This window comes from Polaribacter sp. IC073, assembly GCF_007997075.1.
Classification (GTDB): Bacteria; Bacteroidota; Bacteroidia; order Flavobacteriales; family Flavobacteriaceae; genus Polaribacter.
Map to the genome: position 1 here is coordinate 173,015 of NZ_VORS01000004.1, position 57,671 is coordinate 230,685.

At 31.3% G+C, this 57,671-nt stretch carries 50 protein-coding genes and 1 pseudogene (2 of these 51 running past the window's edge); 10 read left to right on the top strand and 41 right to left on the bottom strand.

The annotated features are described in order from the left end of the window. Both holA and ES045_RS07740 read left to right on the top strand, forming a co-directional pair. Window positions 1-776, top strand: partial view of a DNA polymerase III subunit delta gene (gene holA / locus ES045_RS07735; RefSeq protein ID WP_147114979.1) — the 3' portion only. Its footprint begins 226 nt before the window's first position; the window shows 776 of its 1,002 coding nt (coding positions 227-1,002); its start codon lies beyond the left edge, outside the window; it ends in the stop codon at window positions 774-776. Window positions 777-1,275: 499 nt separating this feature from the next. Beyond that, window positions 1,276-1,860, top strand: a pseudogene (locus ES045_RS07740) (SOUL family heme-binding protein). A gap of 323 nt (window positions 1,861-2,183) precedes the next feature. Here ES045_RS07740 and ES045_RS07745 read toward each other — a convergent pair. From ES045_RS07745 to ES045_RS07795, 11 genes are all read right to left on the bottom strand, one after another. Next, the gene (locus ES045_RS07745; RefSeq protein WP_223267205.1) at window positions 2,184-3,443 is read right to left on the bottom strand and encodes a DUF3570 domain-containing protein; all 1,260 of its coding nucleotides are present in this window, start codon (window positions 3,441-3,443) and stop codon (window positions 2,184-2,186) included. Window positions 3,444-3,578: 135 nt separating this feature from the next. Then, a complete protein-coding gene (locus ES045_RS07750; RefSeq protein ID WP_147114982.1) occupies window positions 3,579-3,791 on the bottom strand; it encodes a DUF4266 domain-containing protein in 213 nt (70 codons plus the stop codon). Beyond that, window positions 3,788-4,768 (bottom strand): FAD:protein FMN transferase, encoded by a 981-nt coding sequence (locus tag ES045_RS07755; RefSeq protein WP_223267206.1) that lies wholly within the window; start codon window positions 4,766-4,768, stop codon window positions 3,788-3,790. The genes ES045_RS07750 and ES045_RS07755 overlap by 4 nt, the downstream gene beginning before the upstream one ends. A 1-nt stretch (window position 4,769) precedes the next feature. Continuing rightward, on the bottom strand, window positions 4,770-5,210 hold the full coding sequence (locus ES045_RS07760) for a thioredoxin family protein (RefSeq protein ID WP_147114985.1): 441 nt from the start codon (window positions 5,208-5,210) through the stop codon (window positions 4,770-4,772). A 383-nt stretch (window positions 5,211-5,593) separates the two neighbouring features. After that, complete coding sequence (locus ES045_RS07765) at window positions 5,594-7,366, bottom strand: AMP-dependent synthetase/ligase (RefSeq protein ID WP_147114988.1); 1,773 nt, start codon at window positions 7,364-7,366, stop codon at window positions 5,594-5,596. A 358-nt stretch (window positions 7,367-7,724) separates the two neighbouring features. Next, window positions 7,725-8,519, bottom strand: a complete 795-nt coding sequence (locus ES045_RS07770) for a pentapeptide repeat-containing protein (protein WP_147114991.1) — start codon at window positions 8,517-8,519, stop codon at window positions 7,725-7,727. A gap of 535 nt (window positions 8,520-9,054) precedes the next feature. Continuing rightward, window positions 9,055-9,882 carry a helix-turn-helix domain-containing protein gene (locus ES045_RS07775; protein ID WP_147114994.1) on the bottom strand — a complete coding sequence of 276 codons (828 nt, stop codon included), beginning with the start codon at window positions 9,880-9,882 and terminating at the stop codon, window positions 9,055-9,057. Window positions 9,883-9,949: 67 nt separating this feature from the next. Further along, window positions 9,950-13,639 carry a phosphoribosylformylglycinamidine synthase gene (purL, locus tag ES045_RS07780; RefSeq protein WP_147114998.1) on the bottom strand — a complete coding sequence of 1,230 codons (3,690 nt, stop codon included), beginning with the start codon at window positions 13,637-13,639 and terminating at the stop codon, window positions 9,950-9,952. Window positions 13,640-13,803: 164 nt separating this feature from the next. Beyond that, entirely contained in the window at window positions 13,804-15,867 is a 2,064-nt protein-coding gene (locus ES045_RS07785) for an endonuclease (RefSeq protein ID WP_147115001.1), read from the bottom strand. 42 nt (window positions 15,868-15,909) lie between these two features. After that, on the bottom strand, window positions 15,910-18,126 hold the full coding sequence (locus ES045_RS07790) for an endonuclease (protein WP_147115003.1): 2,217 nt from the start codon (window positions 18,124-18,126) through the stop codon (window positions 15,910-15,912). Between the two features lie 77 nt (window positions 18,127-18,203). After that, complete coding sequence (locus ES045_RS07795; RefSeq protein WP_147115005.1) at window positions 18,204-19,415, bottom strand: RsmB/NOP family class I SAM-dependent RNA methyltransferase; 1,212 nt, start codon at window positions 19,413-19,415, stop codon at window positions 18,204-18,206. A gap of 1,421 nt (window positions 19,416-20,836) precedes the next feature. On the opposite strand from ES045_RS07795, the gene ES045_RS07800 reads away from it, so the two are divergent. Next, window positions 20,837-21,214, top strand: a complete 378-nt coding sequence (locus tag ES045_RS07800; protein WP_189663047.1) for a DUF11 domain-containing protein — start codon at window positions 20,837-20,839, stop codon at window positions 21,212-21,214. Window positions 21,215-21,276: 62 nt separating this feature from the next. After that, window positions 21,277-23,373: an ATP-dependent DNA helicase RecG gene (recG, locus tag ES045_RS07805; RefSeq protein WP_147115010.1), complete on the top strand. Its 2,097-nt coding sequence runs from the start codon at window positions 21,277-21,279 to the stop codon at window positions 23,371-23,373. 15 nt (window positions 23,374-23,388) lie between these two features. On the opposite strand, the gene ES045_RS07810 is transcribed toward recG, so the two are convergent. From ES045_RS07810 to ES045_RS07850, 10 genes are all read right to left on the bottom strand, one after another. Beyond that, a complete protein-coding gene (locus ES045_RS07810; RefSeq protein WP_147115013.1) occupies window positions 23,389-24,177 on the bottom strand; it encodes an anti-sigma factor domain-containing protein in 789 nt (262 codons plus the stop codon). Between the two features lie 4 nt (window positions 24,178-24,181). Next, window positions 24,182-24,715, bottom strand: a complete 534-nt coding sequence (locus ES045_RS07815; protein ID WP_147115016.1) for an RNA polymerase sigma factor — start codon at window positions 24,713-24,715, stop codon at window positions 24,182-24,184. A gap of 809 nt (window positions 24,716-25,524) precedes the next feature. Beyond that, the gene (locus ES045_RS16615) at window positions 25,525-26,016 is read right to left on the bottom strand and encodes a hypothetical protein (RefSeq protein WP_223267207.1); all 492 of its coding nucleotides are present in this window, start codon (window positions 26,014-26,016) and stop codon (window positions 25,525-25,527) included. Window positions 26,017-26,291: 275 nt separating this feature from the next. Next, window positions 26,292-26,579 (bottom strand): hypothetical protein, encoded by a 288-nt coding sequence (locus ES045_RS16620; RefSeq protein ID WP_223267208.1) that lies wholly within the window; start codon window positions 26,577-26,579, stop codon window positions 26,292-26,294. Window positions 26,580-26,680: 101 nt separating this feature from the next. After that, the gene (locus ES045_RS07825) at window positions 26,681-27,766 is read right to left on the bottom strand and encodes an exonuclease domain-containing protein (RefSeq protein WP_147115019.1); all 1,086 of its coding nucleotides are present in this window, start codon (window positions 27,764-27,766) and stop codon (window positions 26,681-26,683) included. A gap of 30 nt (window positions 27,767-27,796) precedes the next feature. Then, the gene (locus ES045_RS07830) at window positions 27,797-28,462 is read right to left on the bottom strand and encodes a YggS family pyridoxal phosphate-dependent enzyme (RefSeq protein ID WP_147115022.1); all 666 of its coding nucleotides are present in this window, start codon (window positions 28,460-28,462) and stop codon (window positions 27,797-27,799) included. 53 nt (window positions 28,463-28,515) lie between these two features. Then, window positions 28,516-29,754: a DUF1015 domain-containing protein gene (locus tag ES045_RS07835; protein ID WP_147115025.1), complete on the bottom strand. Its 1,239-nt coding sequence runs from the start codon at window positions 29,752-29,754 to the stop codon at window positions 28,516-28,518. A 3-nt stretch (window positions 29,755-29,757) separates the two neighbouring features. Beyond that, window positions 29,758-30,708 (bottom strand): D-2-hydroxyacid dehydrogenase, encoded by a 951-nt coding sequence (locus ES045_RS07840; RefSeq protein WP_147115394.1) that lies wholly within the window; start codon window positions 30,706-30,708, stop codon window positions 29,758-29,760. Window positions 30,709-30,779: 71 nt separating this feature from the next. Next, window positions 30,780-31,844, bottom strand: coding sequence for a 3-phosphoserine/phosphohydroxythreonine transaminase (gene serC, locus ES045_RS07845; RefSeq protein WP_147115028.1), 1,065 nt, complete (start codon window positions 31,842-31,844; stop codon window positions 30,780-30,782). A gap of 107 nt (window positions 31,845-31,951) precedes the next feature. Beyond that, entirely contained in the window at window positions 31,952-33,013 is a 1,062-nt protein-coding gene (locus tag ES045_RS07850) for an acyl-CoA reductase (protein ID WP_147115031.1), read from the bottom strand. A 69-nt stretch (window positions 33,014-33,082) separates the two neighbouring features. Between ES045_RS07850 and ES045_RS07855 the strand changes: the two genes are divergently transcribed. From ES045_RS07855 to ychF, 3 genes are all read left to right on the top strand, one after another. Beyond that, on the top strand, window positions 33,083-33,433 hold the full coding sequence (locus ES045_RS07855) for a 4Fe-4S dicluster domain-containing protein (protein ID WP_147115034.1): 351 nt from the start codon (window positions 33,083-33,085) through the stop codon (window positions 33,431-33,433). An 86-nt stretch (window positions 33,434-33,519) separates the two neighbouring features. After that, window positions 33,520-34,047 carry a hypothetical protein gene (locus ES045_RS07860; RefSeq protein WP_147115037.1) on the top strand — a complete coding sequence of 176 codons (528 nt, stop codon included), beginning with the start codon at window positions 33,520-33,522 and terminating at the stop codon, window positions 34,045-34,047. 52 nt (window positions 34,048-34,099) lie between these two features. Beyond that, window positions 34,100-35,191: a redox-regulated ATPase YchF gene (ychF, locus tag ES045_RS07865; RefSeq protein ID WP_147115039.1), complete on the top strand. Its 1,092-nt coding sequence runs from the start codon at window positions 34,100-34,102 to the stop codon at window positions 35,189-35,191. A 192-nt stretch (window positions 35,192-35,383) separates the two neighbouring features. Here the strand turns inward: ychF and ES045_RS07870 are convergent, their stop codons facing one another. The 12 genes from ES045_RS07870 to gcvT form a co-directional block, all read right to left on the bottom strand. Then, window positions 35,384-36,406, bottom strand: coding sequence for a TQO small subunit DoxD (locus ES045_RS07870; RefSeq protein WP_147115042.1), 1,023 nt, complete (start codon window positions 36,404-36,406; stop codon window positions 35,384-35,386). 10 nt (window positions 36,407-36,416) lie between these two features. Further along, window positions 36,417-36,839, bottom strand: coding sequence for a DsrE family protein (locus tag ES045_RS07875; RefSeq protein ID WP_147115045.1), 423 nt, complete (start codon window positions 36,837-36,839; stop codon window positions 36,417-36,419). After that, window positions 36,836-37,246, bottom strand: a complete 411-nt coding sequence (locus ES045_RS07880) for a DoxX family protein (RefSeq protein ID WP_147115048.1) — start codon at window positions 37,244-37,246, stop codon at window positions 36,836-36,838. The genes ES045_RS07875 and ES045_RS07880 overlap by 4 nt, the downstream gene beginning before the upstream one ends. Before the next feature lie 72 nt (window positions 37,247-37,318). Continuing rightward, window positions 37,319-37,684: a hypothetical protein gene (locus tag ES045_RS07885; protein ID WP_147115051.1), complete on the bottom strand. Its 366-nt coding sequence runs from the start codon at window positions 37,682-37,684 to the stop codon at window positions 37,319-37,321. Between the two features lie 132 nt (window positions 37,685-37,816). Next, the gene (locus ES045_RS07890) at window positions 37,817-38,875 is read right to left on the bottom strand and encodes an endonuclease/exonuclease/phosphatase family protein (RefSeq protein ID WP_189663048.1); all 1,059 of its coding nucleotides are present in this window, start codon (window positions 38,873-38,875) and stop codon (window positions 37,817-37,819) included. A gap of 172 nt (window positions 38,876-39,047) precedes the next feature. Further along, window positions 39,048-39,833, bottom strand: coding sequence for a hypothetical protein (locus ES045_RS07895; protein WP_147115057.1), 786 nt, complete (start codon window positions 39,831-39,833; stop codon window positions 39,048-39,050). Window positions 39,834-40,044: 211 nt separating this feature from the next. Further along, window positions 40,045-40,911: a YkgJ family cysteine cluster protein gene (locus ES045_RS07900; RefSeq protein WP_147115060.1), complete on the bottom strand. Its 867-nt coding sequence runs from the start codon at window positions 40,909-40,911 to the stop codon at window positions 40,045-40,047. 104 nt (window positions 40,912-41,015) lie between these two features. Further along, window positions 41,016-42,032, bottom strand: coding sequence for a Gfo/Idh/MocA family oxidoreductase (locus ES045_RS07905; RefSeq protein WP_147115063.1), 1,017 nt, complete (start codon window positions 42,030-42,032; stop codon window positions 41,016-41,018). 194 nt (window positions 42,033-42,226) lie between these two features. Continuing rightward, entirely contained in the window at window positions 42,227-43,225 is a 999-nt protein-coding gene (locus tag ES045_RS07910) for a metal-dependent hydrolase (RefSeq protein WP_147115066.1), read from the bottom strand. A gap of 31 nt (window positions 43,226-43,256) precedes the next feature. Further along, window positions 43,257-44,375: an SDR family oxidoreductase gene (locus ES045_RS07915; protein ID WP_147115069.1), complete on the bottom strand. Its 1,119-nt coding sequence runs from the start codon at window positions 44,373-44,375 to the stop codon at window positions 43,257-43,259. A gap of 150 nt (window positions 44,376-44,525) precedes the next feature. Then, window positions 44,526-45,248 carry a YqjF family protein gene (locus tag ES045_RS07920; RefSeq protein WP_147115072.1) on the bottom strand — a complete coding sequence of 241 codons (723 nt, stop codon included), beginning with the start codon at window positions 45,246-45,248 and terminating at the stop codon, window positions 44,526-44,528. 134 nt (window positions 45,249-45,382) lie between these two features. Next, window positions 45,383-46,468 carry a glycine cleavage system aminomethyltransferase GcvT gene (gcvT, locus tag ES045_RS07925; protein WP_147115075.1) on the bottom strand — a complete coding sequence of 362 codons (1,086 nt, stop codon included), beginning with the start codon at window positions 46,466-46,468 and terminating at the stop codon, window positions 45,383-45,385. Between the two features lie 132 nt (window positions 46,469-46,600). On the opposite strand from gcvT, the gene ES045_RS07930 reads away from it, so the two are divergent. Genes ES045_RS07930 through ES045_RS07940 form a run of 3 tightly spaced genes read left to right on the top strand, consistent with a single transcriptional unit; the run spans window position 46,601 to window position 49,115 of the window. Then, window positions 46,601-48,229, top strand: coding sequence for an aminopeptidase P N-terminal domain-containing protein (locus ES045_RS07930; RefSeq protein WP_147115080.1), 1,629 nt, complete (start codon window positions 46,601-46,603; stop codon window positions 48,227-48,229). Then, window positions 48,229-48,894: an NAD(P)H-binding protein gene (locus tag ES045_RS07935; RefSeq protein ID WP_147115085.1), complete on the top strand. Its 666-nt coding sequence runs from the start codon at window positions 48,229-48,231 to the stop codon at window positions 48,892-48,894. The genes ES045_RS07930 and ES045_RS07935 overlap by 1 nt, the downstream gene beginning before the upstream one ends. After that, window positions 48,894-49,115, top strand: coding sequence for a VF530 family DNA-binding protein (locus tag ES045_RS07940; protein WP_100945031.1), 222 nt, complete (start codon window positions 48,894-48,896; stop codon window positions 49,113-49,115). The genes ES045_RS07935 and ES045_RS07940 overlap by 1 nt, the downstream gene beginning before the upstream one ends. A gap of 193 nt (window positions 49,116-49,308) precedes the next feature. On the opposite strand, the gene ES045_RS07945 is transcribed toward ES045_RS07940, so the two are convergent. The 8 genes from ES045_RS07945 to lysA form a co-directional block, all read right to left on the bottom strand. Then, window positions 49,309-50,235, bottom strand: a complete 927-nt coding sequence (locus tag ES045_RS07945) for a sterol desaturase family protein (protein ID WP_147115090.1) — start codon at window positions 50,233-50,235, stop codon at window positions 49,309-49,311. A 358-nt stretch (window positions 50,236-50,593) separates the two neighbouring features. Further along, window positions 50,594-52,927 carry a type IA DNA topoisomerase gene (locus tag ES045_RS07950; RefSeq protein WP_147115095.1) on the bottom strand — a complete coding sequence of 778 codons (2,334 nt, stop codon included), beginning with the start codon at window positions 52,925-52,927 and terminating at the stop codon, window positions 50,594-50,596. A 45-nt stretch (window positions 52,928-52,972) separates the two neighbouring features. After that, a complete protein-coding gene (locus ES045_RS16840; RefSeq protein WP_147115100.1) occupies window positions 52,973-53,275 on the bottom strand; it encodes a type II toxin-antitoxin system RelE/ParE family toxin in 303 nt (100 codons plus the stop codon). Next, window positions 53,275-53,643: a hypothetical protein gene (locus ES045_RS07960; RefSeq protein WP_147115103.1), complete on the bottom strand. Its 369-nt coding sequence runs from the start codon at window positions 53,641-53,643 to the stop codon at window positions 53,275-53,277. The genes ES045_RS16840 and ES045_RS07960 overlap by 1 nt, the downstream gene beginning before the upstream one ends. A gap of 198 nt (window positions 53,644-53,841) precedes the next feature. After that, complete coding sequence (locus ES045_RS16365; protein ID WP_189663049.1) at window positions 53,842-53,988, bottom strand: hypothetical protein; 147 nt, start codon at window positions 53,986-53,988, stop codon at window positions 53,842-53,844. Window positions 53,989-54,008: 20 nt separating this feature from the next. Beyond that, window positions 54,009-56,132, bottom strand: coding sequence for a Tex family protein (locus tag ES045_RS07965; protein ID WP_147115108.1), 2,124 nt, complete (start codon window positions 56,130-56,132; stop codon window positions 54,009-54,011). 83 nt (window positions 56,133-56,215) lie between these two features. Beyond that, on the bottom strand, window positions 56,216-56,728 hold the full coding sequence (locus ES045_RS07970; protein WP_147115111.1) for a GNAT family N-acetyltransferase: 513 nt from the start codon (window positions 56,726-56,728) through the stop codon (window positions 56,216-56,218). An 83-nt stretch (window positions 56,729-56,811) separates the two neighbouring features. Then, window positions 56,812-57,671: the 3' portion of a diaminopimelate decarboxylase gene (lysA, locus tag ES045_RS07975; RefSeq protein WP_147115114.1), read on the bottom strand. It continues 385 nt past the right edge of the window; only the last 860 of its 1,245 coding nucleotides appear in the window; the start codon falls outside the window, past its right edge; it ends in the stop codon at window positions 56,812-56,814.

The window sequence follows — 57,671 nt, forward strand, 5'->3', positions numbered from 1 at the left end:
AAAGACAAGTTTTAATTGTTAAAGAAGCGCAAGATTTAAGCAGAAATATAGAGAAGTTGGTTTCTTATGCAGAGAATCCGCAGCCTTCAACTGTTTTAGTTTTAAACTATAAGTACAAGAAATTAGACAAACGTAAGAAGTTGCACAAAGCAATTGCAAAGACGGGCTTTATTTTTGAAAGTAAAAAATTATATGAAAACCAGGTTTCAGATTGGATTCGTAGAATTTTAAGTGGAAAAAAATATCAAATTGAACCAAAAGCATCTTTAATGCTGGTAGAGTTTTTAGGAACCGATTTAAGTAAAATTTCTAATGAATTAGATAAGTTAATGTTGGTTTTGCCAAAAGACACTATTATTAATGACAAGCACATAGAAGAGAATATTGGTATCTCTAAAGACTTTAATAATTTCGAATTGCGAAAAGCAGTAGGAGAGAAGGACATTGTAAAAGCAAATAGAATTATTAATTATTTTGCTGAAAATCCTAAAAATAATCCGTTGATTATGACAATTTCTTTATTGAACGGCTATTTTACGCAACTTCTAATGTTTCATGGTTTAAAAGACAAATCTAAAAGTTCTGTAGCGAAGAGTTTAGGTGTAAATCCGTATTTTGTAGATGAATATTTTTTGGCGTCAAGAAATTATCCAATGCGTAAAGTGGCGCAGGTAATTGCTTTTTTAAGAGAGGCAGACATCAAAAGCAAAGGTGTTGGAGCAAACCAATCTAGCGAAGATATTTTAAAGGAATTGTTATTTAAGATTTTGCATTAAAAATCGAATTAGAAATGTAAAATATTTTTGACAAAGAGATTACAAGTAAAGTAATTAATAGAGGTAAAGAACTAACTGCAGCAACACAACCAAATTGGAGCAAAGTGTTTGTAGAACAAATTCTTGCGAGCAGGTGTATACAGACAAACATCCAAAACCTAACCTGTTAGCAAAATTTATGCAGACAACAATGGTGAAAAAGTTTGTTGTTTCAGCAAAACCATAGGCCATAAACAGAAGAACTGTTCGTATTTTTTAATAGTTGAAGAAAAATATGTTGAAAGTGAAAAGACAAGATAAATCAACTTTTTAAAACAAACGCAGAAACTGGAAGGAACTTACTTTGATAACAAAGAAGCTCATTATTTTGGAAAATTAACAACAAATCAATGGAATAATTTTTAGGTCATTATTTAATTCAATTTGGCCTTTAGTCTTTTTAGAAGTATTTTAAAACCTTATTTTCATTGCTATATATAACTTAATAAAACATAAAAACATGAAGATTTTTTTAATTATTTTAGGTGTTATTTTTTTTATTTTTATAGGAATTCAAATTTACTTTTACCAAAGTAGTCACAATATTGAAGGATACAAGTACACTGTTTTAAAAACCTATAATAATTTTGAAGTTAGAAAATATGAAGCAAGTTTATTTACTTCTGTAAAATTAGATACAGACGATTATAAACAAGCAGCTAGCAAGGGTTTTTCTATATTAGGAGGCTATATTTTTGGTAAAAACTAGAAGAAGGAATCTATTTCTATGACGTCTCCTGTGGCCATGTCTTTAGAAAAAAAGATGACAGTTATGTTTTTAGTGCCACAAAAATTCACTAAAGAAAGCTTGCCAAAACCAGAAAATTCTGATATTCAGTTTATAGAAGTTCCAGAAATGAAAATGGCAGCAATTACTTTTGGTGGTTGGGCAAATGATGAAAAAATAGAAAAGTATAAATTAGAATTAATAGCTCTATTAGATGAAAATAATATAAAATATACGAACAAGTTTTCTGTATTAGGTTACAATGCTCCTTTTGAAGTTTTGTTTCGTAGAAATGAAATTATTGTAGTGTTGGAGTAGTTTTTTTTAAGATTAGGTGCTCTTTTTTTAGGACTAAAGTTATCATACATAAACCCAGCAATAAAATATTAAAGTTTTACACAAGAAGACTCAATTTAACTGTGAATTTCTTAAAGTCTAGTTTTCGCTATTTCCCTAAAGACTCATAAAAATAGAAAAACCAAACCTTTTTCTATTGTTGGCGATGTTAATTACAAACGTGTGGGTATAAATAAATCGTTTTATAGAGTAATTTTTAGGTTGCCTCAAAAAATAAATATAGGATAAAAGAAGTCTTGCTCAATATAAAAAAAGAGCAAGGCTTTACTCGAGTTTTAAAACCATTAATCCATCACAAACTTAAAACCAGCGGTAATAATGCTAGAACTAAAAGAAGTATCCCTATCATATTTATAAAATTTTAAATCAATGCTTTTTAAACCAAGTTCCCAAATGTGTGCTTTCGTAAAAATATCTGTGTAAGAAAGCCCAAAACCAAATTGATTAGCTGCGTATTTAGATAGATCATAGTCAGAGGTGTAAAAAGGATCTGTAGAGAGCGCACTTTCATAAGGTTTAAAATAATCTGCTGCAGTTTGGTTGTAATATCGATATGACGGATATAATGTAAACCTATTACCAATTTTTATTGGCACTTCAATACTTGCTGTGTGCGAAGTGATGCCCCAGTCATCGTAATAGTAGCGATAGAAGGCTCTAAGAGTAACTATTTCATTTAAATACCAATTTAAACGACCACCTGCAGCGACTTTAAATCTTGAATCTGGTAAACGTTCAATATCATCCGCTAGTTGAAAATTATCAATAAATGAATCTGCGATATCACTAAAATAGACCCTTTGAAAAGGAGTCGATAATAAGCCATCTTGTTTTACGAAGTCTAAAGCTACTGAACTCTGCAGTTTTTTATGCAGTATTTGGGAAAAACCAAAACCTAAGGAATACGAGTTTCTACCAGTGCCATTTAAAGGAACAAAAGCAGGAGCGTAATTTGTATTGCCGGTTATTGTATAATTATTGATGTTAAAACTATCTTTACCTCCATTAGCACTTCTCAATTCTATAGGGTAAAGTAACTTCCAAGAGTCTATATATACATTACCCTGTACACTTACTTCTGTGTTTTTTTCGTTAAAAAGCTTGGTATAACTTCCGCCAACACCTAAAGAAAAATAATCATATTCAGAAGAAATGGCAATTTTTGTAGACCAAATATCATTTCTATCATCAGAGCTATGCGTATAACTTCCCGTTATATTTGTCCAAAGGTCACTACTAGAAGCACCAGAAGAAGCTTGAAAAGGATCTGCTTTACCATCATCAAAAGGGTTAATATTACTTGAAGATGCAGAGGTATAGGAAGAAATACCTGCGTCAATTGTTAGCACATCATCATCATTTAACGGCATGGAAACCACAAAGGTTCCTGTAACGTCAGATAACGATTCCGATCCAATACCACCACTTACAGCAGCATTGTCTCCATTTTGCGTATAGTAACTTGTTAAGAAATCTACCTCCGTAGTTTCGAGTACACGTTTTTTGTAGACTTTAGGAGCGTCTTGTTTTGTTTGTGAATTCACTTTTACAAAAGCAAATACACAGATAAATAGAATTATTTTTTTCAATTGATTGTTACTAATTTATTATTAAAATCCACTTTTCAGCGGAATCATTTTTAGTTTGATTTCAGTTTTGTTTTCTAAAAAAGGTTTCCCTTAATTACAACCACAGCCTCCACCAGTTTTACCTCCATTTGCACCAACGGCAGCTTCACGATAAGAATGTGCAGTTGTAACATTACGGTCACATTTCTTTTCTGAAAGTGCCATATCTGGGTCGTTTAAATTTACTTTCTCATATTCCTTAACCACTACACAACTACTAAAACTAATTGTTATCCATGCAGCGCAAATACAGTTTTTAATCATAATTTATCGATTTCTATATTCTTTGATGTTGTAATATTTCCTTTATCATCAATGATGATGCATTCTATTTTTAATAATTGATTGATACGGTCTACCCCTGCTTCTTTCCCCATTACAAATACAGAGGTTGCTAGTGCGTCGGCTAATTCTGCTTTAGGCGCAAATATTGTCACACTTACAATTCCGCTAGAAGGATACCCGGTTCTAGGATTTATAATATGTGCATATCGTTTGCCGTTAAAGTTTACGTATTTTTCATAATTTCCAGAAGTTACCACCGCACCATTACTTAATGGAAATAAGGCGAATACCTTGTGCTTGTTTATTGGATTTGTAATGGCAACTTGCCACTCTTTACCATTAGGTTGTTTTCCCCAAGTACTCATATCGCCAGAAGCATTTATTATGCCAGCAATTACTCCTTTTGAAATAAGGAGTGTTTTTGCTTTATCTGCGGCATACCCCTTACCGATAGCTCCAAAACCAATTTTCATTCCTTTTAATTTCAAAAAAACCGTGCTTTTAACTTTGTCTACAAGAATATTTTGAAAACCAACTTTTGCTATGGAAGCTTTTATTTTTTCTTCTGAAGGCATTATTTTCATACTGCCATCAAACTTCCAAATTTTATCCATAGATGCATAGCTAATATCAAAAGCACCATCAGTAATTTTTGAAATTCTGATAGCTCTTTCAATCAGACTTAAAAGTTCAGTATCTACCTTTACAGGGCTAATACCTGCGTTTTTATTGATAGCAGAAGTTTGCGAATTAATATTCCAAGAAGAAATCAGTTTTTCAATTCTTGTAATTTCAGTAACTGCTATATCTATATATTTATTTGCTTCAGCAGAATTATTTACTACTACAGTGATCTCAAAACGACTCCCCATTAATTTAAGCACTCGTTTGTATGTTTCTTGAGCCGAAAAAGCAAGAGAAGATAGTAATAGAAAGGAGGTAAGTAGTGCTTTCAATTTATTCTAAAAACGTATTTAATTCTTTAATGTAACTCTCTGGTGTTGTTCTTTTGTAACTTGTTTCGCCAAGTACTCTACCGTATGAATCTAATACAACTACAAATGGAAAAACACCATTTTTGTTATAAGTTTCAGCCAATTTGGCATTTGCAATAGCTTGAGACTCTGGCAATGCATTTTTCTTTCTCTTCGGAAAATCTGCTTGCAGCATTACATAATTTTTTTTTGCATATTTTTTAAAAGTATCTGTACTCCATACTTCGCGGTCTAATTTAATACAAGGCGCACACCAATCTGAACCCTGAAAAACGAGTACAATACGCTTGCCTTCTTTTATAGCGATTTCTTTTGCGATGATAATATCCGTTTCCCATTCTTGCGCAATTGTAGCAGTTACATTTACAAATAGTATTATTACTATTGCTATTATCTTTTTCATTTTATAGTTTATTTATTTTAGATTTTGTCAAAAAAGGATGCCATGACCTTACAACGAAAGAACTCTTTCTTTGTTTTAAAGAGGAGTCCTTTTAAAAAATATTTTTAATTAATTTAGGTTTTCATCTGAATCTACTATTACGAAGTTGAAGAAAACAGCTCTTTGTATTTTACGAACACTTTGTTATATAGTAGAATAAAATAAATATATTGTTTCTGATGTTCGCATTAATTATGTGCAAGGTATTCTTAATTCTAGAATGTTTTAATGACTTATATCAGTTATTAGCGAAGTACTATTTTTTGAAGAATAAATGAACAACAGAAACAACTGTTATTCATAATAAAAAACCTCACTTTTAATTTGAAGTGAGGTTTTTGTTACTATTTATAAATTTTGACGTATAAATCTTTGTAGAGATCTTTAATAATAGCTCTCTTCATTTTCATGGTTGGTGTTAAGTGACCACCATCTATGGTCCAAACATCTGGTGTTAATTCAAAACGTTTGATACGCTCCCATTTACCAAAATGCGTATTGCATTTATCTACTTCTAGTTGTATTCTATTTATAACTAATTCAGACGTTATAATTTCTTCATTCGTTTTTCCAATTTCATGTCCTTTTTTATCTATCCAATCTTTTATAAAATCGAAGTTTGGCTGAATAATTGCTGCGGGCATTTTTTCACCCTCACCAACAACCATAACTTGCTCTATAAATAGCGATTGTTTTAATTCGCCTTCTAATAAAGGAGGTACTACATATTTACCACCAGAAGTTTTAAACATTTCTTTGGTTCTTCCTGTAATTTTTAGGAAACCTTCCTCATCAAACTCACCTTTATCTCCTGTATAAAAATAACCATTTTTTAAAACTTCGGCAGATTTTGCTTCATCTTTAAAATAACCTAACATTACGTTTGGTCCTTTAACTAAGATTTCTCCACTTTCTGCAATTTTAACTTCTACGTCTTTAATAACTTTACCTACAGTACCAACTCTAAAACCTTTGTTTCTTTGATCGTTAACGGTAATTACAGGCGATGTTTCTGTAAGACCATACCCTTCCATTATTGGCATATTTGCTGCGGCAAAAATTCTTGTAAGTCTAGGTTGTAATGCTGCACTACCAGAAACCATTAATTTTAATTCGCCACCTAAAGCTGCTTGCCATTTAGAAAAGATTAGTTTTCTAGCCAAACCTAATTGTTTTTCATACCACCAGCCATTCTCTCCGTTTGGTTTGTATTTTAAACCTAAATTTACTGCCCAAAAGAAAAGTATTTTTTTAATACCAGACAAATCTTCCCCTTTTAAAATAATTTTATCATAAATTTTTTCATATAAACGAGGTACAGCTGTCATTACATGTGGTTTAATTTCTTGTGCATTTTCAGAAAGTTTTTCTATGGATTCTGCAAAATGGATAGATACACCACAATATTGATAGAGATATACAATCATTCTTTCGAAAATATGACATATCGGTAGAAAGCTTAAACCTATAGAATTACCGTAATCTAAAGGAACTCTTTCTTTAGATGCTAGTACATTCGAAACGATATTTCTATGAGATAGCATTACACCTTTTGGTCTTCCGGTGGTGCCAGAAGTATAAATTAAAGTTGCTAAATCATCTTGTTTTACTGCCTTTTTTCTTTCTTCTACTTCTTTTTGGTTGCTTTTATTTTTACCTGATTCTAAAATTTCTTTCCAAGACTTTTCACCAGCAATCTCATCAAAAGTATAAACACCTTTCAACTTAGTGTTTCCTTTTATTTTATTAATTTTTTCTAGAACATCAATATCAGAAACAAAACAATAAATAGCTTCTGAGTGATTTAAGACATACTCATAATCTTCTTTAGAAATTGTTGGATAAATAGGTACGTTTTGAGCACCAGTTTGTAGAATACCAATATCACAAATGTTCCATTCTGTTCTATTATTCGAAGATATTATAGCAATTTTATCATTTGGCTTTATCCCCAAATTTAGTAAGCCTCTACTAAATTGGTTTGCTTTGTCTACATATTCTTGAGAAGAAGTACTTTCCCATTTATTGTTGTATTTGGTAACAAGTGCTTTTTTTAAATTATAAGTTTCTAATTGGTAGTATGGAAAATCAAATAATCTAGTAATTTCTATCGACATGAGTTCTAATTTGTGTATTGCAAATTAGGAAAATTACTGCTATTTAGCAAATACTTATTTTAGTAGTTTATTAAATGCGAATTTACTATTTTAGAGGTGTTTTATTTTAAGATAATTAATTAATACACATCATACCTTATTATAAATATATTGATTATAAGTGGTTTAGTTGTTTTTTTTTAGAATAATATTTTTGAAGAAAAAAAAGTGTGTAAGAAAAATAGTGTAAAAAAATAAACTAGCTTCAATATAAGATAAAGAAGCTAGTTTTAATCTGGTCTGGGTTAGCCCCTAATCTAACCGTTTCCATTGACTGCAATTTAAGGTGAAGATTTCACATACATATACGTATAAATACCTAATTTTTGTCAATTGTATGTTTACTGAAACTTTTTCCATTGATTTTAGCATATTTTGAATCAATTTCATAGGCAACTTCCATATTAGAAATATTAAAGTCACCAGATACTTTCATGTATTTTATATTTAAATCCTCTTCAAATTTTGCATTTTTAAAAGAAACGCCTTCGTTAAACTGTGTATATTTAAATGTGGCCGTATCTTTAAATGTGGCATTAGAAAAGCTTACATTTCTATTAAATTTAGCATATTTAAAAGTAGCAATTTCGTTAAAAAGTGTAGCTGAGAAATTTACACCCTTATTAAATTCGGCATATTTAAAGGTATTGTCATCATTAAAAGTAGTACCAGAGAAATCGGTATCTCTTGCAAAATGAGAATATTTAAACATAGCTCTTTGTTCGAACTTACAATTTTTAAAGATTGTTATCTCTTCAAAATTTGCTGTAAAGGTGTAACCAGAATCCTCATCTGGTATGTATGCTAAAACATCATCTTTAAAGGTACAGTTTGTAAAATAAATTTTTACATCTATCCTCTTTTTCACCTCATTCGTTGTGTTTCCAGAGCTCCAGTTAAACCAAGTGCTCTTTTTATTTCTAGATGATTTTTCTATAGCATCATCCATATAAGTAAAATCTAGTACACCTTCTATTGTTGCACTTTCAATAGAGATCGATTTACCGGCCTTAATGTCTTTCATAATATCTGATGCTTTTACTGTTTTCTGTGCAAAAGAGATTGAAGTAACTAAAAATAAACTGATGGTTAATAAGGTGACATTCTTTTTCATTTTATGAGTTTTAAAGTGTTTTATTAAATGACAGAAAAAAAATGAAAATGTGACAGTTATTAGAGAATAAATGAAATTATAAATATTATTTTACTATTTTTTGAAGTGAAATGAATGGATTATTTGTGCGTTTCGATAATACTATTAATTAGTGTTAAGCCTATATCACAGCCATTTTTATGAGTTTATAATAAGGAATAGCAATAGCATTTTAAATTTTATTATAAATATTAATTCTGACATCAATAAAACTTAAATTAACGCGATTATCTTCTACAAGCTAAATTTCTAGGCATTGAAGGATATTCTACTTTAAAGTATCGAAAGTAAAAAGGATCTTTAATGAATGATTTAAATATTGAATTTAAAAAAGTTTTTATAAAAAAAAAGGCCGAAACTTAATTCGGCCTTTTAAACTTCATAACAACTGTGTTTCCACATTTTTTTATAAAAAATTAGATATTATAAAACATCCCCCTAAAACGTTTTATTTTAAATTAATTACAGTGTAAATATATAGGTATAAGTTGGTTATTTATTGTAAAAAATCGTAATTACTAGTATTAAATACTTCTTTTATAAGTATGAACTCATCTTTAAAATAATCTTTAAAAGATTGCGATGTAAACGACTTAAAATCTTTAGCAAAATGAGACTCATCATAATAGTCATACATATAAATTAAATCTTTTAAGTTTAATCTATTGTTTTCATATTGTTCCATTAATTTTTTAAAGCGGTGAATTCTTATATACTTTGCTGGTGTTAAGCCTACAATTTTTTTAAACTGCATTTCTAATGTTTTTTGGCTAAAGGGAATCTCTTTAAGCAAATCATTTACACTTACCAGACCTTCTTTTAGGTGTATTATGTGAATAAGTCTGTCTATTGCGGTTGTGTACTTATTTTCTGTTAAAGGTAAACTAATCAGAAGTTCTTCTAAATTATGAAATAGTTGATGGAAATTATTCTTATGACAGGTAAAAAAGTCTTCAAATTTATTTGAAAGTTCTTCATTTACTTGGTTGAAATTAGAACATTTATTAGTGAATTTTGAGACATCTAAACCTGTTAATTTGTGAAGAGCTGTCGGTTTAAAGTTTATACCGCAAGAAAAGCCAGATTGGTTAACACTAAGCTTATAAGAATTATAGAATTGTCCGTTTAAAACTAGGTTCTTTATAACTACATCATTATCGGTTAACAAAATTTTTTGTCCATTAGAAAAGATGTAAACTAAGCTATTAAAACCCAAAGGAGGTATAATGGCTTGCAATGGAATGATGTTTTCTGAATACGTAATATGATAAAACTCCTCTACTAGATGAGGAGTTTTATGAATATTGTAATAAGTAAGCTTCATAGAATGCAATTTTCTATCCTAAAAATAGAAAAAATATATTCTACAAAGCCTTTTTTATTGATATTAATTATTTTTTATTCTCAATCCACTCTTTAGCATTTACAAAAGCTTCTAGCCATGGCGAAACTTCGTCTTTTCTTCCTGCAGGATAATTTGCCCAATTCCATTGGAATGTAGAACGCTCTATATGTGGCATGGTTACTAAATGTCTTCCCGTTTTATCAGATAGCATTGCAGTGTTAAAATCAGATCCGTTCGGATTGTTAGGATAGCCTTCATACCCATATTTTGCCACAATATTGTAGTTTTCTTCAGCTTCTGGTAAGTTGAATTTTCCTTCCCCGTGAGAGATCCAAACGCCTAACTCTGTTCCTGTTAAACTAGATAACATTACAGAATTATTTTCTTGAATTTTTACGGATGTAAAAGAACTTTCGTGCTTGTTAGAGTCGTTATGCATTAATTTACCATGTACTTTATGATCTGGATTTATTAAGTCTAATTCCATCCATAATTGTGCTCCATTACAAATACCAACAGACAAGGTATCTTCTCTGTTAAAGAAGTCTTTTAGCGCTTTTTTTGCTTTGGCATTGTATAAAAATGCTCCTGCCCAACCTTTTGCAGAACCTAAAACATCCGAATTAGAAAAACCACCAACAGCACCAATAAACTGAATTTCTTCTAAAGTTTCACGCCCAGAAATTAAATCTGTCATGTGCACATCTTTTACGTCAAAACCAGCTAAATACATAGCATTTGCCATTTCACGTTCAGAATTAGAACCTTTTTCTCTGATGATAGCCGCTTTTGGACGAGATTGCTCCGTTCCGCTTGCAATGACAGGAAGTTTTCCTGTAAAATTCTCGGGGAATTTATAAGCTAAAGGCTGTTTTTTGTAATTATCAAATCTGTCTTGTGCTAAATTATTAGCCGTTTGCTTTTGATCTAATAAGAAAGAAGTAGTGTACCAAACATCTCTTAATTCTGCAACATCAAAAGAGAAGGTATCTTCATTATTTTTAATGTTTACTGTTCCGGAATTATTAGCTGTTCCGATATTAAAAATGGTAATTCCCATTTCTTCAAATTTTTCTTCTACAGAAGCATCTGCTTGAAAAACGATTCCAGCATTTTCAGAAAACAATACCTTAATAGAATCTTCTTCATTTAATTCAGAAATATTAAAATCTGCTCCTAAACTAACATCCGCAAAACACATCTCTAATAATGTTGTAATAAAACCACCAGATGCAATATCATGTCCTGCTTTAATTTTATCTGCTTTTATTAATTTTTGAATCGTGTTAAAAGTTTTCTTTACATAAGACGCATTGGTAACATCTGGAGCTTCATTTCCAATTGCATTTAATGTTTGGTTGAAAGAACTTCCTCCTAATTTATATTCATCTTGAGAAATATTAATGTAGTAGATATTTCCTCCGTCGACCTGTAAAATAGGTTCTACAACTTTACTTATTTCATTACAGTTTCCTGCAGCAGAAATAATCACAGTTCCTGGAGAAATTACTTCTCCATCAGTATATTTCTGTTTCATAGACAAAGAATCTTTTCCTGTTGGAACATTGATTCCTAAATCGATAGAAAATTCTGAAACTGCTTGTACTGCTTTGTATAAACGTGCATCTTCACCTTCATTTTTACAAGGCCACATCCAGTTTGCAGAAAGTGAAACACTTTTTAAATTGTCTTTTAATGGTGCCCAAATAAGGTTTGTTAAAGATTCTGTGATGGCATTTCTACTTCCAGCTTCAGGATCAATTAATCCAGAAATAGGCGAGTGTCCAATTGAGGTTGCAACGCCTTCTTTACCATTATAATCTAAGGCCATTACACCAACGTTATTTAACGGAATTTGTAACGGACCTACACATTGTTGTTTGGCAACTTTACCACCAACACATCTGTCTACTTTATTTGTTAACCAATCTTTACAAGCAACCGCTTCTAGTTGTAAAACTTGTTTTAAATAGATTTCTAAATTTTTTGTTTTATAACGAGGGTTCTTATATTTTCTTCCTACAGTACTATCTGTTAAAACAGTTTTAGGAGAAGCGCCAAACATGTCTTCTAAAGCTAAATCCATTGGTTTTTCACCAGTTTTTTTAGACTCAAAAGTAAATCTGTTATTTCCTGTAACTTCACCAACGGTATACATTGGAGAGCGTTCACGATCTGCAATTTTTTGTAAAGTATCGATATGTTTTTCTGCAATAACCAATCCCATTCTTTCTTGAGATTCGTTACCAATAATTTCTTTTGCTGATAGGGTAGGGTCTCCAATTGGTAATTTATCTAAATCGATTTTACCACCAGTATCTTCTACCAATTCCGATAAACAGTTTAAATGTCCGCCAGCACCATGATCATGAATAGAAACAATAAAATTCTCTTTACTTTCTACCATTCCACGAACTGCATTTGCAGCACGTTTTTGCATTTCTGGGTTTGAACGTTGTACCGCATTTAATTCAATACCTGAAGCAAACTCGCCAGTATCTGCCGAAGAAACTGCAGCGCCACCCATTCCTATTCTGTAGTTTTCACCACCAAGAATTACAATTTTATCTCCTTCTTTAGGCGTATCTTTTAAAGCTTGAGTTGCTTTTCCATAACCAATTCCACCCGCTTGCATTATCACTTTGTCATAACCTAATTTTCTAGGTTTAGAGGTACTAGAAGAAGAATTTTCTTCATGCTCAAAAGTTAATACAGAACCTGTAATTAATGGTTGTCCAAATTTGTTTCCAAAATCAGATGCGCCATTAGATGCTTTTATTAAAATATCCATTGGTGTTTGATACAACCAATCTCTTGCTTCAAATTTTTTCTCCCAATATCTTTTTTCGTCTAAACGAGAATAAGAAGTCATATAAACGGCTGTTCCTGCTAAAGGCAAAGAGCCTTTTCCGCCAGCAAGTCGATCTCTAATTTCACCTCCAGAACCTGTTGCAGCTCCATTAAATGGTTCTACTGTAGTAGGGAAATTGTGCGTTTCTGCTTTTATTGAAATAACAGAATCGAAATCTTCTGTTTGATAATAATCTGGTTTGTCTGCTGTTTTAGGAGCAAATTGTTCCACTTTTGGTCCTTTTATAAAAGCAACATTGTCTTTATAGGCAGAAACAATCTCATTCGGATTCTCTTTAGCTGTTTCTTTTATTAAATTAAATAAAGATGTTGGCATTTCTTCGCCATCAATAACAAAAGTTCCATTAAATATTTTATGTCTACAATGTTCTGAGTTTACTTGGCTGAAGCCAAATACTTCTGAATCTGTTAATTTTCTTCCAATTTTTGTAGCAACACTTTCTAAGTATTCAACTTCTTCATCACTTAAAGACAAGCCTTCTTCATTGTTGTAAGCGACAATGTCTTCGATATTTAAAACGGCTTCTGGTTTAATCTCTGTTGTAAAAGAATCTTGATTTAAGCCATTGAATTTCTCAGAAATCATTGGATCAAAGTCAGAAAATTCTTCTGTACTCGCAGTAAATTCTTCAATTCTAATGATGTCTTTAATTCCCATATTCTGGGTAATCTCTACAGCATTTGTGCTCCAAGGAGTAATCATTGCAGCTCTTGGGCCAACAAAATAAGTGTCAATAGACACTTCATCTATTTTTGGTTGATTGGCGAATAACCAAGTCAATTTAGAAACTGTTTTTACAGCTAATTTTTTTGTTGTTTGAACAGCGAATACTTTACTGTCTTTATTTCCAAAGAAATGAATCATTATCGTGTTTTATTTGGGTGTTGTTGTAAAATGCAAATTTACTTTTTTTCAATTGAATACGTAAGATTAATTTAATTGAAATTTTATACTTATTCACTTATTTATGAAACAAAAAAAAGACGACTATGTTTTTAGTCGTCTTTTTCTCAATTTAAAAATTGTTGTTATTTTTTTATCAATTTTGTTGATGTAAATTGATTCTCAGATTTTATTTTTACCAAGTAAATCCCTTTAGAGAGTTTAGAAATATCAATACTATTATTGTTCGTATTTATTTTAGCTTTTTTAATTAACTTCCCTAAAACATTGTACACATTAACTTCTGCGCTTTCTGTTATCTTAAAATGAACCTTATTACCGCTTGTTGGGTTTGGGTACATTTTAAAAGAGTTCAACACATCATTTTCTGTACTTAAAGTTGAATAACAAGTCCAAGTTATATCATCTATAATTACACGTTCGCCTCCAGAGCTAGATTCATTAATAACTACAACTACATCTCCCGAAATATTAATATTTGAAATTGTTGTTGTTTGAGTTTCATCACCATAAGGTAATGTTCCCTTTTTATCTCCGTTTACAAAAACATCTATGGTACCTGAGCCACCTCTAAAAGCACGTAATGTAGAAGCTGTTAAACTCCCCATACCATTTGCAAATGTAGAAGAGGTAAGAGATCCGTTATTATTGTTTCTAACATCAATAGCAACTGCCTTACCGTTTAATATTTGTTCTGTTTTAGACTTAACAGCACTCCATTCTACTCCGTTATCTCCTGTCCAAGTAAAATTGGAGTAGGAATTACCATTATCTGGTATATTATTAAAAGTTTCTAAAGCACAAGATGTTCCTGTGTTTTCTGCAGCTGTTGTTGCTTCTACTACAGCTGATTGTTGAGATATATTATCTGCTATATCTTTTGCTGAGATAGTTACATTATAGGTTGTTGAAGCTGTTAAGCCTGTAACTTGGTATTCTGTACTTTGTGTTGTTCCTTTTAATGTCCCATTTATAAAAACGTCATAACTAGCGACACCAGAATTATCTATAGAAGCAGTCCAGTTTATTTTAAAACCAGAACTTATTTCACTAGAAATAGTAATATCTTTAGGTATTGAAGGTGGAGTAGTATCTGTTAATGTTGTACCGTTTGCTGCTGCTGATTGCGCAGATTTGTTATTTGCAATATCTTTTGCTAAAACAGTAATACTATAAGCGGTATTTGGTATTAAACCAGTTAAAGAGTATGTTGTTGTGGCAGTGTTACCATGTAGAACACCATTTGCAAAAACTTCATATCTTGTTACGGCTTCATTATCTGTAGCGGCTGTCCATGAAGCATCAATAGTAGCTGTGGTAATATTGTTTAGTGAAACATTTGTTGGCACTGTAGGAGCTTCTGTATCTGGGGTTAGATACATTCCCCAAGAATCTATGGCATTATCTCCTCCCCAAATTCTGGTTGCTAAATATGCATTGTCTATAAAAGGGTTTCTATTTCCTTGCGCATAGTTTGCATTAGACTCATGATAGGTATTTCTTTGTCTTTCAAAATCTGAAACGGGGTCCTCTACATTCCATTCTAAAAATAAATCGATCATTTCATCATCTGGTCCAACAAGGTTTCCAATACCAACACCCGTTGGTTTACATTGGTCTCCGTAACGAATGTACATGTACATCATCATTCTTGCAACATCACCTTTCCATTCATCTCCAGGGTACCAACCACCATTTTGGTTACCAGCATTACCAGAACCATCAGCAAATTTAGTATTACCTCTGTTAGAATTCATTTTTACATCAGAAGGACGTAAATTAAATGCTTCTGCATAAGGAGGTCCGCTTTTACCATCTTTTTCAAGTTTAGGTGTTCCTAAAGAATTTGCGTAAGTATGTTCTCTGTTCCATTGCGAACCATTAGTACCTCCATTAAGAGATTTACTTCTAGTTCTATCTGTAATATAGTTTCCGTCAGAGTCATTATATCCGTAAATAAGTAAAACATTATCTGGATTTGTAGGATCTACATCTGTAATTTTACTTGCTTCCCAAATACCAGGAGTATAGCTTAAAAAGTTTGTATGAGCTGCTATTGTTTTTAAAGCTAATTCATCTTTTAAAGCCAGTTCATATTTTGTTAAATCTACATCGTCATAATAAGATTCTGCTTGTGCATTCATTAAGAATGTTGAGAATAATAAAAGTATAAGTAACGTTTTTTTCATGTGGTATAAGTTTTATTAAGGTTAGAAAAATGTACAGGGCTCTTAGTTTTTAATTAATTTTTTAATAATAAATTGTTTTCGAGAATTAATTTGTAGTAAATAAATACCTTTTAATAATTTAGAAATATCGATACTGTTATTACTTTTTGTAACCTTTTTAGATTGCACTAATTTACCTAAAATGTTGTAGACTTTAACAGTTACTGCTTCAGTTACGCTAAAATATACATTATTTCCATCTGTTGGGTTTGGAAACATTTTAAAAGATTCAAAAATAATATCTTTAGTATTTAAAGTTGCTGTGTGTTTTCCAACACCATTATAGGTGTTCGCAGGAAATGATTTCCATTCGCTAGCATTATAAGTAGTATTTGGTGATGTAATGTCTGCATTTCTTCTTAATGTAATATTTGCTGCAAAATTATCATCATTATTAAAAACTCCAATAATATCAATTAATACACCATCTTTAAATAAGGCAACAGCATCGTCTCCATTAAAGTTTACGGGCTGTCCAAAACGAGTATCATCATTACTAGGTTGAACTAAATCTACTTGTCCGAGTGTGTTACTAGCCGAATTAGGTTGTAATATAGGATTATTATTATCTCCATTACCAATAACAAAGACATCACCAGGAACAATGTTTTTAACAGTGCCTTTATCTAATGCAAGTGGTGTTGTCCACTCTCCTGCGCCATTACGCTCTATCTTAACTTCATAACCAGAAAGGGATATTGTAGCACCTGTTAGGTTAACAATTTCTAGTATTTTATTAGAACCTCCATCATCACCTTCTACATACTCAGAGAAAAATAATTCGGATGCTGTTCCCCCAGTAGATCCGTCATTTGTAGTAACATTTAAAGCAGCAGTTTTTTCAGATTTGTTGTCATCAACATCTTTTGATAAAATAGCGACACTATAAGTAGTCGCAGAAGTTAAGCCTATAACAGTGTATGAGGTTGTAGCAGTAAAATATTTATAAGAGCCATTAACAAAAATGTCATATCCATTCACTTCATTATTGTCTGAAGAGGCAGACCAATCTAAATTAAAAGAACTATCTGTAATATTAGATATTGTAACATTTTGTGGTATAGAAGGTGGAGTGCTATCTTGTAGTGTTTTTTCAGTTATAGGAGTACTTTCAGAAGAAAAATTATTTATAAGATCTCTTGCAATAACTGTAAATTTATAAGAGGTATTTGTGTTTAAGTTTTGGATTGTTAAACTTGTATTCGAGCTAGAAGTTTGTGCAGTTAAGACATCATCTACATAAACATTATATCCAGTTACATTCACATTATCTGTTGAAGCAGTCCAAGAAAGATCTATTGAAGTTAAATTAATATTACTTGCAGCAACACTTGTTGGAGGCGTAGGTGCTTGAGTATCGGTGTTTTTGTAAAGATTCCATCGATCTTCAGCAGAGTTTCCTCCCCAAATTCTTGTTGCTAAATATGGATTGTCTATAAACGGATTTCTGTTTCCTTGTGCGTAGGTATTCGTAGTATTTTCATGATAGGTGTTTCTAGCGATTTCAATTGCCGAAACAGGGTCTTCTACATTCCATTCTAAGAATAAGTTAATCATTTCGTCTTCTGTAAACTGCTTGTCACCAACACCAACTGCTGTAGGTAGACATTGTGTGCCGTAACGAAGATACATGTACATTATAATTCTCGAAACATCTCCTTTCCATTCATCACCAGGATACCAACCTCTTGTATTTGCACCATCTGGTCCATTGTAGGTAATAGAAGAACGGCTAGAGTTACCACTACCTAAAGCAAATTTAAAGTTATTTCTTTCTGAATTTCTATTTTTATCTGCAGGTCTTAAATTATGAGCATCTGTTCCTGCACCAGGATTATCGGTTACTAATTTAGGGTTTGCTAAGGATTTGGAAAACACATGTTCTCTGTTCCAAACAAAGCTTTGGCCATTACCGCTGTCTTGTAAACTATTGTCCCTAGTCCTATCATTAGTATCATCTTGATCAGAACCATTTTCCCAACCATAAATTAAAACAACTCTAGCAGCATCTGAATCTTTGTCTGTAATTTTAGAAGCTTCCCAAACTCCAGGTGTATACCTAAGCATGTTAGAATGCGTGCTTATAATCTTTGTTGCCAAAGCATCTTTTAAATTGGTTCCAGACAATTGTACATTTACATCATCATAATATTCTTGTGCTTGTGAAAAAGTAAAGGCACAAGTTGACATTGCAATTAAAAGAAGTAATTTTTTTATCATGTTATTTATTTAAAATTAAACAAAATAGTACTTTCTTTTTCTAGCAATGAAAAATTTTTGATGTAAAAGTATAAAATTTATTTCCTTTCTAAAAGTGCCATGTAAAATCCGTCGAAACCAGAAATATGCGCTAATACTTTTTTATCTGATACAAATGTAAAGTCTTTTCCTGCATCTGATGTTAAGAAAATATGAACTTGTTCTTGATTTTCTGAAGGCAAAACAGAACAAGTTGCATACACCATTTTTCCTCCTGGTTTTACCATTGTCGAATATTGTTGCAATACGTCTTGTTGTACTTTTTTAATATTTTCTATAAACTCTGGCTGTAATTTCCACTTAGAATCTGGGTTTCTACGAATAACGCCTAAACCAGAACAAGGAGCATCAATTAAAACTCTGTCTGCTTTTCCTTGTAACTTTTTAATTGGTTTTGTAGAATCGATTACACGCATGTCTATATTGTGTGCTTTGTTTCTTTTTGCTCTTACTTTTAATTTACGGAGTTTGCTTTCGTAAATATCCATCGCAATAATTTGTCCTTTATTTTCCATAAGGGAAGCTAAATGCAATGTTTTACCTCCAGCACCTGCACAAGTATCTACTACTTTCATACCAGGTTTAACATCTAAATAAGCAGCTACTAATTGAGAGGATGCATCTTGAACTTCGAAATATCCATTATGAAAAGCTTCTGTTTTAAAAACATTTGCTCTCTCTGGTAAAATTAATGCATCTGGATGATTCGGCACAAATTCTGTATTTACACCTTCTGCTTTTAATTTCTTTTGTAACATTTCTTTAGAAATGTTTAAGGTATTGGTTCTTAAGATAACATTTGCTTGTACATTTAATGCAGCAATTTCTTTGGTCCAGATTTCTTCGCCTAATTCATTAACACACATTTCATCCATCCAATCTGGTATCGATTCTCTGTATTTTCTGGTTCTAGAAAGTTCCGCAAAACGACCTTTAATTTTTCTTTCTGGTACATCACCAATTTGGTTCCAATCTGGTAACGCAATTCCTCTTAAAATACACCACACAGAAAATAACCTCCAGATATTATCTCTATCATAAGGTGCTTTTACTTCTGCTATTTCTGCATACAAGCGGTTCCAACGAACAATATCATAAATTGTCTCTGCAACAAATTTACGGTCTCTTGCTCCCCAGCGTTTATCACGTTTTAAGGCTTTTTCTACAGCTTTGTCTGCATAAACGCCTTCATTAAATATATCTCTAACACTGTCTATAACAGCAAAAGTTAAGTTTCTGTGTAATCTCATTTTTTATTTTGTAGAAGCGGCAAAGTTACAAATATCTATTTTGAGTTTCTAATGTTAATGTAAATAATATTTTACGCTTTAATCTTATAGAAAAAAAAATATTTGGATAATTAAAAAACTTTTATTGTATTTAAAATAAGTATGTTATATCTATTTTTATAGGCGGATGCTTGGTTTTTGGAGCATGATTTTTATTGAAATTAAGAGAACAATTTTTATTGAAGATTAATTTAAGTGAAGATACTCTTATAGTAGAAATACCATAATCGGATGGTTTTCATTTTATAAAATTCAAAATCATGCAATTTTTTAAACATTCATATTTATGAAAGTTATAAGAAATAATATTTTTTTAGTTACTTATTTAAATGGCATAGCAACAGGAGATAGTACAAGTAGAACTAGTATTTTATTAAGTGCCTCTTTGTTAACCGGCATAAATAGGCAAACTATTGGTATGATAACTTCAAGTAGTTTCGATGAAGTTCGAATTCAATTTAATATAACAGTACAATTCAAAAATTATGTCCTAAAGAAATGGCCTGTAATCAAACTTATTAGATCAATGCTACAGAACTCTCTACATATTTAGACTATAGCCAAACAGTAGTTGGAGGTTTGGTTTGTGTAGGTTGTGAGGTAACAAACACAGCAGCTTTTTTATCTAGTTCTAATCCATCAATAGTAGAATTGCCTTTATTCTATAGTTTAACTGTGCAAACTTTAGATAAAAATGAGAACGTAATCGAAGCTGCTTCTGGATCCAATTTATTAGATTTAACTTTATTAATTAATTTATTGGTCAGAACAACTAGCTGAGTTTTTAATGTTGGTTTTAAAACGACACAAAACTATTATGGTATAAAAATAAAAGTTAAAAAATTAATAGATGTTACTACTAATTTAGATTTAATAGAAAATAATGATTTAGAGATTTATGGTGTATTTGTAGATACCAAAGGAGTTTTTGGGTCAGGTTTTGAGTTTTGCTTAGATTCTAATAGAGATACCTTCGTAGATTTAAACGATTTAGATGATGATAATGATGGGATATTTAGATGTTGAAGAAAATGGAGGTGTAAACCCCTCATTTAGATAGCGATGAAAATGGTATTTTAGATTACAGGGATGCTGATACTATTGGTTTTGTAGATTCTAATGCAGATTCTGTAGATGATAGATTTAATTTTGATGGAATTATAGATCAACATGACACAGATTCAGATAATAATGGTTGTCCAGATGCTATTGAAGGTTCAGGGAATTTTGTTTTTGAAGATTTAGTAAACCCTGGCGTAGATGATAGCTTCGAGATAATAGTAGAAACCTCTGCTGGTAGTCTAAATTTAGGATTCCCGCTATTGAATGGAACCTCAGTGTAGCAAGATATAACATCTAGTATAAAAGATGTCGCGTACAAGTTGTCCTGTTTTATAGATGCATCACTAATAAAAAAAGTTGATTCACCAGTTATAAAACTGGGTAGTTTGGTGTTTTTTAGTGTTTTTGTAACTAACAACGGCGGTTTAATAGCGAATGATGTTAAAATAAAAGATGTGTTGCCAAAAGCATTGATATTTAGTGAATTGGCATCTATTATTCCGGGGAGTACCATTTATGAACCTATTACGGGTATTTGGAGTTTAGGAAATTTACAATTTAAACAAAGGGATATTTTTACATTAAAACTGGCAGCAACTATTGAGGTTACTGGTATCTTAAAAATTAATAAAGAAGCAGTTTTTTCTTTTCACAACCAACAAAACGAAATAGATTCTTATCCTAAAACAAATAATTAAAACTTAAAATCACCTAAATTTGTAATACGAAATCATTATTTTCGCTACTCATATATTTAAAAGTGAACTTAGAGTATCCTATTACATACATAAACGGAGTTAGTGTACAAAGAGCAGCACTTTTGTACACAGAATTGGGCATAAAAACATGCAACGATCTACTCAACTTTTTCCCTTTTAGATATATTGATAAAACTGCTTTTTATGCCATAAAAGATTTACAACCAAATTCTTCTGAAGTGCAAATTGTAGGGAGAATTACCCGTGTAAAATCTGTAGCTCAAACAAGGGGAAGTAGGTTGGTAGCAACTTTTCAAGACGCCACAGGAACCATGGAGTTGGTCTGGTTTAAAGGACAAAAATGGATTAAAGATGCTCTAAAAATTAATGAACCGTATGTAGTTTATGGTAAGTTGAATCATTACAATGGTAACTTTAGCATTCCGCACCCAGAATTAGAATTGGTTACCGAATATAAAAAGAAGTTGCAAACCAAAATGCAACCCGTATATCATTCTACAGAAAAGTTAATAAACTCAGGTATTTCTAATAAATTAATGCGAGGTTATGTTCAGAATGTATTTCAACAATTTTTTGAAACGATCACAGAAAGCTTATCACTAGAAGTTATAGAAGATTTTAAGTTAATGTCTAAGCGAGACGCTTTAATTAATGCACATTTTCCTAAAAGTCAAGAAAATTTAGCAAAAGCAGAATATCGTTTAAAATTTGAAGAACTCTTCTTTATTCAATTGCAATTGTTACGCAAGAAACTCATCAACAAGACAAAAAATAAAGGTTATATTTTTGAAAATGTAGGTGCCGTTTTTAATAAATTTTATGCAGAGAAACTTCCTTTCGATTTAACAAATGCACAGAAGAGAGTACTTAAAGAAGTTCGAAAAGATGTTGCTTCGGGTGCACATATGAATCGTCTTTTACAAGGAGACGTAGGTTCAGGAAAAACAATTGTCGCAATTTTATCGATGCTTTTGGCAATAGATAATGGTTTTCAAGCCACAATTATGGCGCCAACAGAAATTTTGGCAAATCAGCATTTTATTGCGGTTTCAGAACTTGTGGCAGGAATGAATCTTAAAGTTGATATTTTAACTGGTTCCGTAAAAATAAAAAAACGTAGAGAAATTCATAAAAATTTAGAAGACGGAACACTGCATATTTTAGTTGGTACACACGCGTTGATAGAAGATAAAGTACAGTTTAAAAACTTAGGAATTGCAATTATAGATGAACAACACAGATTCGGAGTGAAGCAAAGAGCTAAATTGTGGGCTAAAAATGAGCTTCCGCCACATATTTTGGTAATGACAGCAACACCAATTCCTAGAACCTTGGCAATGTCTGTCTATGGTGATTTAGATATTTCTGTAATTGATGAATTGCCCCCGGGAAGAAAGGAAGTAAAAACGGTACATCGTTTTGATAGCAACAGATTGTCTGTTTTTAAATTTATTAGAGATGAAATTGATAAAGGAAGACAAATTTATTTGGTCTATCCTTTAATCGAAGAATCGGAAGCAATGGATTATAAAGATTTAATGGATGGTTATGAGAGTGTTTCGCGGGAATTTCCATCACCAAAATACCAAATAAGTATTTTACATGGAAAAATGAAACCTGCAGACAAAGAATTTGAAATGCAACGTTTTGTAAAAGGTGAAACTCAAATTATGGTGGCAACAACTGTAATTGAAGTTGGGGTTAATGTACCGAATGCCAGCGTTATGATTATTGAAAGTTCAGAGCGTTTTGGGCTTTCTCAATTGCATCAATTAAGAGGGAGAGTTGGGCGAGGAGCAGACCAAAGTTATTGTATTTTATTATCAAGTTATAAGCTGTCTGCAGAGGCAAAAACACGCTTAAAAACAATGGTAGAAACTACAGACGGATTCAAAATAGCGGAGGTAGATTTAAAGTTACGTGGCCCTGGAAACATTATGGGTACGCAACAAAGTGGTGTTTTAAACCTTAAAATAGCCGATGTTGTAAAAGATACTAAAATTCTAGTGCATGCTAGAAATACGGCTATTTCAATTTTACAAGAAGATGGTAATTTGTCTAATGAAGGAAACCTGCCAATAAAAAATGCGTATATAAAAATGACCAAATCGTCTAAGATTTGGTCAAATATTAGTTAAACTATTTTATAATTTTTACGGAGTAGCTGCAACTACACCTAGCGTATATAATTGTTCTAAAGTAGGCGATTCGCTACCACCTTCGTTTTCTAAAGTAATACCAAATGCTTCAGATTCATTTGCATTTTTAATGGTAAAAATTTTGTTAGCATCTGCTGTAAATGTATCTATTGTACCTAAACTTGTTGGTGTTAACGGACTCATTTTTAAAGACCAAACTTGGTATACTTTTCCTTTTGGTGGTTCTGGTAAGCCTTTAGCATCTAAGTAAATACTCTTCGTTTTCTTGTCCCAATAAACTTTTGCATACGAATTAGGAGATACTTGCTGTCCTGCCAAAGGAACAGATATAATATCTTTGTCTCTAAAAACAGTAATTAATTTTTCTGCTTCTGCTAAACTATTAGATGCATTTTCTATTTGCTGTTCTAATTGTTGTTTTTCTGAAGCAACTTGGTCTTTTAATTTATTGTTCTGTGAAAGAGACCAAATCAAAGTACTTCCTATAAGTAAGGTTGCTGCCCAACCAGAATATTGTAACCAATTTGTTTTCGGTTTCGTAATAGAAATTACTTTTGTTTCTGTTTTATCTATTTCTTTTATTATAGTTGCAAAAGAATATTCAGAATCTTTTTTAGCAGCAGCAGTTAGTTTTACAATAGCACTTTCTATCGATAAAACCTCTGTAAGCAATTCTGGGTTTTCTTTAATGGCAACATACACTTCTTCATTCTCATTTTCTGAGAGTGAGCCTGCAATGTACAGTTCTAAAATTCCGGATTCTATGTAGTTTTTTATATTCATTTATTTAAACTCCAACCATTGTTCTTAATTCCGCAATACAGTTTCTATTGCGTGTTTTTATTGTACCAAGGGGTATGTCTAATTCTTCTGAGGCTTCCTTTTGGGTGTACCCTTTAAAAAACAATAATTCTATTACAGATTTACATTTTTCGCCAAGTTTTTTAACAAACTCTTTAATGCCTATAGCATCTGTAGAACTATCTAAACTATCACTTGTTTCTAATATATCTACGAAAAAATCTGAGTTAAGGTTTTGTTTTGACTGTTTAAACTTTTTAGAACGGGTGTAATCTATTGCTGCATTTCTAGCAATATTTAGTATCCATGTGAAAAAACGACCTTTTTTTGCTGAATAAGAATCAGATTTATTCCAGGCTTTTATAAATACGTCCTGCGTAATTTCTTGCGCAACATCATCATTTTTAACAATTGTGTTTACAACGCCAGAAATACTATTACAATACATATTGTAAAGTTTTTCATAGGCTTTTACATCCTTCGCTTGAAATTGTAAAATTAATTGATCGAGTTTATCCATATTTGCTGCTAAAATAGAATTTTAATACTCAAAAAAGTAATTATCTTACTTTTTATTTTCTAGTGTGATGTAAGAGTTTTCTGTAATAATTATTTGTTTGTAAAACTCTTTCAAAGCAAAATACTCTTCTTTTGTGTACATTTTTTTATGAATACCAAATCTAGAGAAAATAGTAATAGTATTGTCCTTAACAATAACTCTTAACGTATACAGTCCGCCTTTATTAGGTAATGCAAATGCTTTTTCTTTGGGAAAATGAGCAATTATATAGTTTTCTGGAATCTTTAAACTTAATGAAAAGTTATTTTTTATTGCATAATCACAATCAACAGGATAAAAACGCTCTTTTAACTTGTCAAAAATAAAAGGATTGATTCTAATTTTAGCACCTAAGCTTTCGTTTTTTATGATTTTAATTTTAAAAAGTTCTCTTATTTCTGTGTCAAGGTCTTTTTGTACGTCGGCTTTATAATCTTCAACTTCTAAATCTATATTTCTAGATTCGAAATCATCTAAATAAGACTGTGTAGATCATGTAGCTAACTTTTCTCTTAAATTAGCGGCATAATATTCAGATTTAGTAACTATTAAGTTGCCATTAAAAGTGCCTTCTTCATTTAAAGTTAAATTTGCATCAATTCTCTTTACAGATTGTCTATTTGGTTTTAAAGTAACCCAGCTTCCCTCTTTATTAAAGTTTATAATTCTTGCTTCTCCATTAAGAGTTCTTGTGGGGAGTTCTCCAAAAGGAAGAAATTTGTTTGTAGCATCTAAATAATAATTTAAATCGTCTATTGTTACGCTAACTATTACGTAATTATAGGCAAAATTATTGGATACAATTTTGTAGGAATGCCATTATCTTTGGTAGATAATACAACTAATTTTGCATTTAAATTTGCTGCCTTCAAACTATTGTAAATAGATAAGTTTATTTCGCCAACACCTCCTATGGCTTCATCAAAAGCATTTTTTATTTTGGCATCTTTGTTGGTCCAGTAATTTTTACTCCATGTAAAATATTGCTGAATAAAAGTATAAATTTCCTTAGCTCTTTCTAAAGGATTCTCAATAGTTAAAATATTCTCTGGAATTCTCTTTCTAAAATAATTCTTTTTAGAAGTTTGGTTATTGAAAAACTGACTTTTTAACTTTTTGTCTGCTTTTTGCCAAGTCGTCGTGTAATTTTCGATACTTCCTTTTATATCTGTATATGACTCTAAATCAAAAACAATTTTAGAGAGGTAGTTTTTCTTACTTAACATATAATTTTCTTCTATAAACGCAGGAATATCATTCATTCCGTATGAGTATATAGCGCAGGCGCCAGAAGAACCATTAATAGTAATACAGTTTTTCTTTATAGATAGTTGGTCTTTTTTTAGTTTTAAAAACCTAATTAAACGAATGTTATATTAATAGTTCCCTAAAATAGCAGCATCAAATTCACTTTTTATTTTCGGAATATCAGATTTAAAAGCCAATCATCAATACCTAAATATGGTGATAAAATACTATACTTATATTCTAGTACACTTCCTTCTTTTATGTTCGAAAAAGTAAACTTCTTAATTGTCTAGTGTTCACCTTCTTTTATGGTATAAATATTTTTTTCTAAAAGATGATTTTTAGTTATTTTATTATCAGAAAGATTATAGGTTGTTGCTTTTAAATATTTAAGTCTTTTTTTCTCAAAAAGATGAAGCGTAATGTCGGCTAAATTAAAAGCAGTTTTGTCTAAAATTTTAATTCTATAATAAAAATCTGTTCTCGTTTCATAATTATTACTAGAATCTATATAGCTATTCGCATGCTCATACAAAACAACTGCAGTTACTGTAGAATCTTTATCATAAACTGTCATTGCTAATTCTTCTATGATGGTTTGCCATATTTTAGAAGATTAATTTTTTTGAGCAATTATAGGAGTAGCAAATAAAGTAGGTAGTAGAACTAGTGTTTTTTTCATGATTCTAAACGTACAATTCTTTGAACCTTTTGTTTATTTAAATAATCTTTTACAATTGCTTTAGCTAAAACCTTATCTTCTATTGGTGTTAAAATAGATTTAAGAATGTCTATTTTATTTTCTTGATACGCCAAGTTAGTGTAGCCATAACCGTAAACTTCTCTATTTTCTATAAGAATTACAGCACGTTCTTCTATTTCTCTTCCTTTATCAAAAATTAGAAAGTTTTCACTATTAAAATCTTGTAAAAATGGTTTTCTTTTTTTCGTTATGTTGTATTTGGGTGATAAGGTTTCTAATTCAATATAATATTTTAAACGTGTAAACAAGTCGTTACCAGTTTTTTCATAAGAGATAGAAGTTACTCTATCTTGTATTTTTAAAGCTCTTCTGGTTTGTTTTAAAAACAACTTATTTACTTCAAATTTTAAATTTTTTCCCCGACCTAAATAAATAACTTTCCCATCGGAATCATGGACATAAAACAATCCTAATTCTTTTGGTACCGTATCTAATAGTTTCTGAAGTTTTTCTTTTTCAATTCTTCTGTCATGATACTTTACAGAACCTTGAATAATGGTTTTATTAATATCTTTCTCTAAAAGTAGTTTGAATAATTGTACCGTTGCCAAAGCATCACCAGAAGCTCTATGTCTATCTGTCATTGGTATTCCTAAAGCTTTGGTTAGTTTACCAAGACTGTAAGAAGGTTGGTCTAAAATTAATTTTTGACTTAATTCTACAGTACAAAGTGTATTTCTGTTAAAGTCATACCCTAATCGATCAAACTCTGTGCTTAAAATTCTATAGTCGAAAGCAGAATTATGTGCAACCAAGGTACAATCTTTGGTTATTTCTATAATTCTTTTGGCTACTTCGTAAAACTTAGGTGCATTTGCCAACATTTTATTATTGATTCCTGTAAGTTTTACAACAAATGTCTGAATTTCTTTTTCTGGATTTACTAAACTGATGAATTGATCTACAACAGAATGTCCGTCAAATTTATAGATGGCTATCTCTGTAATACCCTCTTCATTAAACTTACCTCCGGTTGTTTCGATATCTAATATTACGTACAAATTCTTTTTCTTAAAGGATAATTATTATTTTTAATTTCGATCACCAAATATAGAACTTCCTACTCTAATCATAGTACTTCCATTTTTGATTGCTAAATTGTAATCGCCACTCATTCCCATAGAAAGGGTTTCTAGTGTACAATTTTTAGTTTCAGTTTTTAACTGCTGATTTTTAAAAAAGTCTTTTAAAGATAAAAATTCTTCTTGTAATTGTTCTTGGTTGTCTGTAAACGTAGCCATTCCCATAAAACCAACAATATTTATATTTTCTAAAGTAGCTAATTCAGATGATTGCAAGATACGTTCAATTTCATCAAAAGATAAACCAAACTTTGTCTCTTCTTTAGCAATTTTTGCTTGTAACAAACAATTGATAATTCTATCGTGTTTTTTTGCTTGTTTGTTTATTTCTTTTAATGTTTTAAATTTATCAACTCCGTGAATTAAATTGACAAAATGTGCCATGTATTTTACCTTATTACTCTGCAAATGACCAATCATGTGCCATTGTATGTCTTTGGGTAAAACATCAAACTTATCTACCATTTCCTGAATCTTGTTCTCACCAAAAACACGCTGCCCGCCATCATAAGCTTCCTGTAAATCGGCAACTGGTTTTGTTTTAGAAACTGCAACTAAGGTTACATTTTTAGGAATTGAATCTTTTATTTCCTGTATTTTTTTTTGTATTTCCATTAATTACGTTTTTTAAATTAGTTTATAACACACGTTAAAAAGAACACGATGTGTTAAAATTCATAAATAGTTAAAGCACTTCTTAACTTTGGTTCTATATACGTTGTTTTCGGAGGCATTAATAAATCTGCATCTACAATTTCTTTTAGTTCATGTATAGATGTTGGTAACATTCCGAAAGAAACTTTAAAGTCACCAGAATCTACTTTGGTTTTCAATTCGAAACTATCCGTTTTATCTTGAGAGTAGACAATCTTAGAGTCATTTCTAATATCTTCTATCCCTAGAATTGGTTTTAAAACGGTGCTGTACAAAATTTGAGCATCTAGTTTACTTAATGCATCTGTAAAATTATAATTAGATTTACGTAAATGTAAAGCATAAAACTCACCATCTAAATACATGCTAAAGTGATATTTTTCTTTAGGCTTATATAATTCTTGCTTTCGATTTTCAATTCTGAAAAAAGTATCTAATTCTATTAAAAACTCATGCGGAGTTAAGCCATTAAGGTCTTTTATAAATCGATTAAATTCATAAATGCTTAATTCACTTTCTGGCAATAAGTAACTCATAAAAAAGTTATAATCTTCTTCACCTGTATGATTCGGGTTTTCTTTTGCCAATCTTTCTGCCAATAAGCAAGAAGAGGTAGATCTATGATGGCCATCAGCAATATACAACGTATCAATTTCTTTAAACGCTGCTGTTATTTTTTCGATATCTACGGCATTATTTACAACCCAAAGTAAATGTGACTCTTTATCGGTGGTAGAAAATTCGTATTCTGCTCTTTGCTGCTTGTATTTTTTAATTATGGATGCAATTCCATCATTATCAGGATACGTTAACAGCACTGGTTCTGCATTAAAACCCGTGTTATTTAAGTAGTTTTCAAATAATAATTCTCTTTCTTTAAGTGTTCCTTCGTGTTTTTTGATGATATTATTATGATAATCTTCAACAGAAGTTGCAGAAATTATTCCGCAGAAAGAATTTGTAGGTGTTGTTTTCTGATAAATATAGAAAGCAGGGATTTTGTCTTGCGTAAAAATTTCATTTTCTTTAAACTCTAAATACCGATTGTGCACCAATTTAAAGCGCAACTCTCCGCTAACATCTTGTTTGTGATATTTATAACCAGGATTAATGACATGTAAGAAGGTATACGGATTAAAAGCCAACTTAGCATCTAACATTTCTGGCGTATAAACTTCGTATGATTTAGACGAAACCATCGCTACTTTATCTCTTGTAGCTCTAACTGCTTTAAACGGTTTTACAATTGCCATACGTTAGCTTAAAAGCTGAATAATTTGTTGTGCTAATTCTGTACCAATTCTATCTTGTGCTTCTTTTGTACCTGCACCAATATGCGGCGTTAAAGAAATTTCTGGATTCATTAATAACTGAACAGCTGGTGTTGGTTCTGTTTCGAAAACATCTAAACCTGCAAATTGTACCTTTCCGCTTTCAATAGCTTTTACCAAATCTACTTCATGTAAAATACCGCCTCTTGCAGTATTTATAATTCCTACACCATCCTTCATTTTTTCGATTTCATCTTTTGTAATAATGTAATCGTCTTGTTCTGGCACATGTAACGTTATAAAATCTGCTTCTTTTAATAACTCTTCTTTAGAAACAGTATCTATATTTATTGTAATTTTTTGTCCGTTGAAAAATTCAACAGAAATAGGTGCAGATGTGATTACAGTATCAGTTGCAACTACATTCATTCCTATACCTAAAGCAATTTTAGCAACTTCTTGTCCCACTTTTCCAAAACCAAGAATTCCAATAGTTTTCCCTCTTAATTCAATTCCTTGAGAATAGGCTTTTTTTAAATCTTTAAAACGAGAATCTCCTTCTAAAGGCATTTCTCTGTTCGAAGAATGTAAAAACCGTGCCATACCAAATAAATGAGCAAAAACCAATTCTGCAACAGCGCTTGAAGAAGCTGTTGGCGTATTTATAACGTGTAAACCTTGGTCTTCAGCATAATCTAAATCAACATTATCCATTTCATTACTACCACAGCCAATTAACTTTAGACCTGGGCAGGCATCAATTAATTCTTGTCTTACTTGTGTGGTGCTTCTTACTAAAATTGCATCAATATTATTTTCATTGATATAATTTTCTAATTGATTTTGGGCAACTTTTGTTGTAATTACTTCAAAACCTCCTTTTTCTAAAGCGTCTATTCCACTTTGAGAAATTCCATCGTTTGCTAATATTTTCATCATCTATTCAAACATTCAAAAATTGAAACCTTAAAAAAATAGTATATTTTTTAAAATTTCAAATTATTATTTTAATTTTTTCTTTCTAATTCTTGCATTACATCTACCAAAGTTTGTACGCTATATAATGGTAATGCATTGTACATACTTGCTCTGTAACCGCCTACACTTCTGTGGCCATCTAAACCGTTAATTCCTGCTGCTGTCCACATTTTATCAAATGTTTCTGTTAAAGAAGCATCAGTTAATGTAAAAGTAGCGTTCATAGTACTTCTGTCTTCTTTTGCTACAATTCCTTTAAAAAGGGGATTTCTATCAATTTCTGCATATAAAAGTGCCGCTTTTTTGTTGTTCACTTCCTCAATAAATTTAATTCCGCCCAAATCTTTTAACCATTGTAAAGTCAGCATAGAAACGTAGACAGGAAAAACAGCAGGTGTATTAAACATACTGTCTTTGTCTATGTGAATTTGATAATTTAACATAGAAGGAATGTGTCTTTCTACTTTTCCTAAGATTTCTTCTTTGATAATAACCAAAGTTGCTCCTGCAGGACCCATATTTTTTTGTGCACCCGCATAAATTAAATCGAACTTTTCGAAATCTAACTGACGAGAAAAAATATCTGAACTCATATCGCAAATCAAAGGAACATTTGTTTCTGGAAATTCTTTCATCTGTGTTCCTGCAACGGTATTATTACTAGTGCAGTGAAAATAATCTACATCTTCTGGTATTGTGTATCCTTTAGGAATGTAATTGTATCCTTTGTCTTTAGAAGAGCCAACTTCTAGCACTTCACCAAAAGCTTTTGCCTCTATAATTGCTTTGTCTGCCCAGGTACCGGTATTTAAATATGCTGCTTTCTTATTTAATAAATTATAAGCAACCATTAAAAACTCTAAACTTGCACCACCTTGTAAAAAGATTGCTTTGTAGCCTTTATTCTCTAAACCTAACAATTCTAAAGCTAAAGATCTTGCTTTTTCCATAACCATCACAAAAGATTTACTTCTGTGAGAAATTTCGATTAGAGATAAATCGTCATTATTAAAATTAAGAATTGCTTCAGATGCTTTTTGTAATACTTCTTGCGGAAGAATACAAGGTCCTGCACTAAAATTATGTTTTTTCATAGGATTAGGTTCATAATTTAATATTTTAATTCAATGTTGAAAAACGTTGTGAACTTTGCGAAAAATGTTGCGTCTTCGCGATTAATTGTAAAATCTCTCTGCGAGGGTTATATTTTTGATAAAAACTCTAATGTATTCACTCCGTCTGCATAATCCCATAAATTCGGATTTTGAGTTTCACCAAAACCAACTTCATTTTCTATAAAGTCTTTGGCAACAATACATTGAATTTTTTCTTTGTCTTGATGCAATTTTATTTTTAAATCGATTTCATTGTCATAATATTCGTAGAAAATTGTGGCAATAGGAGAGGAGTAACTCTCGTCTTCTTTGATCATTAGAAATCCGTTTTCTAACAAATCGAATAAACTCATTAAATAAACAGCCTTGTTATAATCGTAATTATTGGCATATTTTGCATTATTTATGATGTCTTTCTTAACGAACATTCCATTAAAGAAATTGTTAAAATCGTAGTCTTTTGGTACATAGATTTTAGAAACAGATCTACAACCCAAGCCGAAATAGGTAAAAACATCATCCGATAATTTCTGTAAATCTTCTTCTGTTTCTCTGCCTGTAATAACTGCAACAGAATTTCTACTTTTTCTGATGATATTAGGCTTGTCTTTAAAATAATATTCAAAATAACGCGCAGTATTATCACTTCCTGTAGCAATAACTGCATCAAAATTTTCTATTTTTTGTTCTGTAAAAGTGATTTTTCCTTTGAAACTTTCTTCTACATATTCTAAATATTTAGCTAAAAAAGGCAATAAATGTTTATCACTAGAAGACTGTTTTACCAAAACTGCATGCCCAGAAATTAAAACAGACAAGAAATCGTGAAAGCCTACAACAGGAATATTTCCCGCCATAACAATGGCCACTGTTTTATTAGAAGCAGTCTGCAACTCGTTTTTAGAAATCCAAGCTTCTAAATTATTTTTTGTGAGTGCTTTAGACCAACTTTCTAAAGCAAAAACAATATTCTCTTTTGTAAACCAAGAGTTTTTTTCTTGTGCTATTTTTATTTGATGTTTAAAACCATCAAAAAATAAATCATTGTGTTCTATTCCTTCAATTTCATCAATTTTTTCTTGAGAAAACTGACTTAAAAAAGCTCCTAATTTCACAAAAGCAGTAATTCTATTTTGAATACTATCCATTTATTTTGGTTGTAACTAATTTTGGCGTTATTTTTGCAATTGCAAAGGTACAAAACAGAAAAGAAAATTATGGCAATTATAATAACAGATGAATGTATAAATTGTGGCGCATGTGAACCAGAATGTCCAAATACTGCAATTTATGAAGGCGCAGACGATTGGAAATATTCAGAAGGAACAGATTTAGAAGGAAAGGCAGTTTTACCAAATGGTAAGTCTGTAAATGCAGATGAAACGCAAGAACCCATTTCAGATGAAATCTATTTCATTGTTGCAGATAAATGTACAGAATGTAAAGGTTTCCATGATGAGCCGCAATGTGCTGCAGTTTGTCCTGTAGATTGTTGTGTGCCAGATGATGACAATGTAGAAACAGATGAAGAATTGTTAGCGAAACAGAAGTTTATGCATAACGATTAATACTTCTTAACTAAGTATAAAATTAAAATCCCGAGTTTTAAACTCGGGATTTTTTGTTTACATAAACTACTATTTTATTCATTTTTATGATTGCATTTTTACATAAATTAAAACTAATACAACACTTTTCTATTGCGATTCCTATAGATAGAATCGATTTTGTTAAAATTTGTAGAAAAAAGATAGCGTTAAAAGAAACCACCTTTTCTTCGATGCTTTTAGAATATTTTTCACGAAATAAATATAAGTATGTAGGAACTGTAGAACATGAAGGAATTCAAATTAGAAAACGAAAAACATTCTTTAGTTTTAATAAAAAGGCATGTTTAATTAAAGGTCATTTTAGACAAAAAAACGATGTATTGTATTTAAATACAGAGATTAAAGGGTTTTCAAATACAAGTGTTACAATATATGTATCAATCTTTTTTTTTGCACTTTACTTTGTTGGTTATAAATTAATTTCTAGCTCAGAACCTCTTTTTCCGATAGTTTTTGCACTTCTTTTAGAAGCTTTTTTATTATTTCTAGTGCCCGTTTTTATCATAAGATTAAGAATAAAAGCAATGAAAATAGAATTACAACAGGATATCTATAATTGGATTTTAAAATAGCTGTAAAAATTAGAAACTAAAAACTATATTTGCACTCGCAAAATTTATCAATATGAAAGCCGGAATTGTAGGATTACCAAACGTAGGAAAATCAACTTTATTTAATTGTTTATCAAATGCAAAAGCGCAAAGTGCTAACTTTCCTTTTTGTACAATAGAACCAAACTTAGGTGTGGTAAATGTACCAGACAAAAGAATTGAAAAGTTAGAAGAATTGGTTAATCCAGAAAGAGTTTTACCTGCAACTGTAGAGATTGTAGATATTGCTGGTCTTGTAAAAGGCGCAAGTAAAGGAGAAGGTTTAGGAAATCAGTTTTTGGCAAATATTAGAGAAACAGACGCGCTTTTACATGTAATACGTTGTTTCGATAACGATAATATTATTCATGTAGATGAATCTGTAGATCCTGTTAGAGATAAAGAAACGATTGATATCGAATTGCAACTTAAAGATTTAGAAGCGGTTGAAAAACGTTTAGAACGCGTAAAAAGAACAGCAAAAACAGGTAACAAAGAAGCGCAAGCAGAATTGGTTGTTTTGCTAAAAATTGAAGAAACTTTATTAAAGGGAGTTTCTGTAAGAACATTAGACTTTTCAGAGAAAGAAATGGAATTTGTAGCACCTTTGCAATTCATTACTTTAAAACCAGTATTATATGTTTGTAATGTTGATGAAGATTCTGCTGTTTCAGGAAACGCATATGTAGAAAAAGTAAGAGAAGCTGTAAAAGATGAAAATGCAGAAGTAATTGTTTTAGCCGTGGGTACAGAAGCAGATATTACTGAGTTAGATGACTACGAAGAAAGACAAATGTTTTTAGCAGATATTGGCTTAGAAGAAGCTGGTGTTGCTAGATTGGTTCGTTCTGCCTATAAACTATTAAATTTACAAACGTATTTTACAGCGGGTGTAAAAGAAGTAAGAGCTTGGACAATTCCTATTGGTTCTACTGCACCACAAGCAGCAGGTGTTATTCACACAGATTTCGAAAAAGGTTTTATTAGAGCAGAAACGATTGCGTATGAAGATTTTGTAACTTATGGTTCTGAAGCAAAAGTAAAAGAAGCTGGTAAAATGAGAGTAGAAGGTAAGGAGTACATTGTTAAAGATGGTGATGTTATGCACTTCCGTTTTAACGTGTAATTTTTTAGAAATATATAAATTGAAAATCCCAATGAGAAATCATTGGGATTTTTTTAGGCACATTTATTTTTTGCTATTTTGCTATTTTATTATCTAGAATGGACCGTAATTTAGATTTAATAATTAGTTCTAAAAATAATAGCAGCTTAAGTTTATACCCAAACTGCTATTTTTTTTTACTTTGAGTTTAATTTAATTTGTTATCGAGATTTTATGCTCCCAATATGCACCACTAATATCTGTCATTTTTAAAATATAGCTACCTTTGGTTAATTTTGATAAGGCTTCATTTTTTAAATTCAACTTTGCTTTTGCTCCTAACGGTATAATCAAGCTATGTTTGCCTGGTTTTATTTTGGCTACATAATAGTTTGAAATACTTTCTTTGCCTAAAGAAGCTAAATCTTCTTGCGTGTACTCTAGTACTGTATTACTTTGTTTATCCGTTAATGTAATACCTATAAGCCAAGAACCATAAACATCTACACCTTCCGTTCTAAATACATCAAAAGATAATGTGCTATTGTTAATGGCACCTTCTGTAATTTCTAATTTTGGTTTTACAGATTTGTTATGAAGCGTTCCCCAAAGTCCTCCATGAAATATTTGGTTGGTCATTAACGTCATTCCAAAAATAAGTAATGAGCCAATAAGCACTACTTTAGAGAAAATACGATCTTTAATAGGTAAGATTCCAGATCCTATCCACGGAAACCATTTCTTTTTTGTGATTGTGAAATTCTTTTTCATCAAATAATTGTCTAAAGAATACTTTCCACTTCCTGTTAAGAATAGCATAAAACCTGTAGCAATTCCCAAGACACCAATTTGCCATTCATCTAGACATGTCGTACCAATCCAGCCAGAACCAAGAAGAATACCCATGGCTAAGCCAAAAACAGCGATACTCATAGCTCTAGTAAACAAACCAAATAAGATAAAAAAACCAACGACACCTTCAACAATTGTAAAAATCACCATACTTAACCACAGCATGTCTGGATTTTCTACTAAGTATAGAATTATTGGTTTTATACCTAATGCGTTAGGTAAGAAATTGTTGAATTTTTCACCAATATACCCAGCCACTTCTGGGTCGAGTTTATTGGCTAGTATTGTTCTTCTCCAAAAGGCAGAAAAATACGTCCAACCAATTACTAATCTTACTGCTAGCACTAATAAGCCTGCATCATTTTTTATACTGATATTTTTCATTTTGAATTGCTTATATCGTTATTGAGGTAAATCCTTTTTTTGTTAACTGTAGTCCATATAAAATGCCATTTTCTGTAATTTTGATTTGCTTAGGCAGTTGATTTTGACTTATATTAAATTTTTGAAGAGAAATTCCGCACGCAAAAATGGTTATATTTTGTTCTGTAGCTTCATTTAAAAGCGCCCTAAAATCAGGGTTATTTGGAATATTATTTACTGTTTTTCCGCAAATGATAATGTAGAAATCGCCATATTTCTTGCCGTCTTCTATCGCTAAAGATTTTGCGGCTAACATAACAGGTTTAAGCTGTTTTATATTTTTAGAAAGAACTAAATAATTATTTTTTTTCAGATTAAAACTTTGAGCTACTAATTGGTGTGTTCCAAATAATAAAAGGAATAGTGTTGTTATAATTAGAATTGATTTTTTCATGTTTTTTGAGTTTTTAAGGTTGAATTGATACTAAAAAATATGAGTCCACCAAGTATGGCTATATTTTTAAAAAGTGGGCCTAAGGTTGTCATTTGTCCGACTTGAATTGTTAAAGTAATTGGTATTAAAATAGCGATTAACAGTATTGCTGCAAATTGTGTTTTATAACCAATAAGTAAAGAGATACCTGCAATACACATTGCAATACCAGATAGAATTACGGCCATTTCTGGAGATCCAAAAATAGTACCAATAAATCCCATATTAGCTCGTTCTATTCTGTTTACGGTTTTTTGGGTATTAAAAAAATGGCTAGTGCTTGCTACGATAAAAATTAAGCTTAGCATAATACGAAGTATAACCACAGATTTGTAGTTCACTTCAAGTGTTTTTTCTTGAAATTTCATTTTAGATGATCTATAAATTAATACAATATCAGTTGTTGTAAACTGATTGTTTTCCCTGAAAAAAAAGGTTAATTATAGGTAATCTTTAAAGTTTTGATATAAAATATAAAGCGAAATTTTAGAAACAGCATGGTTTCTTGCTTCAGGAGGTGGCGTATAGCTAACAGGGAAATTAGAGACACAGAAAGTCAATTTAAAGTCTGCTAATATTGCGGGTGATTTTTGTGAAGAGGTGTTTTTATGAACTAAATTGATGCTACTAATACGTAATTCATCACAGTTAGAACTAACGATTGTCGTTTTATTGTGTTTAGAGGTTTCTGTTTGTGGAAAATCGAGTTCTCCCTGAATAAAATTTTGAATTTTACAAGGTGAAAGCAACAATAACAGGGCAAGCCCTAAGATTGGAAATATATTAATTATCGCTTTTTTATTCATCTTATTTAGTACGATTCAAATCTACTGAAAGTTTAAATGGTAAGATGTTATTATTTTCTTAATAAAATCGACGATTCAAACGAATTTGGTCATTGTATTAAAAGGAAATTCCATCAATGCTGTTAGGTTTAATTATTTTTGAAATGTAAACAAGAGTTTTGCATATACTCCTTTGTGGTCACTAGGCCAAGAGATCTCGTTAGCCATAAATTTTTCTTTGTCAGTATTAGAGCTTTCTAATTTATTAAAAACGTAAGATTCTTTTGGACCAACAAGAGATACATCTTTTATTATTATAGTATTTCCTTTGAAAAGAATATAATCTATTCGGTCTCTTTCATCGGCTAAAGGCGTCCAACTTGTAGATTTTTTTTCATGAGTATATGAGGGCCAGGTAAAACCTGGGTTGTTTTTTTCATTCGGATAGAATGTTCTAAAAACATCTATAAATCCTTCTTTATGTAATTTTTTGGTGTTGTACCAAGGAATGGAAACTCCATTATGGCTAAACATATTTTTAGTGTTTTCTGTCCAATCTAGAAAAGAAGGTTCATTAAAATCTCCCATTAAAACAATTGGTTTTGATTCCGATTTTACAAAATCGATAAAAGAAGAAATCGCCTCATCTCTTGTAGATTTTAAATTATATGCCTGAATTGAATCTACAATTGTATTCGGAGTAGGATTCCCTTTACCATCATCCATTATTTTCCAGTTAGGGTCACCTCCATTATAACCTCTTGGTAAGTTAGATGCATAATAAGTATAATCTAAATGAGCTCCAGAAACAACAATTACATTTCCGTCTACATTTACATCAAAGTTTACAACGGTACCTTTATCTTCATTTTTAAATACTTTCTTACCGTTACTTATTGGGTATTTACTAATAAAAGACACATCACCGCCAATAAAGCCTCTATAGTATTTTTTACCTTTTTTTCTCAAAGATCCTACTATTTTTGTAGTCCAATCTTCGTTGTTGTAATTTCTAACTTCAACAAAACAGACAATATCTGGGTTGGTCTCTATAATAACAGCACTAATTTTTTCTAATCCATTAGGTACAGAAGTACCCTCTTGCCAAACATTAAATGTTAGAAAAGTAAGTTCTTTTTGTATGCTTTTACGGCAAGATTGTAATACGGATAGTAAAATAATAAGTGTTAAGTATAATAATCTGTTTTTCATTTTAGCATCAATTTTAATACTGAAGATAGTGTGTATTTTAACCATATTAATATATAGTTAGCCAAGTTCGCTTTTTTTGAATAAAGAGGCAACAGATAAAACCTCTATTAAAAAAAAGAACTCACTACCAAATTTTTTCGGTAGTGAGTTCTTAAAGTGTTGTAACAAATAATTACTTCTTTAGAAAGTTTTCAGGAATAGAAAAGCTGTCTCTAAAACCTTCAACAAATTTAATATTGGTAATTGTAGCGCTTCCTATTTTATCAGATAATCCTGTTTCAATATTCCAACCATAATAGCCCCAATTTGTAGCAAACGGAATGCCATCGACCATTTTATAATCTTGGTATTTTATCGCATGCGGATCTGCTTCTGCCGCCTCTTTGGTTTTCCCAGCAGTAACAATATAAGCAGCATGTTCTAAAAGATGGGTGTTTTTATTCTTGTATACAATATACCAATCATCTGGTGCATCACCAATATTTGCCCCAAAAGTTAATTTTGAAATGTCAAAAGCAGGATTGATTTCTTTTGTTTTAAAAGCATCATTCCATTTTGTTCCATCATCATTTAATTTATAAGGAAAAAGGAAAAAATAACTCCAAGTATATGCATGAAAACGAACTCCCGGATTGTCTTTTAAGCTAGGAGAAACAAAAATATTTTCTTTATTTACAAAAATTTCATCACCATTTTTATAAGTAATTTGTGCCAAATCAGATGTTGTAGAAACAGTAACTTTAGCATCAAAAATTTCATTTCCTCCAAATTCAATCAAAGCATCAAACTGTATTGCTTCATTTGTTAAAAAAGCATCTTTTTTATGTGCTACTTCAATTTTTTGAGAAAAGGTTTTTTCAATAGGTTTCTCTGTAATTTGTTTTGTGGTTGCTGGCGATTTTTTACAGCCTACAATAAGCACTAAACCTGCAAGTAATGTAATAATAGTTTTTTTCATGTGATGTTTTAAGATACGTTAATAATCGCAGCAGCATTTGAATCCTTACAAATTAGTTCTCTTTTTTTATAAAAAGGAAATAATTTATTCAAACATAAAATCGAATCGATATTTATGTGTTTTAAAACAAATTTTACGCCAAATATGTCTTTAGTTAAACAGAAATTATCAATTCTTATAGAAGCGAAAAAAAATAGGTTTTCAATTGATATTAAGCTTTAGCACCATTACTTTTTGCTGTTTCTACCCAATGTTCTGCAATCCCTTTTGTGTCTGCTCCTAAACCTCTAGATAAATGCAGTGCCACACCCATTACAAGTACAGAAGCTTCGTGAAGTTCTACAAGTGTTTGTAAACTCCCAAATTTTTCTTGTGCTTTTAATAATAGCAAATCATTGTGTTTTTGAGCAAAAGTAACAGGATTCTCTGTGTCTGTTGTTATTTCAGGAATCATCAAACAATCCATCCATTCTTTACTTATTCTTTCCGCTGAAATTTCTGGAAGCTCGTTGCCCATTTCTCTCCAAACTGCTAATGTTTTGAAATCTCCAGAAGCTGCCAAACCAGACTCTAATAATAACTCAAAAGCAATATCAGCGATGTTTTGCATGATGAGCAAATAGGCATCTTGCGCCTTTTCAAAAGGAGCCGCATCTTGTCCTTTTAGATATTCACCAACACTTAACTTAGGCAAATTTAAAACTTCTGCGCAATCCGTTAAACAAGGAAACTGTTTCCCCTCATAAATATAATGTGCTTTATCAAATTGTATTTGACGTCCTAACGGATACAAACGACATGCTAACGGACGACCTTCGTGAACACTACAACCTACATTTTCTACATACTGACTGCAAGCTTTTTGTCCTTTTTTATCTTCTTTCCCGTTAAAGGTTAGTCTAATACCGCCAAAATCTGAATACAAATCTCTAAATGCTCGTGCAGTAATTTTTTTCTCTTTACTGAAACATAATAATTCCCATGGATTTAACATGACAGCTTTTCCAAAACAACAAGTTCCAGCTCGAGAACAGGTAAGTGGTAATATACTTTGAGAACTTAGTTTTGTTGTTTGCATTATTAAGATTGATTTGTAATGGTTTTATTAAATGGAATAACCACAAAGCTAAAGATTAATAGCAATCTTGAGGCTAAATGGTAGCGAAATTTTATCAACTGGTTTTAAGCTTCTAAAATTTCTAATTGCTGTATCACTTGTTGTGCTGTTACCGGATACGGTTTCTCTTCTCTAAGGGTTTTGTACACATCATCGAACACGTGCATATAAGAAGATTTTTTAGAAGTTATAGGTTCCTGTTTTTTTATTCCTTCTGTTGTAATGGATGTTAAAATACCTTGTTTACTAGGTGCTTCTATACCAAATAAAGGATTCGACGGAATCATGCCTTCCAATAATTGTTTTTCTTGAACATCTGCACGCTGCTTTACATATGAACCTTTTGTTCCGTGTAAAATAAATGCAGGTTGTGGTTCTGAAACCAACATGCTTGTTGTAATAAAAATTTGCAGACCTTCTGGATATAATAAATGAAAGTGAGAATAATCATCTACCTGAGTATCCGGACGAAAATGACCCAAGTTTTTAGTCCATTTAAGTGGAGTTCCGAAAATAGAAATTGCTGCATCTAGTAAATGCGGACCTAAATCATAGGCTAAACCACTACCCGGAACTTGCGTTTCTTTGGTGACTTTCTCGCCAATAACATATTTATAGCGATCATAACGAAGGTGGAATTCTACTAATTTCCCTAATTTACCAGAGTCTGATACACTTTTTACTGATAAAAAATCACTATCGTACCGTCTGTTTTGGTATGGAAGTACCTCACAATTGTATTTCTTTGCTGCTTCAAATAATTTCTTTGCGTCTGAAGAATTTACTGTAAAAGGTTTTTCTAGCAACACATGCTTTTTCGCTTTTAATGCTTTTAAAGCAAACTCAAAATGAGTAGGATTTGGTGTGTTAACAATGACTAACTCTATCTCTGGATCTGCTAAAAGTGCATCAATAGTATCGTAGCTTTTTATCTCTGGATATATAAGATGTGCCTTTTTTTTAGTTCTTTCAACAACAGCACTTAATTCAAAATTTTTATGTTCATTCAAAAAAGGGGAATGAAATACTTGTCCGGACATTCCGAAAGATAATATTCCTGTTTTTATTGGAGTTATGGTCATTTAATATTGATTTATTTTTCTTGAACAGCGTTGCGTTATTCTCCGTTTTGGTCAAATATAATAATTTTAATACACGCTGTTTTGTCTATTCTTAATTTAAAATTGAAGATGTTATTTCGAAGATTGATTGTGTTTTTTATAGCATCATTTGATGTTATCAAAGAAAATATAGAGTATTATGATTTTAAACTGATTCAATTCCCTTTAACCCTTTCCCACAATTCCGATAACAATTTTTTACCATCACTTTTTTCTTTAGGCTCTTCAATAAAAAACGGAGTTCCGTTTGCATCCACTTCAATCTTGTATTTAAAAACGAAGTTTTCAGCATTAGGTTGCATGCTTAGTGCACCAAAACGTAAATCGTTAAAATATAAAATGTCGTCTTTTTTATTGATGGTGTACCAACCTTTAGAAATAGCAATCATTCTTTTTACTTTAGGATGCTTTGCCAAATCACCTAATAACTCATGATTTTTAGGATAGCTAGAAAAGGCAATCGGATTCTTATCTAAAAAAGAAGAATGACCAATTAAGAAAGCTTTTTCAGTTTCAACGTTTGCCGTCCATAAAATAGTGTTTAATGGTGTTGGTTTTGTTTCTATGTCTTTGTAAATAATGTTTTGTGCAGAAAGTTCTTTGGTGAATGTTTGATATGAAATCCCTTTTAAAACAAGCGCAAGTATTAGATAAGAACTGCTAATAAGCAATCCCCAATTATTATAAAAGCGTCTTTTTTTCGATTCCTTTTTTTGACGCATTGCTAAAATTAGAAAAATCAAAAACGGAACGGTATATAAAGGGTCTACCACAAAAATATTTTTGAAGGCTAAGCGAATATCCAAAGGCCAAAAAAGTTGCGTTCCCCAAGTGGTTTGTGCATCTAAAATAGGATGTGTTATAAAAGTCCAAAAGAAAAACCAAGACCAATTTTTAAGGTTTTTATATTTCTCATATCGTGTAACTAGAAACGCAAAAATAGGAGCAAAGAGTACAGAGAAAAAAATAGAATGTGTAACACCTCTGTGAATTTCTAATGCGGTAACTTTATCTGTAAAGAAGGCAGAAAGCACATCTAAATCGGGAATTGTACCAGCAATAGCACCATATAACATGGCTTTGTTACCAATTTTTCTTCCTAAAACGGCTTCTCCAATGGCAGCACCTAAAACTATTTGAGTTAATGAATCCAATTTTTAAAATGTATTTAATTTGCTATTTTAATTAGTAACTTTTTCTAAATTTTTTTTCAACTGAAAAGTCAATTAAGTTCATGAAATTTTCATGAACCCCTAAGGTATCGTCTAATTTTAAGGCTTTCATCAGTTTTAAAATTTGTTCAGGATGGTATTGTAAATCAGGAACCGATACATATTTTTCAAAAAGACTTCCGATACTTTTGTAGTATAACTGCTCAAAACCATTTAAATCTTTTGGCATTTCAGCTACATATTCATAAGAATTTACATTAAAAGATTGTAAAACAGCACCAACATAATTTTTGTGTAAAATCTGTTTAGGGTTCACAATATTCAATTCTTTTATAGCAGGATTTAAAAATGCGTATAAAATTGCTTTCGATACAAAATCTACAGGAACAATGTTCAACCCACTTTCTTTATCAATCCAAATTCTAAAGTTTTTGGTAGCTTTGGTTGCATATTTGTCTAAAAACATTGGCCATGAATAAAAAACATCAAATTTAGGTGTTTCATAAAAAGGAGCATCCAGTAAACGACCGCAAATAATACTTGGTCTTAAAATTTGAGAAGAAATATTCTTTAATTTACAGGTTTCTTTTACATACAATTCGCTTTCGTATTTAGATTGCTCATACGGATTTCTAAATTCTGTAACAGTATAGTTTTCAATGTTGTCATTTACTTTTTCATCCTGAATGCCAAAAGAATACGCAGTACTAATGTAAATAAAACGGTTTACGGCTGCTGGTAATTGCTCTAAAAGTTGCTTTGTTACCAAGTAGTTTTGCGTGTGTACTTTCTCTTTAGAATCGGTAGTATGTAATAAACTTGTAGAGCCAGCGCAATGAATAACCGTACTAAAATTATGTTTTTCTAAAGTGCTTTTAGTAATAGTTGATAAATCATGCGGTATGACCGTGATTTTTTCCAAACAGGCTTCTAAACTAAAGCTATTTAAATACTCAGGACAAGATTCATCTTGTAAAATAGCGACTAAGCGCTCTTGCGCTGTTTTATGATCATTATCTCTTATAATAAGAAAAAGATGCTGTACTGTTTTCTCTACAATGGCTTTGTGTAGCCATTCAAAAATAATGTGACTTCCAACAATTCCGCCACCACCAGTTAATAAACAATTCATAGATATATTTAAGCTGTATTTCAACCAGTAAAAATACCCTTTTTTAAATTAAAAATAGCATTCTCCAAGCGTCACTATTTGCCATTTTTATGAGCTCTATTTTTACTTACTTAAATAAAATCTACCAAACCTTTATATTTATTTTTGATGTTATATAGCTTTAATTTTTATTGTTTTTTTGCCTTCAATAGTTATTTTAGAGCCTTCAATAAGCATGATAGACAATGGTTTTATATGGTTTAAGAATTCAAAGTCTCTTCCATATATTAGTTCGAAGTCTACATTAATTTCAAAACTTTCAACTTTATATTGTTTCCACCTTGGGTGTGTAACTTGGTACTCATTGGTAACGCTATCATTTACTTTTGCATAGCCCCAATAATGTTCAGTTATAAATTCAGTTTCACTATTTTTTTCAATAATTGTCTTTTCTAGAGCAGCAGTAATTTTAAAAGATTGCCAAATTTTATTTTTTCTCCAATAATATGCAACGCTTCTATTTGTATTATTTTCTTCCCATTTATACTTCATGGGCATTGTTTCATAATGCTCTTTATAAATGGTGTTTGCAACAAATGTTAATACTGGTTTAGAAACAATTTCTTTAATAAAAACAGCACCACGTTTCCAAGTATTATTTTCAAACCTTCTTACATAAAACCTTAAATTTACTTCTTCGACAGTACCGTGAAATGGTACTTTTATTCCTAATATTTTAGTGTCTAGAAAAATGAAACCTATTAAACTAACAAAACATTTTCCTTCCCATAAATCTAGTTCTGTTCCTGGCGGAATATATTTTTCGAGAACACTTGGGGCTACTTCATAATTAGCAAAAGCCAATTTTCGCCATTCTGCCTTTAAAAAACTCATTTTTATTTGTTTTAATTTACGATGGGTAGATATTGTAGTATCTAGTAAAAATACGCTTTTTAAGGCATAAAAAAAACAGCACCCTCGAAGTTTCGAGATTTGCTGTTTTATAACTTAATTGTTTTGCTAAAAATTTATCCTTTGTAAAAAGGTAATTTAACGATGGTTGCAGGAATCGCTTTTTTACGAACCTGAATATGAATTTGTGTGCCAGCTTTAGACATAATTCTTGGTACATACCCCATTCCAATTCCTTTTTGTAAACAAGGACTCATGGTACCAGAAGTTACATTTCCTATAACATTTCCATTTCCGTCTACAATATCATACCCTTGTCTTGGTATTCCTCTTTCATCCAACTCAAAGGCAACCAATTTTCTTTCTGGTTTGTGTTCTTTTTGTTTTGCTAAAGCTTCTGCATTTACAAAGTCTTTGGTGAATTTGGTAATCCAACCTAAACCAGCTTCAATTGGAGACGTTGTATCGTCAATGTCATTCCCATACAAGCAAAATCCCATTTCTAAACGCAAGGTGTCTCTTGCAGCTAAACCAATAGGCTTAATCCCGTAAGCTGCACCTGCCTCAAAAACCTTCTTCCATATTTGTTCAACTTCAGAATTTTTACAGTAAATCTCGAATCCGCCAGACCCCGTATAACCAGTCGCAGAAATAATTATATTCTCTACACCAGCAAAATCACCAATTTTAAATTTGTAAAAAGGGATTGCTTCCAAGTCCAGAGAAGATAACGGCTGCATTGCTTCCATGGTTTTAGGCCCTTGAATTGCTAACAAAGAATAGTCTTCAGATAAATCTTTTAAATCGGCTTTAAATTCTTCATTAAAAGAAGAAATCCAGTTCCAATCTTTTTCAATATTAGAAGCATTTACCACCAATAAATATTCGTTTTCTTTAAGCTTGTAAATGATTAAATCATCTACAATTCCGTTTTCTTTATTCGGAAAACAGCTGTATTGTGCATCACCAATTTCTAGTTTAGAAGCGTCATTAGAAGTCACTTTTTGTATCAAAGCCAACGCCTTTTCTCCGCTAACTAAAAATTCACCCATGTGGCTAACATCGAAAACACCAACAGCTTCTCTAACTGTTAAATGCTCTGCAGTAACGCCTTCATATTGTACAGGCATATTGTAACCAGCAAAAGGAACCATTTTTGCGCCTAATTTTTCGTGAATTGAATGTAATGCAATATTTTTCATTGATAGATTTCTTAAAATTTAGGCTAATTTATTGAAAAATTCGCAATTATCAACCACTAATATTTTGTTAATCTTTTTAACTTAAAAAGAATTAATGCTACATTTGAGAAACCAACAACTAAACCCATTGTAATGAATAATTTTAAATTTCTTTTGATTGCTTTATTCGTAACTTCTTTTAGCGGATTTTCACAAACACCAACCGATTTCTTATCAAAAGACTTTCATAAGAATAGAAGAGATGCTTTGCGTGTAAAAATGCCAACAAATTCTGTTGCGGTCGTGTTTGCAAATCCGGTGAGAAATAGAGCAAATGATGTAGATTATGTGTTTCATCAAGATCCGAATTTTTATTATTTAACAGGGTATAGAGAGCCAAACGGAGTTTTAGTGTTGTTTTCTGATGAGCAAACTAATGAAAAGGGTGTTTCTTATAATGAAATTCTATACGTTCAAAAACGAGATAAAAGAGCCGAACAATGGAATGGGAAACGTTTAGGCGTTGAAGGAGCAAAAAATGAATTGGGCTTTAAAGTGGCATTAAATGCTGATGAGTTTGTAAATTCAAACATTAATTTTAAAAATTTTGATCGAATTTTTATTGAGGAATTCCATGACGATTATAGAAATTCAGCTAGAGATAAGGCAGAAGTTTACGATTTGGTGGTTGCTTTTAAAGAAAAAGCAGCATACAATCCGAAGAACTTTTTATCACCCATGAAAAAACAAATCTACGAGTTGATAAAAACAACATCCATAGAAAATAGTGCCAATGTTGCGCAAATAATTGGTAGAGCTTTGGCATATGATCCTTCACTAAAAAGTGATGAAGATTTAATGAAATTTAAAGAGGCTACAGATGACAGTTTAAAAAAAGAATTGCAACAGAAAATAGCCTTAAAACTAGACGCTAAAACAAATATTGATATTACTTTTTTATCAGCAAACTTGGCAACCTTAAGAGAAGTAAAGACAACAGAGGAATTAAAATTATTAACCAAAGCTATTCGTATTTCTGCCATTGGGCAAGTCGAAGTTATGAAAGCCATGAAACCGCACATGTCTGAAATGGAATTGCAAGGAATTCATGAATTTGTGTATAAAAAATATGGGGCAGCCTATGAAGGTTATCCGTCTATAGTTGGCGCAGGAAACAATGGTTGTATCTTACATTATATAGAAAACAGTAAAACGAAGTTAGATAATGAATTGGTTTTAATGGATTTGGGTGCAGAATATAGAGGGTACACAGCAGATGTAACTCGAACAATTCCTGCAAATGGTAAATTTTCTAAAGAGCAAAAAGCCATTTATGAAATTGTGTACAATGCCCAAGAAGCAGGTATTGCTGCTTATATTATTGGAGAAAGCATGGCGAAACCAAATGTACTTTCGAAGAAAATTGTAGATGAAGGCTTATTTAAATTAGGTATTATAAAATCTGTAGATGAGAAGCATCCTTATTATCCTCATGGCACTTCGCATCATATTGGTTTAGATGTGCATGATCCAGGAAATTACGATAATTTTGAAGAAAATATGGTGGTTACAATGGAACCAGGAATTTATATTCCAGAAGGAAGTACGTGTGATAAAAAATGGTGGGGAATCGGAATTAGAATAGAAGATGATATTTTAGTAACTAAAAACGGTCCTGTAAACTTATCATCCGAAGCACCAAGAACAGTTAAAGAGATCGAAAAAATGATGGCAAAAAAATCTGTTTTAGATGATTTTGTATTACCAAATTTAGATAAATAATGAGTAAAACAGCCATAATTTTAGGAGCTACAGGTTTAACTGGTGGTCTTCTTCTAGAAAAGTTAATAGCAGACACCTCATATCAAAAAATAAAACTTTTTTCTAGAAGTGCTGTAACGATAACTTCAGATAAAATTGAAGAACATTTAATAGATTTACTAAAATTAGAAGATTCTAAAAAGGACTTTACCGCAGACCACGTTTTTTGTTGCATTGGCACCACAGCTTCAAAAACAAAAGACAAAGAATTATACAAATCGATAGATTATGGCATTCCTGCAACTGCTGCAAAACTTGCCAAACAAAATAATATCCATACTTTTGTAGTCATGTCTTCTATGGGAGCAGATGCCAAAAGTTCTGTGTTTTACAACAAAACAAAAGGCGAAATGGAACAAGCTATTTTGCAGCAAAAAATAGCACATACTTTTATAGTAAGACCTTCTTTAATTGGTGGCGATAGAAAAGAATTTAGATTCGGCGAAAAAATAGGACAAGCAATTCTAAAAATTTTAAACCCTTTATTAATAGGAGGTTTAAAAAAGTACAGAATGATTCATCCAGAAAAAATAGCAAGTTGTATGCAAATACTTGCAAATGAACATGATGTTGAAACAATAATCAGTTCAGATAAAATTTTAACAATAGTAAATACTAAAGAATAATGAACACAGAACAACCCAATAATCCAATGCATGGAATAAAATTAGCTACCATTTTAGAGCAGCTTTTTAAAGAATATGGTTGGGAAGAATTAGGAGACCTTTTAAATATTAATGCTTTTAAAAACAATCCTACATATAAATCGAGTTTAAAATTTTTAAGAACCACACCTTGGGCAAGAGAAAAAGTAGAAAGATTGTATGAAAAAACAATGTTAAAATAATTTTTAGAAGCTATTTCCTGCTTTCACTACTTGCTTTTTTTATCCTAAAAAGGAATAAAAAAGAGCTCAAACAAACCGTTCAATCAGGGCTAAACTTGTTTGCTAGCTTTTACTTTCACTAAAAAGGAACTTCATAACAATAAATTTAAAAATCTGTCAGTTTATTAAAACGGACAGATTTTTTTATGACTTATTAAGTATCACTCATAATTTTTCGCTGCTGTTTAATGGTAAGTGTGTTTCCGTCATGGCTCCAACCCGGAGCCGCAAATGCATACTTAAATTTATGATACCAGTTTTTAGATTTTTTCATATCACGCCATATATCTTTATATTCATGCGTTAAAATTGTAATGGGATTATAGGAATCGGGCGCGTGGGTTACACCATATTTTATGGCAATCGTTTCGTCTAGTTCTTTCCAAGTACCGAAAATACGATCAAAGATATTTAAAAAACCACCATGATTTTTGTCCATATACTCTGCGTTCTGGGCATGATGTACTTGATGCATTGTATGTGTGTTCAGTATTTTTTCAAAGAATCCTAATTTTGGTACGTAAACAGTATGCAATTGAAATTGCCATAAAGCTTCGATACCTAAACATACAACGAGCATTTCTGGCGGAAAACCGATGGCAACAATCCACATATAGAAAAAGGGTTTGTACAGAATAGTAAACCAACCATTTCTTACCGCAGTACCTAAATTGAAGTTGTCTGACGAATGGTGTACAATATGCGCTGCCCAAAGAAAACGAACATTATGGTTTTGTCTGTGAAACCAATAGTAGCTAAAATCGTCTAATAATTGACATAAAATCCAGATATACCAAGCGTACCCAAAAGATTCGTACCCCATTATATTTGTGCGAACTCCGTCTAAAATTGGATTAAAAATTTCATACACAAAATTAAAAAGTACAATAGCGGCAATTGTTTTTGTTAAAGGAGCTAAAATAGCAGAACCAATTCCCATGGTAAGGCTAGCAGCTAAATCTTTCCACTTGTAAAGGTTTTTTTTCTTCTCTTTTTTATGGTGTTTGCTGTAGGTTAGTTCAAGTAAAATAAGACCTAAAAAACAAGGAACACCGTATACTAGAGGGTTTGTAAAATCCATAAAATAATTGGGTTTATTATGCTATAAAACTAAGGTAATAATACTCGCTCAGGCAAGGTTTAAGAGATAGTTTCAATTTTTTTTAAGAGTTGTTATTTTAAAAAGCAACTTTTTATTTATCATTTCTGCAAGCATATAGAGCATCAATTTATAAAAATAGACTCTTTTTTTTAAAAGGATAAAAAAGTTCAACCAGGGCCAAAATTGTTTGCTAGCTTTTTTTTAATAAATGATTATACCTCACAGGTTTTTAAAACCTGCGAGGTCTAATCACTTTGAAATAAGTTTTTTCTACCGCTTTGCTTTGTTGTAATTAATTTTCTAAAACCAAAAGGGTGTTTAGTAATCTGTTAAAAAATTAATTAGCAATTATTTGAAGCACCAACTCTTTTGTTAAAGGTCTTCCGTTGGCCATTTTTTTAATAGCATCAAACGTAAAAACAAAATCGCAACCCGTTTTATAAGCAGAACAACCATAAGCTGATTTTCCCTTTAAAACAGTTCCTTGTTTACATTTCGGACAAGAGATTTTGTCAGTAGCTTTTTCTGGAGAAATCGCAGCTGCCGTTTTTTTAGCTTCAAGTTTTAGTTTGAAATTTTCATCAAAACGAATTAATCCCTCAACTGAACCAGCATCCGTTTTAAAACCTTTTAAATTTGTGGTACATCCTTTGTCAATCAATCGTATCAATTGATTTTCTGAAACCTTCTTTCCGTAGATTTCAAATGGAATTTTTAAATCACAATTGTTTTTATATTCAGAGCATCCAAAAGCAGCAGCACCTTTTAAAAGGTTTCCTTTTTTACATTTCGGACAGATTTTTCCAAGAACTTCTTTTTTTACTTTTGATTTGGTTTTCGCTTTTGAAGCTACAGATTGCTCTGTTTCATTCTCAGTGACAGTAGCATTCGAAGAAATTCTTTTTTTAGAAGTGTTAGAACGGACTTCATACACCAATTCATCTACCATTTTCTTCATATTATTAATGAAGGTTCCAGCATTAAATTCTCCGCGTTCAATTTCTTTTAAACGTTTTTCCCAACGTCCGGTTAACTCAGCAGACTTTAATAATTCGTTGTCAATAATGTTAATTAAATCAATTCCTGTTTGTGTTGGTAACACCAATTTCTTTTTTCGCTCAATATATTTTCTTCGGAATAAGGTTTCAATAATACTTGCTCTTGTAGAGGGTCTTCCAATTCCGTTTTCTTTCATCAATTCACGCAAATCATCATCATCTACTTGCTTACCTGCAGTTTCCATGGCGCGTAATAAACTTGCTTCTGTAAAATTTCTTGGTGGTTTGGTCTCCTTTTCTAAAAACGAAGGTTCATGTGTTCCTTTTTCGCCTTTTACAAAAGAAGGCAAGGTAACTTGCTCGTTTAAATCTTTCTTAATTTTGCTTTCTTCTGTTTCAAAAGCAACACGCCAACCTTTGGTTAAAATTTCTTTTCCGGTTGTTTTAAAAGGAACATCTGCAGCCTTACCAATTACAGAGGTATTAGAAACATCTGAATCTGGATAAAAAACACCAATAAATCTACGTGTAATAATATCGTACACCTGTTGTTGATTGTATTGTAAATTCCCTTGAATTCCGGTAGGAATAATCGCGTGGTGATCTGTTACTTTTTTATCATCAAAAACACGTTTAGATTTTTTTATTTTACTTGCTAAAAGAGGTTGTGTTAATTCGCTATAGTTTGTTAATTTCGATAAAATTCCTGCAATTTTAGGATACACATCATTTGGTAAGAAAGTAGTATCTACTCTTGGGTAGGTAACAACTTTCATCTCGTATAACTTCTGAACCATTTTTAATGTTTCATCTGCAGAAAAACCGAATTTATTATTAGAGTATACTTGTAAACCGGTTAAATCGAACAATTTAGGAGCGTACTCTTTTCCTTTCTTTTTGGTGACAGAAACAATTTCGAAATCAGATTCTTTAACTTTATTAGCTAAAACTTGTCCGTCTTCTTGCTTTAAAAAGCGCCCGTCTTCATAATTAAAAAGGGTATTTCTATATGTAGTTTGTAATTCCCAATACGGTTGTGGTTTAAAGTTCTCAATTTCCACAAAACGATTTACCAACATCGCTAGGGTAGGAGTTTGCACCCTACCAACTGATAAAACTTGCTTATAACCACCAAATTTAACGGTGTATAAACGGGTTGCGTTCAACCCTAAAAGCCAATCTCCAATGGCTCTAGAAAATCCTGCATAATAGAGGTTGTCATATTTTTCTGCAGGTTTTAAATTTTTAAAACCTTCTTTAATTGCTTCTTCTGTTAAAGAAGAAATCCATAAACGCTGAACTTCTCCTTTATAACCAGCCTGATTAATTACCCAACGCTGAATCAATTCTCCTTCTGTACCAGCATCCCCACAATTGATAACAACAGTTGCTTTGTCGAACAAAGATTTTACAATATTAAATTGCTTTCTAATTCCTGCATCGCCTGTTACTTTGGTATCAAAACGTTCTGGAAGCATTGGCAAATTATTCAAATCCCAACTTTTCCAATGCGGTTTGTAATCTTTAGGTTCTAAAAGTGTGCACAAATGTCCGAAAGTATATGTTACCGCATAACCGTTTCCTTCGTAGTAACCATCACGTTTTGTGTTGGCTCCTAGAATACTAGCTATTTCTCTTGCTACAGATGGTTTTTCGGCAATACAGACTTTCATTGGTTCTTTTTGTGAGGTCGAAAGTAAGGAAATATATGAAAAGTTTTACAAATCTTTATTTAACTTATTAGGATTTTGTCTGGTATCAAAAACAGTAATGATTTCTATTTCTTGTTGATTTTTAAGAACTCTGTAATAAAAAGTAGTTTGTTTGGTAACTAGACACTTGTAAAGACCTTTATATTCAAGTGATTCTAAGCAACTATTAGGGTGGAGTTTTATTTGCTGAATTTTTAGGTCGAACTTTTTAATGAAATTATTTTTAGTTTGTAAACTCCAGTTTTCAATTAGATGATTAATTACTTTAATATATTTAAGCCTTGCTAATTCAGAATAAAAAACCTGCATTAAGAGACTTCATCTAAAACAGATTCATAAGAAACTCTTTTACCTTCATTTAATTCTTTAATTCCTTGTTGAATTTCTTCTTTTTCAGAAAGACTTAATTCGTTCCAAAAATCATTGTGTTGCCAAAGTAATTTTTCAAGTTTAGATATTGTTTCTTCATTCTCTAAATTGATGAAATCAGTAATAAATGCTAGTTTTCTTTTTTGTAGAGAAGGATTTAGATTGACATACTCTATATTATTTTCATTAACAACATCTAAATCAAAATTAGATTCATCAAGTATATTTCTTATTTTTAAAAGAGTTTCCGGATTTTCAATATCCAAAATTTCTTTTATCAATACTATTTTTGTTGTTTGAATATCCATTTTTTTTCTTTTTATAAAGATAAGAAATTATTATTTTACTTCATCAAAGTCAATTGAATTTGCTTGTTAATAACATTAACATCTAGCACTTTTACAATAATTTGTTACTGAAGGTTAACAATGCATTTACATCTTTAAAAATAAAATATTAAAAAAAAAAAGACCTCTTTTTGTTTCTAAAACATGAAGGACTGCATTTTATTTCAATTTTGAGAGTTCTTTTTTTACATCTTCCCAAGAGACTTTTTTCTTTTTATTAGACTCAATAATTTCTTGTTGTATTTCATTCTTTTGAGAATCACTTAAGTCATCCCATAAATCTGTTTTTTCTATTTTATTGCTCATTTTATAAATATAAAAAATTATTATTTTACTAAAGCCAATTGAATTCGTTTTCTCACAACATCAACCTCTAAAACCTTTACACTAATTTGTTGTTGTAAAATAACAATGGCGTTTACATCTTTTACAAACGTATCTGATAAATTAGAAACGTGAATTAAACCACTTTCTTTGATACCAATATCTACAAAACAACCAAAATTGGTAATATTATTTACAATTCCTGGTAATATTTGTCCGATTCTTAAATCTGAAATTGTTGTAATCGTTGCATCAAAAGAAAATACTTTAGCCTTTGCTCTTGGATCTACACCTGGTTTTTCTAATTCACTTATAATATCTTGCAACGTAGGCAAACCAATTGTTGAAGATGTATATTTTTGTAAATTTATTTTTTGAAGCACCTCTTTATTTCCAATGAATTCAGAAATGTTTTTCTTTAAATCCTGGGCTATTTTATCAACCAAACTATAACTTTCTGGATGCACGGCAGAATCGTCTAACGGATTTTTTCCATTTTTAATTCTTAAGAAGCCAGCAGCTTGTTCGTACGCTTTTCCACCTAAACGCGGTACTTTTTTAATAGCAATTCTAGAAGTAAAAGAACCATTCTCATTTCTGTAGTTTACAATATTTTCTGCTAATTTTGGTCCGATTCCAGAAACATAACTCAACAAAGATTCGCTTGCCGTATTTATGTTAACGCCAATGGTATTTACACAACTTTCTACAGTGGTGTCTAAAGATTTTTTCAACTTCGTTTGATCTACGTCATGCTGGTATTGCCCAACACCAATGGATTTTGCATCAATTTTTACCAATTCAGCCAAAGGATCTTGCAATCTTCGTCCAATAGAAACAGCACCACGAACCGTAACATCGTAATTTGGGAATTCTTCTCTTGCAATTTTTGACGCTGAATAAATAGACGCGCCAGCTTCACTCACCACAAAAATAGCAACAGGATTTTTAAATTCGATTTTTTTAATTAGTTGTTCGGTTTCTCGAGAAGCAGTTCCGTTACCAATAGCAATCGCTTCAATTTTATGTGCATCAACTAAAAAGCTAATTTTTTGAATCGCTTCTGTAGATTGATTCTGTGGCGCATGTGGAAAAATAGTGTCATTGTGTTCTAAGTCTCCTTGTTCATTTAAACAGACAATTTTGCAACCAGATCTAAAGCCAGGATCTACTGCTAGAATTCTTTTTTCACCCAAAGGAGCGCCTAGAAGCAATTGTTTTAGGTTTTTAGAGAATACCGTTATCGCATCTTCATCTGCTTTTTCTTTCGCAATTAACAACCTTTCATTTGACAAAGAAGGAAACAATAAACGTTTAAAAGCATCTTTAATGGCGAGTTCTATGTGAGGAGCACACTCATTTTGAGAACGAATAATACGCTCTTCCATTTTTTGAAGCGCTCTTTCTGCATCAATTGCTATTTTAACACGAATAAAACCTTCGCTTTCTGCTCTTAATATTGCTAAAAAACGATGAGAAGGAATTCGACTTAAAGACTCACTCCAGTCGAAATAATCTTTAAATTTCTGTGCTTTCTCATCCTCAATTTTACTCTTTATAACTTTTGATGAAATGGTAGCATGTCTTTCTAGTTCACGTCTAATATTACCACGAATGTCGGTACGCTCATTTATCCATTCTGCAATTATAAAACGAGCACCTTCCAGCGCATCTTCAATTGTTGTAACTTCGTTGGATGTATATTTTGAAGCCGTATGTTCTAAGTCGTTTACACGCTGACTCATCATCATTTTTGCCAATGGTTCTAAACCTTGTAAACGGGCAGTTTCTGCTTTGGTTTTACGCTTTTTCTTAAAAGGTAAATACAAATCTTCTAAAGTAATTAAATGGCTAGCAGTTGTTACTTTTTGTGCTAAGTCATCTGTTAAAACATGTTGTTCTTCTAAAGCTTTTAAAATAGTTTTTTTACGCTTTTCTAAAACTTCAAAAACTTCTTTAAATTTTACAATCTCTCCAACTTGAACCTCATCTAAATTACCGGTCATTTCTTTTCTATATCTCGATATAAACGGAATGGTAGCATCTTCATTTAACAATGAAATAGTATTTGCTACAGATTTAGAAGATAGCTGAGTTTGTTGAATTATATATTGAAGTATTTGCATTTGTTCGATAGCGTTTAAAGGAATAAAAAATCCTCATAAAAGTAAATTTATGAGGTTGTAAATATAGTTTTTAAATTGATTTTTTAAACAACTACTTTTTCGAAAGCGAATCTCTTAGCGTTGTAATTGGTATAAATAATTCCGCAATACTTGTAGCCTAATTTTCTTAATAAAGATTGCATCCCTGTATTCTCTTCGTGCGTATCAATCTTTAAACTTTTAATATTTTTTTCTAGTAATTGTAAATGAAATTCATGAAACATAAAAGTAGCCAAACCAAATTTTCGAAACTCCTTTTTAATTGCCATTCTATGAATAACTCCGTAGACTTCAGTTTCATCAATACTCCAATTTCCATCAATAATTTTGTAGGTTGGTTCTGGGTTTGACGTAAACATAGAAGTTGCCATAATCTGATTTTCATCATTAACAACCACGTAACTTTCCTCTTTTAAAATGTCTTGTTCTACTTGTTCTGTATTCGGATATCCGTTTTGCCATTGATTGATATTTTGAGAAGCTAAATATTGTTTTGCCTCTTCAATAATTACCATAACATTCGAAATATCTTCAATTTTAGAAAGTCTTATTCTCATATAAAATAAATGTTTAAAAAAAAACCACGAATTCATTTTTAATTCATGAATTCGTGGCTAAAATAATTTATTTTTAGAAGCTTCTATGCTGAAGCTTTGTCTTTTTTAGTTTTCTTTTGCGAAGTAAAATCAACAATTTCTTGATTGTGTAAAATATCTTTCAACGTTTGTCCTTTTCTAATTAAGTAATCTTTTCCTTTGTAAATCATTATTTCTGGCGGCAAAAATCGTGAGTTGTAATTTGAAGCCATAGAAAAACAATATGCGCCGGCATTGTGAAAACATAAAACATCTTCTTCAGAAATTTCTGCAATTCTTCTATTAGAACCAAAAGTGTCTGTTTCGCAAATATAACCTACCACAGAGTAGTATCGGTCTCTTCCTTCAGGATTAGAAATGTTTGTAATGTGGTGATAAGAATCATACATCATTGGTCTTACGAAGTGATTAAAACCAGAATCTACATGTGCAAAAACAGTAGAAGTTGTTTGTTTTACAACATTTACTTTGGCTAAGAAAACACCTGCTTCAGAAACTAAAAATTTTCCTGGTTCGAACATCAACGTAATTTCTTTTCCGTATTCTACACAAAATTCATTGAATCTTTCTGATAATTGCAATCCTAGTTGCTCGATATCTGTAGAAATATCTCCTTCTTTATACGGTACTTTAAATCCACTTCCAAAGTCAATAAAATCGATGTTTTCAAATTGTTTAGCAACATCAAATAAGATTTCTGTCGCACGTAAAAAAGTATCGATATCTAAAATATCTGAACCTGTGTGCATGTGAATTCCATTAATATTCATTCCTGTATTCTCCACCACACGTTTAATATGCGGAACTTGGTGAATAGAGATTCCGAATTTAGAATCGATATGGCCTACCGATATTTTAGAATTTCCACCCGCCATAATATGCGGATTGATACGAACACAAACAG

Bases quoted from the DNA above. Each gene is read 5' to 3' on its own strand.
- ES045_RS07750 (WP_147114982.1), bottom strand. From the start codon at position 3,791: ATGATTAAAAACTGTATTTGCGCTGCATGGATAACAATTAGTTTTAGT.
- ES045_RS07760 (WP_147114985.1), bottom strand. From the start codon at position 5,210: ATGAAAAAGATAATAGCAATAGTAATAATACTATTTGTAAATGTAACT.
- ES045_RS07765 (WP_147114988.1), bottom strand. From the start codon at position 7,366: ATGTCGATAGAAATTACTAGATTATTTGATTTTCCATACTACCAATTA.
- ES045_RS07770 (WP_147114991.1), bottom strand. From the start codon at position 8,519: ATGAAAAAGAATGTCACCTTATTAACCATCAGTTTATTTTTAGTTACT.
- ES045_RS07775 (WP_147114994.1), bottom strand. From the start codon at position 9,882: ATGAAGCTTACTTATTACAATATTCATAAAACTCCTCATCTAGTAGAG.
- purL (WP_147114998.1), bottom strand. From the start codon at position 13,639: ATGATTCATTTCTTTGGAAATAAAGACAGTAAAGTATTCGCTGTTCAA.
- ES045_RS07785 (WP_147115001.1), bottom strand. From the start codon at position 15,867: ATGAAAAAAACGTTACTTATACTTTTATTATTCTCAACATTCTTAATG.
- ES045_RS07790 (WP_147115003.1), bottom strand. From the start codon at position 18,126: ATGATAAAAAAATTACTTCTTTTAATTGCAATGTCAACTTGTGCCTTT.
- ES045_RS07795 (WP_147115005.1), bottom strand. From the start codon at position 19,415: ATGAGATTACACAGAAACTTAACTTTTGCTGTTATAGACAGTGTTAGA.
- ES045_RS07810 (WP_147115013.1), bottom strand. From the start codon at position 24,177: ATGAATATAAAAAACTACATAGAATCCGGAATTTTAGAACTGTACATT.
- ES045_RS07815 (WP_147115016.1), bottom strand. From the start codon at position 24,715: ATGGATAAACTCGATCAATTAATTTTACAATTTCAAGCGAAGGATGTA.
- ES045_RS16615 (WP_223267207.1), bottom strand. From the start codon at position 26,016: ATGAATGATATTCCTGCGTTTATAGAAGAAAATTATATGTTAAGTAAG.
- ES045_RS16620 (WP_223267208.1), bottom strand. From the start codon at position 26,579: ATGACAGTTTATGATAAAGATTCTACAGTAACTGCAGTTGTTTTGTAT.
- ES045_RS07830 (WP_147115022.1), bottom strand. From the start codon at position 28,462: ATGGAAATACAAAAAAAAATACAGGAAATAAAAGATTCAATTCCTAAA.
- ES045_RS07835 (WP_147115025.1), bottom strand. From the start codon at position 29,754: ATGGCAATTGTAAAACCGTTTAAAGCAGTTAGAGCTACAAGAGATAAA.
- ES045_RS07840 (WP_147115394.1), bottom strand. From the start codon at position 30,708: ATGAAAATATTAGCAAACGATGGAATTTCTCAAAGTGGAATAGACGCT.
- serC (WP_147115028.1), bottom strand. From the start codon at position 31,844: ATGAAAAAACATAATTTTAGTGCAGGACCTTGTATTCTTCCGCAAGAA.
- ES045_RS07850 (WP_147115031.1), bottom strand. From the start codon at position 33,013: ATGGATAGTATTCAAAATAGAATTACTGCTTTTGTGAAATTAGGAGCT.
- ES045_RS07855 (WP_147115034.1), top strand. From the start codon at position 33,083: ATGGCAATTATAATAACAGATGAATGTATAAATTGTGGCGCATGTGAA.
- ES045_RS07860 (WP_147115037.1), top strand. From the start codon at position 33,520: ATGATTGCATTTTTACATAAATTAAAACTAATACAACACTTTTCTATT.
- ychF (WP_147115039.1), top strand. From the start codon at position 34,100: ATGAAAGCCGGAATTGTAGGATTACCAAACGTAGGAAAATCAACTTTA.
- ES045_RS07870 (WP_147115042.1), bottom strand. From the start codon at position 36,406: ATGAAAAATATCAGTATAAAAAATGATGCAGGCTTATTAGTGCTAGCA.
- ES045_RS07875 (WP_147115045.1), bottom strand. From the start codon at position 36,839: ATGAAAAAATCAATTCTAATTATAACAACACTATTCCTTTTATTATTT.
- ES045_RS07880 (WP_147115048.1), bottom strand. From the start codon at position 37,246: ATGAAATTTCAAGAAAAAACACTTGAAGTGAACTACAAATCTGTGGTT.
- ES045_RS07885 (WP_147115051.1), bottom strand. From the start codon at position 37,684: ATGAATAAAAAAGCGATAATTAATATATTTCCAATCTTAGGGCTTGCC.
- ES045_RS07890 (WP_189663048.1), bottom strand. From the start codon at position 38,875: ATGAAAAACAGATTATTATACTTAACACTTATTATTTTACTATCCGTA.
- ES045_RS07895 (WP_147115057.1), bottom strand. From the start codon at position 39,833: ATGAAAAAAACTATTATTACATTACTTGCAGGTTTAGTGCTTATTGTA.
- ES045_RS07900 (WP_147115060.1), bottom strand. From the start codon at position 40,911: ATGCAAACAACAAAACTAAGTTCTCAAAGTATATTACCACTTACCTGT.
- ES045_RS07905 (WP_147115063.1), bottom strand. From the start codon at position 42,032: ATGACCATAACTCCAATAAAAACAGGAATATTATCTTTCGGAATGTCC.
- ES045_RS07915 (WP_147115069.1), bottom strand. From the start codon at position 44,375: ATGAATTGTTTATTAACTGGTGGTGGCGGAATTGTTGGAAGTCACATT.
- ES045_RS07920 (WP_147115072.1), bottom strand. From the start codon at position 45,248: ATGAGTTTTTTAAAGGCAGAATGGCGAAAATTGGCTTTTGCTAATTAT.
- gcvT (WP_147115075.1), bottom strand. From the start codon at position 46,468: ATGAAAAATATTGCATTACATTCAATTCACGAAAAATTAGGCGCAAAA.
- ES045_RS07930 (WP_147115080.1), top strand. From the start codon at position 46,601: ATGAATAATTTTAAATTTCTTTTGATTGCTTTATTCGTAACTTCTTTT.
- ES045_RS07935 (WP_147115085.1), top strand. From the start codon at position 48,229: ATGAGTAAAACAGCCATAATTTTAGGAGCTACAGGTTTAACTGGTGGT.
- ES045_RS07940 (WP_100945031.1), top strand. From the start codon at position 48,894: ATGAACACAGAACAACCCAATAATCCAATGCATGGAATAAAATTAGCT.
- ES045_RS07945 (WP_147115090.1), bottom strand. From the start codon at position 50,235: ATGGATTTTACAAACCCTCTAGTATACGGTGTTCCTTGTTTTTTAGGT.
- ES045_RS07950 (WP_147115095.1), bottom strand. From the start codon at position 52,927: ATGAAAGTCTGTATTGCCGAAAAACCATCTGTAGCAAGAGAAATAGCT.
- ES045_RS16840 (WP_147115100.1), bottom strand. From the start codon at position 53,275: ATGCAGGTTTTTTATTCTGAATTAGCAAGGCTTAAATATATTAAAGTA.
- ES045_RS07960 (WP_147115103.1), bottom strand. From the start codon at position 53,643: ATGGATATTCAAACAACAAAAATAGTATTGATAAAAGAAATTTTGGAT.
- ES045_RS16365 (WP_189663049.1), bottom strand. From the start codon at position 53,988: ATGAGCAATAAAATAGAAAAAACAGATTTATGGGATGACTTAAGTGAT.
- ES045_RS07965 (WP_147115108.1), bottom strand. From the start codon at position 56,132: ATGCAAATACTTCAATATATAATTCAACAAACTCAGCTATCTTCTAAA.
- ES045_RS07970 (WP_147115111.1), bottom strand. From the start codon at position 56,728: ATGAGAATAAGACTTTCTAAAATTGAAGATATTTCGAATGTTATGGTA.